Source organism: Sphingomonas sp. Mn802worker (assembly GCF_000382485.1).
Classification (GTDB): domain Bacteria; phylum Pseudomonadota; class Alphaproteobacteria; order Sphingomonadales; family Sphingomonadaceae; genus Sphingomonas.
Genome location: NZ_AORY01000012.1, coordinates 394,388 through 451,231 on the forward strand (window position 1 = coordinate 394,388; position 56,844 = coordinate 451,231).

General features: G+C 65.8%; 51 protein-coding genes (2 of these 51 only partly in view). 26 read left to right on the top strand and 25 right to left on the bottom strand.

The genetic code is table 11. The features are described 5' to 3' along the window. The 8 genes from SMN802W_RS0111940 to SMN802W_RS0111975 form a co-directional block, all read left to right on the top strand. Positions 1-595 carry the 3' end of a phage tail protein gene (locus SMN802W_RS0111940; RefSeq protein ID WP_156818859.1) on the top strand. 1,439 nt of this gene lie to the left of the window's left edge, so the window shows 595 of its 2,034 coding nt (coding positions 1,440-2,034); its start codon lies off the left edge, out of view; its stop codon occupies positions 593-595. After that, positions 592-1,056, top strand: coding sequence for a hypothetical protein (locus tag SMN802W_RS0111945; protein WP_156818860.1), 465 nt, complete (start codon positions 592-594; stop codon positions 1,054-1,056). Before SMN802W_RS0111940 ends, SMN802W_RS0111945 begins: the two co-directional genes overlap by 4 nt. Positions 1,057-1,081: 25 nt before the next feature. After that, entirely contained in the window at positions 1,082-1,876 is a 795-nt protein-coding gene (locus tag SMN802W_RS17000) for a hypothetical protein (protein ID WP_019517147.1), read from the top strand. Positions 1,877-1,901: 25 nt separating this feature from the next. Beyond that, complete coding sequence (locus SMN802W_RS17005) at positions 1,902-4,073, top strand: hypothetical protein (protein ID WP_019517148.1); 2,172 nt, start codon at positions 1,902-1,904, stop codon at positions 4,071-4,073. A gap of 77 nt (positions 4,074-4,150) precedes the next feature. Then, positions 4,151-5,605, top strand: a complete 1,455-nt coding sequence (locus tag SMN802W_RS0111960; protein ID WP_019517149.1) for a hypothetical protein — start codon at positions 4,151-4,153, stop codon at positions 5,603-5,605. 476 nt (positions 5,606-6,081) lie between these two features. After that, positions 6,082-6,618 carry a hypothetical protein gene (locus tag SMN802W_RS0111965; RefSeq protein WP_156818861.1) on the top strand — a complete coding sequence of 179 codons (537 nt, stop codon included), beginning with the start codon at positions 6,082-6,084 and terminating at the stop codon, positions 6,616-6,618. After that, a complete protein-coding gene (locus SMN802W_RS17010) occupies positions 6,615-7,016 on the top strand; it encodes a hypothetical protein (RefSeq protein ID WP_051083594.1) in 402 nt (133 codons plus the stop codon). The genes SMN802W_RS0111965 and SMN802W_RS17010 overlap by 4 nt, the downstream gene beginning before the upstream one ends. 150 nt (positions 7,017-7,166) lie before the next feature. Then, entirely contained in the window at positions 7,167-7,772 is a 606-nt protein-coding gene (locus tag SMN802W_RS0111975; RefSeq protein WP_019517152.1) for a glycoside hydrolase family 19 protein, read from the top strand. A gap of 190 nt (positions 7,773-7,962) precedes the next feature. Here SMN802W_RS0111975 and SMN802W_RS0111985 read toward each other — a convergent pair whose 3' ends face one another. The 3 genes from SMN802W_RS0111985 to SMN802W_RS0112000 form a co-directional block, all read right to left on the bottom strand. Beyond that, on the bottom strand, positions 7,963-8,610 hold the full coding sequence (locus tag SMN802W_RS0111985; protein ID WP_026326060.1) for a hypothetical protein: 648 nt from the start codon (positions 8,608-8,610) through the stop codon (positions 7,963-7,965). Between the two features lie 444 nt (positions 8,611-9,054). Continuing rightward, positions 9,055-9,444, bottom strand: coding sequence for a hypothetical protein (locus SMN802W_RS0111995; RefSeq protein ID WP_156818862.1), 390 nt, complete (start codon positions 9,442-9,444; stop codon positions 9,055-9,057). 55 nt (positions 9,445-9,499) lie between these two features. Beyond that, positions 9,500-9,763 carry a hypothetical protein gene (locus SMN802W_RS0112000; RefSeq protein WP_156818863.1) on the bottom strand — a complete coding sequence of 88 codons (264 nt, stop codon included), beginning with the start codon at positions 9,761-9,763 and terminating at the stop codon, positions 9,500-9,502. Positions 9,764-9,836: 73 nt separating this feature from the next. Here SMN802W_RS0112000 and SMN802W_RS0112005 point away from each other — a divergent pair, with 73 nt between their 5' ends. Further along, positions 9,837-10,388, top strand: a complete 552-nt coding sequence (locus SMN802W_RS0112005) for a hypothetical protein (RefSeq protein WP_019517158.1) — start codon at positions 9,837-9,839, stop codon at positions 10,386-10,388. Between the two features lie 541 nt (positions 10,389-10,929). Here the strand turns inward: SMN802W_RS0112005 and SMN802W_RS0112020 are convergent. The 8 genes from SMN802W_RS0112020 to SMN802W_RS0112055 form a co-directional block, all read right to left on the bottom strand. Then, positions 10,930-11,376 carry a hypothetical protein gene (locus SMN802W_RS0112020; RefSeq protein WP_019517160.1) on the bottom strand — a complete coding sequence of 149 codons (447 nt, stop codon included), beginning with the start codon at positions 11,374-11,376 and terminating at the stop codon, positions 10,930-10,932. A 41-nt stretch (positions 11,377-11,417) separates the two neighbouring features. Further along, positions 11,418-11,645: a hypothetical protein gene (locus SMN802W_RS0112025; RefSeq protein WP_156818864.1), complete on the bottom strand. Its 228-nt coding sequence runs from the start codon at positions 11,643-11,645 to the stop codon at positions 11,418-11,420. Between the two features lie 155 nt (positions 11,646-11,800). Further along, positions 11,801-12,316, bottom strand: coding sequence for a LuxR C-terminal-related transcriptional regulator (locus tag SMN802W_RS18350; protein ID WP_156818865.1), 516 nt, complete (start codon positions 12,314-12,316; stop codon positions 11,801-11,803). 301 nt (positions 12,317-12,617) lie between these two features. Further along, complete coding sequence (locus tag SMN802W_RS0112035; RefSeq protein WP_019517163.1) at positions 12,618-13,262, bottom strand: SOS response-associated peptidase family protein; 645 nt, start codon at positions 13,260-13,262, stop codon at positions 12,618-12,620. Beyond that, complete coding sequence (locus tag SMN802W_RS18355) at positions 13,262-13,471, bottom strand: hypothetical protein (protein WP_156818866.1); 210 nt, start codon at positions 13,469-13,471, stop codon at positions 13,262-13,264. Before SMN802W_RS18355 ends, SMN802W_RS0112035 begins: the two co-directional genes overlap by 1 nt. Before the next feature lie 198 nt (positions 13,472-13,669). Further along, positions 13,670-14,098, bottom strand: a complete 429-nt coding sequence (locus tag SMN802W_RS0112045; protein ID WP_019517165.1) for a DUF1178 family protein — start codon at positions 14,096-14,098, stop codon at positions 13,670-13,672. Positions 14,099-14,125: 27 nt separating this feature from the next. Beyond that, positions 14,126-14,383 carry a glutaredoxin 3 gene (gene grxC / locus SMN802W_RS0112050; protein ID WP_019517166.1) on the bottom strand — a complete coding sequence of 86 codons (258 nt, stop codon included), beginning with the start codon at positions 14,381-14,383 and terminating at the stop codon, positions 14,126-14,128. 47 nt (positions 14,384-14,430) lie between these two features. Continuing rightward, positions 14,431-15,147 carry a ComF family protein gene (locus SMN802W_RS0112055; RefSeq protein ID WP_019517167.1) on the bottom strand — a complete coding sequence of 239 codons (717 nt, stop codon included), beginning with the start codon at positions 15,145-15,147 and terminating at the stop codon, positions 14,431-14,433. A 93-nt stretch (positions 15,148-15,240) separates the two neighbouring features. Between SMN802W_RS0112055 and SMN802W_RS0112060 the strand changes: the two genes are divergently transcribed. Then, positions 15,241-16,086 carry a class I SAM-dependent methyltransferase gene (locus SMN802W_RS0112060; protein ID WP_037524001.1) on the top strand — a complete coding sequence of 282 codons (846 nt, stop codon included), beginning with the start codon at positions 15,241-15,243 and terminating at the stop codon, positions 16,084-16,086. On the opposite strand, the gene SMN802W_RS0112065 is transcribed toward SMN802W_RS0112060, so the two are convergent. The 6 genes from SMN802W_RS0112065 to SMN802W_RS0112090 all read right to left on the bottom strand — a co-directional run bounded on the left by SMN802W_RS0112065 (position 16,083) and on the right by SMN802W_RS0112090 (position 28,402). Beyond that, complete coding sequence (locus SMN802W_RS0112065; RefSeq protein ID WP_019517169.1) at positions 16,083-16,469, bottom strand: response regulator; 387 nt, start codon at positions 16,467-16,469, stop codon at positions 16,083-16,085. The two genes, SMN802W_RS0112060 and SMN802W_RS0112065, sit on opposite strands and share 4 nt — an antisense overlap. Positions 16,470-16,530: 61 nt before the next feature. Then, positions 16,531-18,630, bottom strand: coding sequence for an ATP-binding protein (locus tag SMN802W_RS0112070; protein ID WP_162140017.1), 2,100 nt, complete (start codon positions 18,628-18,630; stop codon positions 16,531-16,533). Positions 18,631-18,911: 281 nt separating this feature from the next. Continuing rightward, a complete protein-coding gene (locus SMN802W_RS0112075) occupies positions 18,912-20,195 on the bottom strand; it encodes an EAL domain-containing protein (protein ID WP_238560195.1) in 1,284 nt (427 codons plus the stop codon). A 268-nt stretch (positions 20,196-20,463) separates the two neighbouring features. Further along, on the bottom strand, positions 20,464-21,936 hold the full coding sequence (locus SMN802W_RS0112080) for a flavin-containing monooxygenase (RefSeq protein WP_019517172.1): 1,473 nt from the start codon (positions 21,934-21,936) through the stop codon (positions 20,464-20,466). 59 nt (positions 21,937-21,995) lie between these two features. Continuing rightward, on the bottom strand, positions 21,996-26,219 hold the full coding sequence (locus tag SMN802W_RS0112085) for a translocation/assembly module TamB domain-containing protein (RefSeq protein WP_019517173.1): 4,224 nt from the start codon (positions 26,217-26,219) through the stop codon (positions 21,996-21,998). Further along, positions 26,219-28,402: an autotransporter assembly complex protein TamA gene (locus SMN802W_RS0112090; RefSeq protein WP_019517174.1), complete on the bottom strand. Its 2,184-nt coding sequence runs from the start codon at positions 28,400-28,402 to the stop codon at positions 26,219-26,221. The genes SMN802W_RS0112085 and SMN802W_RS0112090 overlap by 1 nt, the downstream gene beginning before the upstream one ends. A gap of 189 nt (positions 28,403-28,591) precedes the next feature. On the opposite strand from SMN802W_RS0112090, the gene SMN802W_RS0112095 reads away from it, so the two are divergent. The 5 genes from SMN802W_RS0112095 to SMN802W_RS0112115 all read left to right on the top strand — a co-directional run bounded on the left by SMN802W_RS0112095 (position 28,592) and on the right by SMN802W_RS0112115 (position 36,863). Continuing rightward, positions 28,592-29,773: an acyl-CoA dehydrogenase family protein gene (locus SMN802W_RS0112095; protein ID WP_019517175.1), complete on the top strand. Its 1,182-nt coding sequence runs from the start codon at positions 28,592-28,594 to the stop codon at positions 29,771-29,773. Beyond that, positions 29,770-30,543: an enoyl-CoA hydratase/isomerase family protein gene (locus SMN802W_RS0112100; protein WP_019517176.1), complete on the top strand. Its 774-nt coding sequence runs from the start codon at positions 29,770-29,772 to the stop codon at positions 30,541-30,543. The genes SMN802W_RS0112095 and SMN802W_RS0112100 overlap by 4 nt, the downstream gene beginning before the upstream one ends. Before the next feature lie 153 nt (positions 30,544-30,696). Next, complete coding sequence (locus SMN802W_RS0112105) at positions 30,697-31,968, top strand: efflux RND transporter periplasmic adaptor subunit (protein WP_019517177.1); 1,272 nt, start codon at positions 30,697-30,699, stop codon at positions 31,966-31,968. Then, positions 31,969-35,262 (top strand): multidrug efflux RND transporter permease subunit, encoded by a 3,294-nt coding sequence (locus SMN802W_RS0112110; protein WP_019517178.1) that lies wholly within the window; start codon positions 31,969-31,971, stop codon positions 35,260-35,262. It abuts the gene before it with no gap. Beyond that, on the top strand, positions 35,259-36,863 hold the full coding sequence (locus SMN802W_RS0112115; protein WP_019517179.1) for an efflux transporter outer membrane subunit: 1,605 nt from the start codon (positions 35,259-35,261) through the stop codon (positions 36,861-36,863). Before SMN802W_RS0112110 ends, SMN802W_RS0112115 begins: the two co-directional genes overlap by 4 nt. A gap of 61 nt (positions 36,864-36,924) precedes the next feature. Here SMN802W_RS0112115 and SMN802W_RS0112120 read toward each other — a convergent pair whose 3' ends face one another. Continuing rightward, positions 36,925-37,275, bottom strand: a complete 351-nt coding sequence (locus SMN802W_RS0112120; RefSeq protein WP_019517180.1) for a phasin family protein — start codon at positions 37,273-37,275, stop codon at positions 36,925-36,927. Positions 37,276-37,355: 80 nt separating this feature from the next. Beyond that, positions 37,356-40,580, bottom strand: a complete 3,225-nt coding sequence (locus tag SMN802W_RS0112125) for a cytochrome P450 (RefSeq protein WP_019517181.1) — start codon at positions 40,578-40,580, stop codon at positions 37,356-37,358. A 114-nt stretch (positions 40,581-40,694) separates the two neighbouring features. Between SMN802W_RS0112125 and SMN802W_RS17015 the strand changes: the two genes are divergently transcribed. The 9 genes from SMN802W_RS17015 (at position 40,695) to SMN802W_RS0112170 (ending at position 50,663) form a co-directional block, all read left to right on the top strand. Continuing rightward, positions 40,695-41,243, top strand: a complete 549-nt coding sequence (locus tag SMN802W_RS17015) for a homogentisate 1,2-dioxygenase (protein WP_156818867.1) — start codon at positions 40,695-40,697, stop codon at positions 41,241-41,243. A 5-nt stretch (positions 41,244-41,248) separates the two neighbouring features. Further along, on the top strand, positions 41,249-41,863 hold the full coding sequence (locus tag SMN802W_RS0112135) for a peptidylprolyl isomerase (protein WP_019517183.1): 615 nt from the start codon (positions 41,249-41,251) through the stop codon (positions 41,861-41,863). Between the two features lie 87 nt (positions 41,864-41,950). Next, positions 41,951-43,858, top strand: coding sequence for a DNA primase (gene dnaG / locus SMN802W_RS0112140; RefSeq protein WP_019517184.1), 1,908 nt, complete (start codon positions 41,951-41,953; stop codon positions 43,856-43,858). Next, a complete protein-coding gene (gene rpoD / locus SMN802W_RS0112145) occupies positions 43,858-45,888 on the top strand; it encodes an RNA polymerase sigma factor RpoD (RefSeq protein WP_019517185.1) in 2,031 nt (676 codons plus the stop codon). The genes dnaG and rpoD overlap by 1 nt, the downstream gene beginning before the upstream one ends. A gap of 215 nt (positions 45,889-46,103) precedes the next feature. Continuing rightward, a complete protein-coding gene (locus SMN802W_RS0112150) occupies positions 46,104-46,991 on the top strand; it encodes a hypothetical protein (protein WP_019517186.1) in 888 nt (295 codons plus the stop codon). A 137-nt stretch (positions 46,992-47,128) separates the two neighbouring features. Next, positions 47,129-47,800, top strand: a complete 672-nt coding sequence (locus SMN802W_RS0112155; RefSeq protein WP_019517187.1) for a DUF6975 family protein — start codon at positions 47,129-47,131, stop codon at positions 47,798-47,800. A gap of 102 nt (positions 47,801-47,902) precedes the next feature. Then, a complete protein-coding gene (locus SMN802W_RS0112160; protein WP_019517188.1) occupies positions 47,903-48,757 on the top strand; it encodes an AAA family ATPase in 855 nt (284 codons plus the stop codon). A 97-nt stretch (positions 48,758-48,854) separates the two neighbouring features. Then, a complete protein-coding gene (locus SMN802W_RS0112165) occupies positions 48,855-49,418 on the top strand; it encodes a CHAP domain-containing protein (RefSeq protein ID WP_026326069.1) in 564 nt (187 codons plus the stop codon). 66 nt (positions 49,419-49,484) lie between these two features. Next, the gene (locus SMN802W_RS0112170) at positions 49,485-50,663 is read left to right on the top strand and encodes a vWA domain-containing protein (RefSeq protein WP_019517190.1); all 1,179 of its coding nucleotides are present in this window, start codon (positions 49,485-49,487) and stop codon (positions 50,661-50,663) included. 11 nt (positions 50,664-50,674) lie between these two features. Here the strand turns inward: SMN802W_RS0112170 and SMN802W_RS0112175 are convergent, their stop codons facing one another. From SMN802W_RS0112175 to SMN802W_RS0112190, 4 genes are read right to left on the bottom strand one after another with little or no spacing between them, the layout of a single operon-like run. Further along, the gene (locus tag SMN802W_RS0112175) at positions 50,675-51,400 is read right to left on the bottom strand and encodes a ribonuclease T2 family protein (protein ID WP_019517191.1); all 726 of its coding nucleotides are present in this window, start codon (positions 51,398-51,400) and stop codon (positions 50,675-50,677) included. Next, positions 51,397-51,837 (bottom strand): hypothetical protein, encoded by a 441-nt coding sequence (locus tag SMN802W_RS17640; RefSeq protein WP_019517192.1) that lies wholly within the window; start codon positions 51,835-51,837, stop codon positions 51,397-51,399. Before SMN802W_RS17640 ends, SMN802W_RS0112175 begins: the two co-directional genes overlap by 4 nt. Positions 51,838-51,877: 40 nt before the next feature. Continuing rightward, entirely contained in the window at positions 51,878-52,723 is an 846-nt protein-coding gene (gene nadC / locus SMN802W_RS0112185; protein ID WP_019517193.1) for a carboxylating nicotinate-nucleotide diphosphorylase, read from the bottom strand. After that, entirely contained in the window at positions 52,720-53,205 is a 486-nt protein-coding gene (locus SMN802W_RS0112190; protein WP_019517194.1) for an SH3 domain-containing protein, read from the bottom strand. The genes nadC and SMN802W_RS0112190 overlap by 4 nt, the downstream gene beginning before the upstream one ends. Before the next feature lie 121 nt (positions 53,206-53,326). Here SMN802W_RS0112190 and SMN802W_RS0112195 point away from each other — a divergent pair, with 121 nt between their 5' ends. Then, entirely contained in the window at positions 53,327-54,352 is a 1,026-nt protein-coding gene (locus SMN802W_RS0112195; RefSeq protein ID WP_019517195.1) for a 2-hydroxyacid dehydrogenase, read from the top strand. A 100-nt stretch (positions 54,353-54,452) separates the two neighbouring features. After that, positions 54,453-54,644, top strand: coding sequence for a hypothetical protein (locus tag SMN802W_RS0112200; protein WP_019517196.1), 192 nt, complete (start codon positions 54,453-54,455; stop codon positions 54,642-54,644). A gap of 47 nt (positions 54,645-54,691) precedes the next feature. Here SMN802W_RS0112200 and SMN802W_RS0112205 read toward each other — a convergent pair whose 3' ends face one another. Together SMN802W_RS0112205 and SMN802W_RS0112210 are read right to left on the bottom strand one after the other, a co-directional pair. Further along, positions 54,692-56,095, bottom strand: coding sequence for an NAD(P)H-dependent flavin oxidoreductase (locus SMN802W_RS0112205; protein ID WP_019517197.1), 1,404 nt, complete (start codon positions 56,093-56,095; stop codon positions 54,692-54,694). Positions 56,096-56,168: 73 nt separating this feature from the next. Then, positions 56,169-56,844, bottom strand: partial view of a glycosyltransferase gene (locus SMN802W_RS0112210; protein WP_026326070.1) — the 3' portion only. Its footprint extends 461 nt past the window's final position; only the last 676 of its 1,137 coding nucleotides appear in the window; the start codon falls outside the window, past its right edge; the stop codon is at positions 56,169-56,171.

Consider the following 56,844-nt stretch of genomic DNA (forward strand, 5'->3'; position numbering starts at 1 on the left):
CAACCTGGTGCTCCGCGGTGAGACGCTGACGAAGCATGCGTTCGCACTCGGGCAGGTCGGCATAGCGCCGCCCACGCCTGCGCTGCTCAGCACGGCTGAATACGATGCGGCGGCAGCGGCGGCGACTGCGATCGACCGCGCCGCGCATCAGATCGTCGCGCAAACGGTCGCCTACCCGGTCACCACGACCGCCACGTCGATCAGCATCGCGCCTTTCAGCGCAACGCTTGACGACGGTCGGATGATCGACTTGCCGGCCGGGCAGATCGACGGCCTCAACGACGCGGCGAGCTACCGTCTGTTCTACGCGTTGGAGGATGCGACGCCCGCGTTCACGGGGGCGAGCGGCGAGGCGTTCACCGGCGCCGATGGTCAGTCGTTCGCGGGCATCATCCCGGCCGGGAGCTACTACGCCGCCCCCGCCGATTCGCTGCTCGACCCAGCCAACCCGGCGTTCGTCGTCATACGCCTCACCACCACCGCCAACGCGGACGGCACGACCTATCCGCCAGCCGAGACACCGCCATCGGGCGACAGTGGCAGCGGATACGGTGGCGGCGGCCGGTACCAGCAACAGCAGGTGGCGCAGCAATGACGCGAGGTGTTCCCGAGGTTCGCCCAATCTGGGCACTCATCTGCACAGACGGCGCGGGCGTGGCGCAGCTGCACCTTTCGGCCGCTGAGCCGTCGCGCGAGCAGGTCGAGGCAGCCGAAGGCGTGCTGCTACTCACCGGCATGCTGAAAGACGATGCCGCGCACCTCGTGCTGCCGATCGTGGGCGCGTTGCCGGTGATCCCGCGGGTTGACATGTTCACGGGCGTGTCGGGCGCGGATGGCGTCGCGAAGATCACGTTCGATCCGCCTTTCGCCGCGCCACCAAAGGCGCTCGCCTCGGCGGTGCCGAGCGTGCTCGCAGGACCGCTAAAGGCGGAGATCATCGCGGGCACGCTGACCGCCAAAGGATGCCGCGTGCAGGTGACGACATCGGCGCTGGTGACCGGCGATATTACTGCACTCGCGGGCGCGACCGTGACTGTCGACACCATCGGCATCTGACCTTTCACTTCGGAGACCACCGACCATGCTGAACCGTATCGCTGCCGCGCTCGCCGCGGTGCTGCTGACGTGCGCGCCTGCAACGGCGCAGCTCGACACACGCACCATTCCGCAGGCACAGCCGCTCACCGGCAGCGAGCGCATGCCGGCGGTTCAGGGCAGCGGGTGCACCGCCAAGACGACGCCGTGCGCGAGCGTGGCGGTGACGCCGTCGCTCATCTTGGCGTTCCTCGCGCCCACGTTCCAGCCGCTCGACAGCGACCTGACCGCGATCGCGTCGCTCAGCACCGCCGACTTCGGTCGTCAGCTGCTGACCAAGGCGGATGCGCCGAGCACGCGGACGGCACTTGGTCTCGGTTCGCTCTCGACGCAGCCGGCGAGCGGTGTTGCGATCACCGGCGGAGCGATCAACGGCACGCCGATCGGCGCGGCCACCCCGACGACCGGCGCATTTACCACCGCCACGACGACCGGCAACGCCGCGGTCGGCAGCGCGATCGTGTCGACCGTCCGCCTGCGCGCCGATCAGTCGACCACCGGCAGCTATTCCGCTTGGCTGCACAACTCGTCGAACGCCTCCGGTTCGATGGGCGCTGTGGTCTCGACCGCAGATGCGACCTACGCGTCAGTGCCGCTCGAGGTCCGCTCCAACACAACCTCGGCGACCGGTGGCACGCGCCAGTTCAGCGTGCGCGGCAATGGCGTGGTCACCATGCCGTCGCTGCCGACCTATGCGACGGACAGCGCGGCCGGCACCGGCGGGCTGGTGGCTGGTGACGTCTACAAGACGTCGACCGGCGAGCTGCGCATCAAGCTCTAACCCCCACAATCGAGAGGATGCGCGCATGACGAGCACAGCCCGCCGCGACCTGTCCGCCTGGCGCAATGACGATGTGTACGAGCACCAGGTGAGTGTGCGTGGTCTCGACCTGCGCCCGCTCGCGCTCGTGATGCAGCTGCGCAACGAGCCCGACACGTCGGGTCCGCCGCTGATCGATCTCGTTAAAGTGACGAACGGCAATGCGGAGGGATTGCGCGTCGCGGGCGTGACCACGGTCGACGGCGTCATCGTCTCCGATCTGCGCATCCGCATCAACAAGTCGAGCTTGCAAGGCGCGGGATACGCGGGCGAGGTCGGCGACGCGCGCGTGCTCGCCTATGCCTTGCTGATCGCCGGCCACACGCGGCTGGTCGGCAACTTCTCGATCCTCGCCCACGCTTACGGGTCCGACGCCGCGCCGCTTTCGCGCCCGCAAAGCTGGGGTGGGCGGTCTGTGCTCGGTGCGGCACCATCAGGCGGCACCATCCTGACGATCGCCGGTGACGACGTGACATTGCTCGCGGTCGAGGGCCTCGACCTCGTCGCGCCGCAGGTCGCCCGCGCGGAGAGTGCCGCCAGCGACGCCGAGGCGGCCGAAGGTCAGGCCGGCGCATCCGCCACGCAGGCGGCAGCCGCGCGGGACGCGGCGCTTGCTGCGGGACGCACCTTCGCCACGGTCGCGGCTGGTCTGGCTGCGTCGACCAACGGGCAGTACTTCGTCGTGCCCGGCACCGGCAGCACCGCGCTGACGCTCTACCTGCGCCAGAACGGCGCGGCCGTGCAGCAGGCGGCGTTCCCGAGCCTCCAGGCTCTCGCCGCCCACGGCACGGTCGCCCAGGTCGCGGCCGGGGTCCAGCAGGACCAATCGGCCGCACTGAATGCGCTGTTCCAGCAGGCGGATGTCTCGACCGTGATCCTGCCGCCCGGCGTCGTATGGACCGGCCGCTGCGTGCAGGTGCCGAAGGGCAAGAAGCTCAAGCTTCTCTCCACCACCAAGCTGCGCGCGCTCCCGACCTTCAGCTTCGCCGGCGATGCGCTCAATCACGTCGTCCTGCTTGCGGGCGATGGTGCGTCGATCGAAGGCGAGCCCGGGGCTGAGGTCGACGCGAACAAGGTCGGCCTGGGCGCCGGCACCACCGCCCGCGTCAACGGCGTCACGGTCCTGAATGGCGCTCGCGACTGCCAGCGGACCGACATCATCGTGCGTAACTGCACCGGCTACGCCGTATACGATAGCGGCACCAACGATCGCACGACGCCGCCCAGCAGTTCCAACTACCGCGTCACGGTCTACAACAGTCAAATCCACTTCGAGCAGCAGGGCGCAGACGGCAGCGTCTACGACGAGTGTAAGAGCGGGGATGGCGACGGCGATATCGACTGCCTCAGCTGGATACACCCGCTCGTCGGGTCGGTGAACATCCGCTTCACCGGCTTTCGCGGCGAGGGCGAGACGCCGGCCGCGCTCGATCTCACCGCGAATATCGCCGACCTGCAAGACATCTCGATCGACGACAGTTTCTTCCGCCTGACCAACGATGGCGGCGTGGCGCTGTCCGTGCCTGCGGGATGGCTCAACGTGTTGCGGCTGAGCGTGTCACGCTCGAGCTTCATCGCACCGGGCGGGATCGGTGCCTCGCTCCAGAGCACCACCGGCGTCTTCACCGCCTGCCGCTTCGAGGGTGGCAACGGAGTAGAGACGACCGGCAGCGTCGTGGAGTTTGTGGGCTGCACCTCCGTTGCACGCCGCGCCGCTGGCGCAACGCAGGCGAGCTTCGGCCTCATCGCCTATGGTGGCGAGGCACGCTGGAACGCCGGTGAGCTCAACGTGCAGAACCCGGCCGGTGCTGTGCCGGCACAAGGCCCGGTCGCGGTGTCCGCCGACACCAAACTGACGCCGGCACCACCAGCCGACAGCGCGCCGACGATCGTGCAGCAGATCCACGCTCAGGTCGAGCCCGTCGCCGATGGCAGCAGCACCTCCGTGAACGTCTACCCGCCTCAGAACGTGGCTGACGTTGCAAAGGTGCAGATGACGATCAGCGTGCGTCGGCTCACGGACACCTATGCCGACACGGTCATCCCGGTGCCGACCTGGGCGATGGTAGAGCCGAACTTCTTCAGAATCCGGTTCGCGGGCGTGGTGCTTGCTCCGGCCGATTACCGCGTCTGCTACCACTTCGTCGAATATGACTAATTCCTTACAAGTAAGGAACCGCTGTTGTCCCATTCGGCGTGAGCGCCTCCAGTCCTTCCTCAACAAAGGACGTCGAAATGAGTCAGCTTAACAACGGTAACCCGCAAGATGGCTCAGACCAGCCAGTCACCGAACCGCCGGTCACCGAACCGCCTGTGACGGAGCCGCCGGTCACAGAGCCCCCTACGATCGATCCCAACGTCGAAGAAGATCAGTCGCCAGCGATCAATGCGCTGCTTGCAGATGCTGAGACGCTGACCCTCGATCTCCCGTCCGGCATCATCTGGATTTCGCATACTGTCCGAGTGCCTGCCGGCAAAACGCTCAACCTGCAGACAGATACGATTCTCCGCGCCCTGCCGGACTTCGAGATCGTAGATGGCCTTAACCACCTCGTTTTGCTCGAGGGTAGTCGAGCCGCGATCCTGGGCGGCGAGGTCGACGCTAATAAGGTCGGCTTGGGTGCTGGTGGAGGTGCGCGCATCAACGGCGTCACTGTCTTCAACGGCGCCCGGAACTGCCGGCGCGAGCGGGTCATCGTGCGCAACTGCACCGGCTATGCGGTTTACGACAGCGGGACCAACGATCTGACAACGCCGCCCAGCAGCTTCAACGTCGATCTTCGCACCTACAACAGCCAAGTGCACTACGAGCAGCAGGGTGCTGACGGGACGACGTACCTCAACTGCGAAGCGGGAGATGGTGACGGTGATGTGCCATGCCTAAGCTGGATCCACCCGCTGGTAGGGTCAAAGCGCATCTCCTTTATCGGCTTCAAGGGCTACGGCGTCACGCCAGTAGGCGCTGATCTCGCCGCGAACGTTGCAAATCTCGAAGACATTTACCTCGACAACGTGCGTATCGAGCTTGTCAACCCTGCCGGCGTGGGCATCAACGTCAATCCAGGAAATCTCGATACGATCGGCCTCAAGGTCATCGCATCAACGTTTATCGCTCGTGGAGGCATCGCCGCCACGCTCACCCAAGCCTATGGCTCTTTCTCTCAGTGCGACTTCATTGGCCAGACGGGCGTCGAGCACAACAACAGCGCGGTTCAGTTTATCGGCTGCAACGCCAATGTCGCTTCTGAGACGACCGCGACACCGACAGGCATCATCGCCACCGGCACTGGTCAGGCCCAATGGCAGGGCGGATCAATCGTCGGAGCAGGCGCGCCGCTCATCTTTCGTGGACCGGTCTATTTTGGTGGTGGCACCCGAACCTCTCCGCTTGCGCCCGCCGTGCCGATTGTGCGGCAGGAAGCTTACGGCGTCGTCAACATCGTCTCGGTCGACTCTACGCACTCCATCGCTAACATCTACCTGCCCTTCGCTCAGCAGGATCTGTCGAAGTGCTTTGTGACGTTTTCAATTCGTAAGACGGACGCGTCCTCAGTCCCGAACTTAGGTCCAAGCACAATCACTTGGACCTCTATCGGCGTGGGACAGCTACGCGCCTTCATTGACGGCATTAACCTAAGCCAGCCTAACGGCACTTACCAACTCAGCTATCACATCGTCGAACGTGCCTAGCCTTTGATCATGCGCTGAGGCTCGAAAACCTCAGCGCATCATAATCAAGCAAATATGAAAAGGCCAATCACAACATAGAGCGCAGCCATCAGCACAAGCGCGAGTGGGAACCCGGCAGCGGGCGGCATAGCAGAAGCGCGTGACGGCGAGGTGCGGAAAAGCTTGGCGGGAGGCGGAGTCTCTACGTCCATCGTGCGGCACCCTCACTGTTCGAGGATAATACGTCCGACAAACGGCTTAGCCGCACAATGGTAAATATTACGCTGCGGGGGGCCTTACCAGCTACGGCGCCGCTTATTGCGTCGCCAGCGCCTCCAAACGAACACTGCGACGCCTGCCATCAAAACGATGAGCACGTACGCGACCAAAACACGGATCTGCACAGGCGGCGCCTCCAGAGAGAAGCTGCGTCAGGTAGTGTGCCCTTTGCGATGTGACCGCAACGTTTCCTTACAATCGGCTCGGGGGTCCCGATGATGAACAACGCGTCTCTTGCGACAAAAGCGGTCGCGGGTAGCCCGAGCACGTCTGCACCAGCCGCGTTCAACGGGGTCGAGTGGCTGGTCGTGCTCAATCTATGGGCGATGACGGCGGCATGTCTGCTCGCCTGCATGGCGGTCTACACGCTCGTGACGGACGGCCGAAAGCACCGCCACCTCGATGTACCAGGCGTTTCGCCTGCGCGGCTGTGGCGGTGGATCGGCATTCTGTTTGCGACCGGCATTGCGATCCGTAGCGGGGCCGAGGCGCTGACGCTTTGGGGCTGGGATACGACGCAGCCTGCGAAAACCGGCACCTTTCTGTTCATTAAACGGCTCGTTGATCCGGTCGCGATCGCGTGCGGGGTCACCGGCATGATCCTGTTCATCATGTCGCTGCCCGGCATGCTGTCGCAGCTACGCCGCGAGCCGATTCCAATCGACATTTGGCAGTCGTGGCCGATCGTCCGCCGCATGCTCTGCGTCTCGGGCGTCTTCTTCGTCGCAGCCGTCGGCGTGACGGTGACGCGATGAGCCTGCGAGTGGGGGCACTCGCCGGCATCACCGCACCGGTCGCAGCTGCGGCCGCTACCATCACCAAGGGGGCAGCTGTGAATGGTCCTGTCGTTTGGCACCTGCTCGGCTATCCATTCGAGGCCGGCAGCATGATCGCGGCGCTGTGCGCCTGCATCGCGGTGCGCTTCTATGTTGTGCAGCACGGTGCAGGCGCGAACCGCTGGCTGCTCGACGTGCCGGTTTCCGCTCTGGCGCTGATGTTCACTGCGGGCATCATCGTGACCGCGCGCCCCGCCCCGCTGACCGCGCTGCTGTTCGGGACCGGCGTGGGCGCGCTCGGCGCGGGCATCATCAAAATCGCAAAGGGCTACGTTGACCGCTGGTTCGGCGAGACGACGGGTCAGCCGCGCACCTAACAGTAGAGCGTCTCACTCCTGCTGAAGAGAGTGAGACGCCCCCGTACACCGAAGGAGATCGGCGACAGCATCGTGTCGCAGCGATCGCCGCAAAGCAAGGACAGCATTGATGTTGGAAGGAACTCTCATTCCTGCCGCGGTGAAGCGCGCATGATCGACGCCATTCCGATGCAGCGCCGTCTCGGCGTTGCCCCCGACAACATCGTCGGCCCCGGCACCCTCACGGCGCTGTTCGCCCGCTTCGGCGCCAAGGTAGAGGTCGCACAGGAGCTTGGTCTCGCCGCTGCCGTCCACTTCCGCACCTACGGCATCCTAGACGCTCCGCGGCGGCTAATTCACTTCATGGGTCAGTGCGGCCATGAGAGCGGCAGCTTCCGCTACATGGAGGAGAACGCCAGCGGCGCCGACTATGAAGGGCGAATGAGCCTCGGCAACACGCAGCCGGGTGACGGCAAGCGCTACAAAGGCCGCGGACCGATCCAGCTGACCGGGCGGAGCAACTACCGCGCGGACGGCGCGACACTCGGCATCGACCTGGAGCGTCACCCGGAGATCGTCGCCATGCCGTCGCTCGGGCTGCTGACCAGCTGCCTCTACTGGTCGCGCACTGGGCTGAACGCGCTCGCCGACGGTGACGACGGCGTTGCGATCGGCCGCTCGATCAACCGCGGCAACCCGCGCGCGACGAAACCGGCCAACGGCGAGGCTAAACGCATCGCATTCACCGCCCGCGTCCGCGCGCTGGTGCTGCCCTGATCACCCACGAAGGAGAAGACCCATGAAGATCAATCTTGCCGCCATCTTCCGCATCGCCAAGGCGCTCGCACCCGTCGCGATCGCGGTGGCACCTGCCGTGAAGCAGGCGATCAAGGAGGCGAAGAGGCCGAGCGCGTGATAAAAGCCGGCCGCGCGGGCTGTCCATGATGCCCGCGCGGCCGGAGCGTTCCTACTTCGCTTTGACCTGGGACACCGGGGTCAGGACCGGCGTCGCGGCAGGCGAAGATTGAACAGCCGGCTGAGCCGTAGGCGCTCCGACAGACAGCGGCACGGGGCCGACAGCGGCGATGGTCAGCGGAACGTCCTCATCCACGAAGCCCTTTACGGCGGTGCCCATCGGAATCTTCGCGCTTGTACCGGTCATGAAGAAACCGGCTACCGGCACGAGCGCGATTGCTCCGACGACACCCGCAGTGCCGGTTACGCCCTTGTCGTCAAATCCTCCGCTTATCCTGATCTGACGGCCGTTGACGGTGACGTACATGATTCGTGCGGTCAGGTGACCAGATTTTCCCCACATGCCTTTATTGCGAACTTCCGAGATTTCGCCGATCGCGGGCGAACCTGCGGGAATGACAACCTGGTTCTGCATGACCACATTCTCGGCGACCTCCATGTGGAAGCGCTGCCCCACCTTCAGCTTTTTGCCCTTGGTTGTCAGTTCCTCGCTCAACTTTAGCGGCACTTCGGTGCCCGTCCGCAATACCGCGGTGCTGTAGTTGGCCGCTGCGACTGGCGCGAGCGGCGTTCCTGTCTGAGCTGCTGCGGTCGAGCACACGAGCATAGCGGCGCTCACAAGCGCCAGAGACTTGATCATAAGATTACCCCTCCCAGTTCGAGTCACCCCCGCAACTCGCTGCACGGAAACATGCCGCATTGGCCATGCTGTGCAAACGGTCATTGCTTCCAATCTAAGAAGCCGATCGCATGAATATGCCGGCCACGACGCTCGGGGGAGACGTGGCCGGCATGAACAGACGTCCATGAGTTGCGCTGAAAGCGCGGGGAGCGCCCTGCTGCGCGGCATGCTTTGGGGAGCGGCGCGCGAAATGATCATGGCGCTTGACCAGCGACGCGCAATCGCCGTTCCTTACATATGTAAGTAATCGCGCTTGAGGCCTATTAGGGCACTGCTACGCACGCCCATCATGAGCTTGGGTCCGACCGAAGAAGGCGTGCGCGCGTTTCGCGCCGCTATGATTGCAGCCGCAATCAGCATGATTATGCTGCTGTCGGCGATCTGGTGGATGTGGAGCCTGGGCTAGAACGGCATGCCTTCCAGCGACGCGAACCCCGCGCCCGCAAGTTGTCCGTATTTAGCCCGCCACTGATCCGCCCGCTCCCACGGCAGACCACCCTCTTCCTGACGACTGTCCCACAACGTTCGCGCCACCACCTGCGTGAGCGCGTCGCGATCGTTGCTGGTGCACAGCATGCAGCGACCGTGTCGCTCGACGTCGATGCTCTCAGGGACCACACACGCAAAGCCGCGGTAGATCGTGCGATAGCCCGAGCACTCATCCCAGCGGTAATCGTGCGTGCCGTCGCAGCGGCTCTCGAACATGTCGCGGGCGAGACCTTCCACCAGCGCCGCGCGATCGTCCGTCCGGCACAGCCCGCAGCGCGTCATGCCGCGGTGGTCGTGCTTCACCTGACCGGCCGCCACGTCATGCGCGCGCCCAGCTGCACCTCGTCGACGTCGACCATCAGTATGCCTGCCAGTCGATCTCAGCCTCATCCACGGCCTCGAACAGGTCGCCTTCCGCCTGCATCGCGGCGAGATGGCGGCGCACGTCCTCGGGGCTGCCGTCGCGCGGGAAGCGGCGGTCGACTTTGGCGCCGGCGACCAGCTGGCCGACCAGCCCTTCGCGATCGACCTGGACGCGCAGCCAAGCGCCGAACGTCTCGCCGTGGTGATTGATGGCGCGCCCGTTCGCAGCGCCGTGGGCGGTGGATTGCGACTCGATCATGCGCCCATGATGCTCCGCGCAATCCGACATTTCCAGACTTTTGTTCCACCTTTGTTCCGTGCCACATGGTGGCATGGTCGGCCCGCCAAAGACCCTCTACGATCTGCGCCGTGTCGAGGGCGCCGTGCGCCTGAAGTGTCGGCAGTGCGGTCATTCACGCCTGGTCGCGCTCGAGGAGATGATCGGGCAGCGCAGCTTCTCGCGTCGACCGATGGAGTGGGTCGCGGTCCAGCACGACCAGATTTGCTCGCATGGTAGCTGCACCAGCCAATCAGTGCGCGTCGACGTGGTGCCCTTCGGCGGTCAGATGGAGGAGCTAAAGCGCCGGCGCGCGCAAACGATCCTGATCGATCTGGCGCTGAAGATCGTGCGGCAGGGCGCATATCCAAGCGGACACCAGCCGTTACCCGATGAGGCGATCCGCCTCGCCCTACGCGTCTTGCACCCACACGTGCGTCGCCGCGAAACGCTGGAGGCATACTGGACCGCGTACAAGAAGACCGACAGGCTGGCGCACGAGGGGCCGAGCACGCCTTACGTGCAGATCGTCGCTGCGCTGCTGAAGAATGGGTACCCGGTCTATGCCGAGTACCGGACGATGGTCCCCGACGGGTGGTGGAAGTGATCAGGTGGATGGTGCAGAAGCTGGTCGACCGAGGGTACTCGGTGTGGGCGGAGTTGCGGTGATCATCTCTGGCCAAGATACATCAGCTTCATCGCCGCAAGCCTCAGACGGCTCATCCTCGAAGTCGCAGTCGGGCGTGAGGCGGTCGAGCACGGCTATCAGGCTCTCGATTGTAAGCGCGATCTCGCGTCGTGCCCTCCACCGGTGAGCCGGGCGATCTTCGTCGAGCCGCTCCCATCTGGTAATGATGCCGCGGATCACCTCCGCCGACCTGCCGAGGGCGGTTTGCTCGGCTTGCACCTGATGAGTCCGCACAAGCCTCATGGTTGCGGTCTGCTGAAGTGTGCGACCCAGCCCTCGTAGATACTCTTGTCGTAGGTGGGCAAAGCGAAGTCGATGTCGTCTTGAGCAGGGTAAGCCCACAGGCCGAAGGCGTGACCTACGCATTCAGCAATTTCTATCGACGGCGTGACGCCGTTCCATCGCAGATCATCGATCAATCCCTCGGCGGCTCTGAGGTGCGCGCCGGTGTAGCGTCTGGCTAGTCGAATGCACGGTGGCGCGCTTGCGATCGGCGGCGCAGGGTAAGCAGCGTCAAATCGGTGATCAGCGCGATGAGAAGGCAGTAGGCCGTAGCGCCGGTCAGGATCGCATAGGTCAGCCGGTCCATGCGTGGATCGATGATCCTGGCCAAGTGTCCCATGACCGCTACAAGCTGGAAGGCGGCCACGAAGATCAAAGGAAGGCGCGGCTTCCACATCGCGCACGCGACCAGAAGGCAGAGCATGATCATGTCGATCATCGCGAGCCTGCGTTCCAGGCCGCGATAGTCGATCGCTGAAAGGCTGAGCTGCCCAAGGGTCAATCCCACTACGAGCACGAGCGCCACACACTTTTGCGAGCGAGTGCCCCAGAGCAAGCAGGCGGCGCCCACCGCGAACAGGCAGGGCCAAAAGGCGACGGAATAGAGGATCGTCCATACCGGCATGTCTGACCGGACCACGACGGGCGCAGTCCGGTCAACCTTTCCTATGCTCCGGTGAATGTGCGGGCGAAGTCGGGCTCAGGGCAGTTCGGCGGACCCGCAAAGACGATCCCGTGCTTGTCAGCCAGTCGGCGCATCGCGGCATGTGCCTGGCCGATGCGCGCTCGGCTCTGCGCCGCGTGGTGCGATGCTTCGGACAACATCGAGACGATCGCCATGCCATCCTCTTCCGGGATCGCGGCCTGGACGTGCGCCTCAAGAATGAGGCTCATGAACATGCTCGCTTGTAGCGCCGTCTGTTGGGCGCTTTGCTCAAGCGGGATGAGACTGTGTGCCACTTGGTCACCGACGACTTTGCGCGTGGCAACGGCGGAGCGAAGATTCGTGTGCAAGGCTGTCCTCCACCCGGATCGGTGGAGATCCGGATTTATGTTTGAGAGCGGATAAGCTGGGTGAGTTGGCCAGCGCTGCTGACGAGCGCGGGTATGGCCAGGATCACGATCATCATGGCGGCTGCTAAAATCACTATCAGCACAATCGTGACCAGTGGGCTGGTGTTCAATCCGGCGGGATCATCGACATTCTCCATCGAGTATGCCGGGGTGGGCGCATCGTATCTGGCTCGATCCTCTCGCAAGCGGCTTGCAGGTTCGGACACGACACGATCACTCGCGGCGCCATCGATCTCCAGCGTCTGAGCTTCGGGCGGTATCGACGGCGCAGGTCTAGACGCACTTTGGCTATGCTCTGCCTGACGGAAGCGCTCGGCCGCGCGATACCGGTCGAGGTTTCCCATACGGCGGCGAGCGCTTTTGATCTGATGGTCGACTGTTGAGGTGGAGCGACCTACGAGAGCCGCGATCTCACCAGTCGACCTGGTCCGGTCAACCAGCCGCAGCACTTCCGCTTCTCTCTCGGTCACTCCGTAAGGCAGCTGCGGCACAACTCACCTCTGTCGCTGATCCATGTTGTGCCAAACTGGATCACAAGCACGTAAGAGTCAGCATTCAGTCACTTAACGCAGGCTATTTTGTAAGATTAAGCGCTTCCGCTGCGGTGCATGGATGTGAGACAAAGGTGCAGAAGACGGCTGTCATCAACGAGGCCATTGCTCATATGATGCAGGCTCTCGATCTACTCGACAGTATCGGCGAGCTAAACGCTGCGCCTCACCTTGATCGAGCTATCTGCTCCCTTCGTGATCGGGATACCCCCGCGCTAGTGCTTGAAGCGTCTATGGCGCATTAAACAGGAAAGGTATGCTTGGATCGTGTCGGAAATGCCGGTCCACGTACAGTCATCTGCTCAGCCCCATACGGCAGCTGCAACGCCACCACATCGTCATAGCTGCCGCGCAACCAGCGCTCGTGATCGTCCTCAGACAGGATCGTGATCATCGCTTTGGGGTGAATTGGCGCGACGAGCTCGTTAGGATCGCACGTCACCATCGTGAAGCCGGCACCCTCAGCGGTGTGCTGCCAGAACCCCGCGACCGCGAAAAGCGGCTGTTCGGTGACCTGAAACCACATCTCGCCCTTGATCGCGGGCTTGCCGTCGCCGAGGTCGTGCTTGTCGGGCGTCCACTCGCAGAACTCGGACAGCGGCACCAAGCAGCGGTTCTCCGGCTTCTCAGCCAAGCGGCGCAACTGCGGCAGGCCGAGGTCGCGCACGTTGGTCATCGGCCAGGCCGCTTTCCCGCCAAGCACGTCCCAGCCCATGACGTCGAGCCCGCGCTTACCGTCCTGCTCGCGCACCACGTACGCCCGGCTCTTCGGCCTGAGCTCCTTCGGGTCAAAGCGATTGTCGCGGGGCTTCTCAGCCAGCCAGTCTGCGCCGAAGTGCGTCAGGATCGTCTCAGGTTCGTAGGAGAGCCTAGCGCGATTGCACATCAGCGCAGGCCGGCGGCGATCACGATCAGTGCAAGCGCCAACAGCGTGACCCCTGCCCCGATCCAAAATCGGCGATCGGTGATCCGAGCGCGCCGCGGTGGCACTTGCCAGTCCACGTAGAGCTTCTCGCCGGCGCGGGTCACGAAGCAAGTGCCATAGGATCGAGAGGCGTGATGGTCATAGTGCAAACGTAACTGCGACAGGCTCAATCGCAAGACGCAATCCGGCCCAACATCGCTCCGGTGCAACTCCGGTGCAAATTGCTGCTGTTCTTGCCTTGTTCGCCCTACGTTCCGCCTCTTCAGTCGCTGCAAATCGCAGAAAACGGCGGAAATCCGCTTTGCCCTTTTCCCTCCGAAGGCAGAGGCCACAGGTTCGAATCCTGTCGGGTGCGCCAGTTCTCACGCCTAGTTGAGCGACTCCGGCGGGGTGACCGGAACCAGCAACGGCGCGACGGGCACGCCATCGTCGATCAGTGCTCGCGCTTCGGCGGCCGTGGCTTGCCCATGGATCAGACGATCCGGCTTCTCGCCATCGTGGATCGCGCGCGCTTCAGTGGCGAAATCCTTGCCGACCCAGTTCGAGTTCCTGAGCGCCGCGGCCTGCTCGGTCGCTATTGCGTTCAGCACCGTCTTCAGGTCCGGCCTGGCTGCCGCCGCGACGCTGTTGCCCTTCGCACCGACGCGGGGCGCCATGACCGCTTTCTCGATCTGCCCGCTGCCACAGGTCGGGCACGACACCAGCCCACGCGCACGCTGCTCCTCGAACGCCGCGCTGGACGCGAACCATACCTCGAACACGTGATCGCCCGGACAACGAAGGTCGAATACGATCATTCGCTCATCATCTCGCCGCCGCTCCGCTCACGCGGCGAGCAACGGATCCAGCTTGCCCGCGCGATCGAGCGCGATCAGGTCGTCGCAGCCGCCGACGTGCCGGCCGTCGATGAAGATCTGCGGCACCGTGGTGCGCCCATCGGCGCGCCCGATCATCTCCTCACGCCTGGTCCGGTCGAGCGTGATGTCGATTTCGCTGATCTCCACGCGCTTGTCGCCGAGCAGGCGCAACGCACGCGAGCAATAAGGGCAGAACGCCTTGGTGTAGATTTCTACCTTTGCCATGACGCTGACCTGTGGTTGCGGACACGTCTTGTCAATCCGACGGACGGCTAAGCGGGCTGATCGTCATCCAGCACGCGCGTCCAGGCGAGGATCGTGACGCTCCGTGCCTTGGCGCGCAGCAAGGCCGCGGTGCAGGCGTCGGTGGTCGCGCCGCTGGTATAGACGTCGTCCACGAGCACGACGTGACGATCGCGCACGCCGTCGCCGCACGTCCGAAATGCCGCGCGCACCGCCTGTGCCCGCGCGCGTCGTGAGTGGCCGCGGAGCGGCGCGGTCGCGCGGTGACGCTCCAGCGTCGTACGATCCACAGCAACGCTGCTCAGCCTCGATAGCTCATCCGCAATCAGGCTCGCCTGATTATAGCCACGACGCCACAAGCGCCAGCGATGGAGCGGCACCGGGATCAGCACGTCGACATGTGCGGGTAGATGCCGCACCATCAGTCGCGCGGCGGTTTCGGCATAGGCGGTTCGCCGCGCGTATTTGAGCCGCAGCGCGACGGTGCGCGCGACAGGGCCATAGGCGATCGCAGCGCGAACACCCGCATGCGCCGGCGGATCAGCGAGGCAGCTGGCGCATCGCGCGCCCTCGCCGCGATCATGTTCGAACGGCCGATTACAGGCGGCGCACCACGGCGGTCCGATGAAGCGCAGGCTTGACCAGCATGGCGCGCAGAAACGATGCGCCGCCGCGACGATCTCGCCGCAGCCCGGACAACGCGGTGGCAGCGCCAGGTCGCGCAGCATGGCCGCTAGCTTCACCATCGTACGCGCTATCGCTGTTGATCCCACTCAGCCCGCCCCCTGGCCCTGCCCCCGCTCTTGTCGTTCGACGCGCCCCCCGCCACAAGCGCCGGCGTGACTTCACCTCCCGACATTTTCGACCGAACAGCGCGGCGACGCCAGCGCGACCGTGCCGCAACCCGCTTCGGCGATCACGATTTCCTGCGCACGGTCATGCTGGATGGCATCGACGAGCGGCTCGGCACGGTACTCCGCGGCTTCGATGACGTCCTCGACCTTGGATGCTTCGATGCGGGCTTCACGCCACCGGCAAGCGCGCGGGTGGCACGGTTCGATCCCGGCTTTGCATTCGCACGCCGCGCTGGCGGTGTTCAGGGCGACGAGGATCGCCTGCCCTTTGCCGACGCGACTTTCGATCTGGTCGTCGCCGCCGGTACGCTCGACACGGTCGCAGACCTGCCCGGCGCATTCGCACTGATCCGGCGCGTGCTGCGCCCCGGCGGCCTGTTCCTTGGCGCGTTCCTAGGCGCGGGCTCGCTTCCGACGCTACGACAGGTCTTGCGCGAGGCGGAGGCCGAGAGACCCGCGATCCGCATCCATCCGCAGGTGGAAGTTCGATCGGCGGGTGACCTGCTGCTGCGCGCGGGTTTCCGCCTGCCGGTCGCCGATGCGGAGACGCTCACCGTCCGCTACGCCTCGCTTGTTCGACTGATCGGCGACGTGCGCGGCATGGCCGCAGCAAACGTGCTCAACGACCGCACTGCCCTGACCCGTCCAGCGCTGGCGCGTGCCGCGACCGCGTTTAATGTGCGAGCGGAGGCGGACGGTCGCGTGTCGGAGCGGTTCGAGATCGTGTTCCTGACCGGATGGGCGCCCTCTCCCGAGCAGGACGCGGGCCGCCGCGGGCCGCCGCGCCCGGCCGGGTCCATGCTTCCGCGCCCGGGCGGGCCATTCGGTTAGATCAGTTCGTCGTCACCGCCTGTCGCCAGCAGTCGTCCCATCGCCTCGAACAGCGAATCCATCGCGACGGGTTTGAAGATCACGTCGTCGGCACCCGCCGCCAGACAGCGCTCGCGCAGGTCGACCGCACGGTCGGCGGTGACGACGATGATCGGCAGCTTGCCCTTCGCATCGTTCCGCGCACGGATGTGACCGATGGCAGTCAGACCGTCCATGCCCGGCATTCTGAGGTCGACCAGGATCATGTCGAACTGCTCGGCATCGATCCGATCGAGCCCGATCTCCGCGCTCTCGGCTTCTTCCATCTGTGCGCCGGCGACATCGAGCATGTCGCGCACGACTCGGCGGTTCATGCGATCGTCCTCGATGAAGAGGACCCTCATGCGCCCTGGCCCCGTTGCGACCGGATCGTACCCGTGTTGCGTGTCACTAGTACACCCTAGCCTAAGCCGCGCCGCGCACAAGCACGCGTTCCAGGTTCATGACGCGTTCAACGAGCACCTTCTTGCCGACCGGCTTTTCGATCACGGCATCAACCCCGCTGGCGAGCAAGCGTGCGCGCAGGTCGGGGCTGAGTACGGGAGTCAATGCAGCGACGGGTGCCGCGACCGTAAGCTCGACGAGCGCGGCTACGACGGCTGGCTGAGCGAGGATCGTGTCGTCGCCCTCGATCAGAATGCGCTGTGGCGGGCGGCTGGCGGCCAGGCTGCACGCTTCCGTCAGATCGGGCGCGACCATCACGTCGCCATGCTCCTCGAATAATGCCTTCAGCATCGCGCGCGTGATCGGGCTGCGTACCACCAACAGGATCGCGGGCGCCGGTTCCGAACCGGCCGGTGTCTCCGCGGCGATAAGTGGCAGGTCGAGCGTGAACCGCGCCCCCTGACCGAGTGCGCTTTCGACGGTCACGTCACCGCCCATCGCACGCGACAGGCTGCGGCAGATCGACAAGCCGAGGCCGGTCCCGCCGAACTGTCGCGTCGTGCCCGCATCGGCCTGGCGAAACGAATCAAAGATCACGTCATGCGCCTCGGGCGCGATCCCGATGCCGGTGTCGGTGACCGTTACCTGAAACCGCTCCCCCGTGCAGGTGACCGCGACCGTGACCGATCCCACAGCCGTGAACTTCACCGCATTCGACAGCAGGTTGAACACGATCTGCCGCAATCGCACCGCGTCGCCGACGATCCAGCCGGGACAGGCATCGATACCGACGTCAAACGACAAGCCCTTGCCCTCGGCCTGCTCACGCCATAGCCGGCATGCCTCATCGATCGTGCGGCGCAGGTCGAGCGGCGCCTGCTCGATCGTCATCTTACCGGTCTCGATCTTTGCGACATCGAGGATGTCGTCGACCAGCGCGCGCATCGTCACGCCCGCGCCGTGTACCACCGACAAACGGTCGCGCGTGGCAGGATCCAGCTGCCGGTCGGCGATCATCACTTCGGTCATGCCGAGGATGCCGTTCAGCGGCGTGCGTATCTCATGGCTCGTGGCAGCGAGGAACTCGGTCTTCACCGCCAGCGCCCGCGCCACCTTGTCGCGCGCAACGCGGAGGCGATCGCGGCTGCGCCGCAATGTCCACATGCCGAACGCCAGCAATCCGATCACCAACGAGACGCCGATCGCTGCCACGACGAAGACGGTGCGCTGCATCTGCGCCTGCTCGCGTTCGTGCGCCACGGTCGCCTGCAATTCGTCCGCCTTCAGCTTGGCGATGCGCAATTCCTGGTTGGCGTAATCGAAGCGCGCCGCCGCCAGCGCGGCACTGTTCGACCGCGCGACCTCGGTCGCCTGATCGTCCAGCCGCTTGAGCGCGGTCAGATGCTGCAAGGCAAGGTGATCCTCGCCAAGCGCGGCGTAGATCGAATAGGCCGTTTGGTGATCGTCGCGTTCGGTCAGGATCGTCTTGGTCAGATCAACCCCGGCAAACCGCTCGTCGATCAGCTGACGTGCGCGCACCAGATTGCCGCGCTGGAACGCGGACTGAGCGGCCAGGCGCAGGAAGGTCGGGCGAGCGAATGCCGCGTCCGGCGTCTTGCTAAGAGTTGCTCCTTCGACGATCGTCTGCGCGGCGTCAGCCAGATGCCCTTGCAACAGTCGAACGTTCGCCAAATTGCCAAGGGCTATAGCCGCCATGCCCGTACTATGCATCTTGGTTGCAAGACGGTAGGCTTGGATGAAGTCCTGCTCGGCCTTTCCGTGCTGCCCCAACGCCATCAACGTCATGCCGCGACCATTTGAGATCGCGATTAACAATCCGGGATCGGCCTGATGCGCCTCAAGCGCCTGTCCGAAATAGCGCAGCGCGGCGGTGCGGTCGCGCGCGCCGTCATACATCAAGGCAAGGAGGATGAGCGACTTGGCCTCTCCGCGGGAGTCGCGTTGCGCGGTGAATAGGGTATGCGCCTGCTGAAGCGCCGGCAGCGCTCTTGCAATCTCACCCAGCTCGATGAGCGCACCGCTTTTTGCGAGCAATATCTCGGCCTGGAGACCGGACGTCGGATCGAGTGAGATCGCACGTCGCTCGGCTTGATTCAGCAAATTGACTGCACGTCGCGTTTCGTTCAACCGCGCCGCAGCTTCGCCCTGCAACCATAAAGCAGTCGCTTCGGAACGCTTTAGTTGAGGACCGCATTGGCTCTGACGAGCAAGCCGGCTAGCCTCCTTCGCCAGCAAGTCCGCCTCACGCGGTGAGCTGAGCATGATCGCCTTGGCTCGCGCGATCGTTGCGGCGAAATCAGGTGCCTGGACCGCAGATGCCGCCGTGGCAGCGAGCGCGACGGCAATCCCGACCATTGCTCCCCAAAGTCGAGCGGATTGCGTCAGCCGCGTTTCCACGTCGCCGCCAATCGGTGGAAGCTGTCTCGTGAAGCCTCGGGTGCGCGGCGGTGCCGATCTTCACGCATGAAGGTGATGAAGGCATCGAGCGCGATCGGCCGACTGATCAGGAAACCCTGGATCATGTCGCAACCCATCACCGTCAGCAGCGCCAGCGCCGCATGCGTCTCGACACCCTCGGCCACGACCTCCATGTCGAGCGCGTGCGCGAGATCGATCGTCGAGCGGACGATCAGCGGATCACGGTTGGAGCTCGTCAGCTGCGTGACGAACAATTTATCGATCTTCAGTTCGCGCGCCGGCAATTGCTTCAGATAGGCGAGACTCGATAAGCCGGCACCATAATCGTCAATCGCGACGCGGATCCCGATGTCAGCGAACCGCTGCAGGTTGGCGATCGCGCTCTCCGGGTCGCGGATGACCGAGGTCTCGGTCACCTCGAAGCCCAGCGCCACGTCGCTGCCAGCCACCATCCGGCAGGCGTTGGTCACAAACAGGTCGTCGGACAGCAACTGCCCGGAAATATTGACGAACAGCCGCAGCTCATATCCTGCCTGTCGGAGCCTTCCCGCGTCGACGATCGCCTGTTCGATCGTCCAGAGCGTCAGTCGGCGGATCAATTGCGCCTGTTCGGCGACGGGAATGAAGTCGCCCGGCAGGATCAGCCCACGTACCGGGTGCTGCCAGCGGATCAGCGCCTCGGCACTGGTGATCTCCTGTCGTCGCGCATGAACCTTTGGCTGATAGAACAGCACGAGTTCACCCCGTCCGATCGCAAGATCGAGTTCTTCCGCCAGCTTTTTCGCATCATGCGGCAGCGCTTCGATCGCCTGGGTGACCGGCTTGTCATATTCACGCGCCTTGAGGAGGGCGCGCTCGGCTTCCTCCGCCAGCGTCACTTCGTCGGTGTGCCAGCCGCCAACGGCTCCGGCGATGACGATTTTCACGCGGTGGCGCTCACCATCGAGGTCGAGCGGTTCGTCGAACGCGCGACAGGCGGTCGTCATCAGCGCATCGATCTGCTCGGGCGTCTCGCCTTCGACGTCGAGCTCGACCAGATTGCGCCCGATGGCACGCACGCGCGCGTCGGCGAGCGTCGCGCGGAGCCGCTCTACCATATCCTTCACCAATACGTCCGCGCGTGCACAGCCGAGATAGCGGCGCAGGTAGGTGAAGTTCGCTGCCTCCACCAACACGTGGAACCGGTACGGCGAGCGCACCTCGGCTGACGAGTGGAAGACCTGAGCACTGGATGGGGACGCGTCCATGCGTGCAGCGTAGGATGCAGGACTGAAGAATGGCTTAAAGCCGGGAAAGGTGGTTAACGATCCGTTAACTGCGTTGTGGATTTCGTGAATATGGCTTAACCAAGAACAGCCTTCCGACGGGAAGGCGTAACTGGGAGAAAACCATGCTCGCGTTTATTCTAGCGCTGATCACCGGGCCGATCATCAAGCCCTGGTAATCACAATCGGTTCGGACGTTTGCTTGAAGTCCCTCGGGACTGGTGGACGTCCGAACCACCTAATCAACCGGTTACGCTGCCCTGCTCTCACGACGTGGCGCCGGGTTACTGAAGACCATTTCATCCTCGATCGAACCGAAGCGTAGGGCCAGCACGTCAAGGGCGTAGTTCTGGTTAAGTCGCCACGGTCTGCGATCCCCTTGCCGCGGCAGATGCGCGAGCGCGCGCTGAATATAGCCCGACGAGAAATCCGCAAACGGCTGCGGCGTCAGCGCTGCCGCTCCGATCCTGGGTGTCACCTGGCGCAGATCCTTGCGTCGCATCGCGTTGAGCAACCGGCAGACATACCGCGCCACCAAATCGGCCTTCAGCGTCCAGGACGCGTTGGTGTAGCCGAAGGTAAAGGCGAGATTGGGCACGTCGGAGAACATCATTCCCTTATATTGCAGCGCGTCGGACATCCGCACCGGCTCGCCGTCGACGCTGAGCGTCGCACCACCCATCAACGCGAGCTCCAACCCTGTTGCGGTGACGACGATGTCGGCGGCAATCTCCTTCCCCGACGCGAGCCGGATGCCGTTCGGCGTGAACGTCTCGATCGTGTCCGTCACGACTGAGGCGCTGCCGCGCTTGATCGCGTCGAACAGGTCGGCGTCGGGCACGAGGCACAGACGCTGATCCCATGGATTGTAGCGCGGCGTAAAGTGCGTCTCGATATCGTAGTCCGGCCCGAGATGGTCGCGAACCATGCCGAGCAAGCGCTCCCTGGTGCGCGCCGGTCTCCTGCGCGCAAGCTTGTAGAACAGCATTCCGAACAGGACGTTCTTCCAGCGTGTAATACCGTAGGCGGCCCGCGCTGGCAGCAGGGAACGCAAGCGATTGGCCAATCCATCCTCTACCGGGCGCGACACGACATAGGTGGGTGAGCGTTGCAGCATGGTGACGTGCGCGGCCTGCTTCGCCATCTCGGGCACCAGCGTCACCGCAGTCGCACCACTCCCGATCACCACAACCTTCTTACCCGCGTAATAGAGATCGGTCGGCCAGAATTGCGGATGGACGATCCGCCCGTCGAACTGCTCCGATCCGGCAAAGGTCGGCGCGTGCCCCTTGCCGTAATCGTAATAGCCCGAGCACATGTAGAGGAAGTTGCAGCGCAGCTGGCGAGCCACACCGTCGTGCTCGACCTCGACGGTCCATGCCGCCTCCTCGGTCGACCAGGCGGCGCTTTTTACACGATGTCCGAAGCGGATGCGTTGCTCGATCCCGTACTCGCGCGCGGTATCGTGAATATACTCGCGAATCGACGGACCATCGGCAATCGCCTTCGCCTGCGTCCACGGACGAAAGTCGTAGCCGAGCGTGTGCATGTCCGAATCGGAGCGGATGCCTGGATAGCGGAACAGGTCCCATGTTCCGCCGATCGCCTCTCTCGCCTCAAGGATCGCAACGCTGCGATCGGGGCATCTCTTCTGCAGATGAAAAGCCGCACCCACCCCCGATAGGCCGGCACCCACGATGATCACGTCGAACTGCTCGGTCATTGCCGGCTCCTCTACCCGGAAGCCGGCTTACACTCATGTCAGTTGCTCGGGAAGACCGATCAGAAATCCTTTGAGTAACGAAGCTGCACATTCGATCCACCGAACGATCCGGCCTGTGACAACACGCTGATCGCCTTTGTCAGTGCGATCGTCAGCTGCGTCGCGGTGAAGCCGCGCGCATCGGTCACGATTTCGATGTAGATGTCGTCGGTCAGATACTTGCCGGCGGCGAGCGAGGTGCCGCGCCCGGTCGCCTGATCCGCACCAAGCACGCGCAGGCGATCGAACCCGGTCGCCGACCGCAGCTTACCAAGCGGATTGAGCCCGCCGCCGCCCGATCCACGCAGCGAGTTGAGCGCGGAGGCGAGCTGGATCGCCTCGGTCGCCGACAGGTTTGCGGGGTTCGTGCCGAACAGCAGTCGGCTCAGGACCTCATCCTGCGGCAGCGCCGGAGTCGAAGTGAAGCTCACCTGTGGCCGCTGTCCAGTGCCGGTGATCGCGATGTTGAACGTCGCGCCGTTCTTGGTCGTCGTGGCAAGGATGTCGATGTCGGGATCGGTCAGCACGCCGCCACGAAAGCGGATCCGACCGCGGGTCACGTCGAAGCGGTTGCCCGAGAACGAATAGGTGCCGCGCACGATGTCGAGCCCGCCGGTGATCGTCGGAGCGGCCGAGGTGCCGCCGATCCGCATGTCGGCCTCCCACTCGCTTTCCAGCCCCATGCCCGAGACGAACAGCTGGTTGTCGGCCCGGACGCGCAGGTCGAGCTTGAACAATCCGACCGATGGAGCGGCCGCGCGATCGGTCGGCCGCGCGACGCGGATCTCGCTCTTCTTGCGCACGCCGGTCAGCTCCGGCACCTCGGCCGCGCCCTGTCGGATGATCTCATAGCGCGCCTCGGGGATGTTGATATCGCCGCTGATCAGCCCGCCGTTCGCGCCGTTCTGCACCCGGATGGTCCCGGTCGCGGTCGCGCCGAGCGCGTCGGACTTGGCAAGCCGCGCGTTGTTGAGCCGAGCGGTGATGTCGATCGGAAATCCCTGTGCTGCCGCGAGCCCGACGCTACCTTGTGCCTGCACCGTTCCGTCGCCCGCGCGGGCCGAAACGTCGGTCAGCTCGAGGCGATCGTTGTTGAACCGCGCGGCGATCCGCATCTGCGACAACCGCGTACCATAGGTCTCATTGTCGTAGGTCAAATTATCGGCGCGGATCAGACCGTTGACGCGCGGCGCGGAAACGGTGCCGCCGAAATCGGCCGCAACCGCGATCGGTCCGGACAATTGCTGCTGCGCCAGCCCGGCGAAGCTGAACAGGACGCTCGACGGGCCATTGTAGCGGATCCCACCCGATAGCGGACCCTGCATCAGCCGCGTCGACCAGCTGCCGCTGCCCGCAGGCGTTAACCGGGTGACCAGCCGTCCTACCGTGGTCCCGTCACGCTTGATCAGCGCGCGCCCCTCACCTGCGGCTGCGTCCAGCCGGCCCTGAAAGACCACGTCGACCGGATCCGACACCGCTGCCAGGCTGGAGCGGGTGAAGTTGCTGATATTGAGCCGCACGTCGGCCTCGGGCACCGCGCTTGCGGACCGCTGCACGTAGTCGAGACTGCCAGTCGCCTGTCCACCAAGCCCGATGTCGGGCACGAACGCGTTGGCGATGCCAAGGTCGAGCCGGTCGAGCCGCGCCTGCGCGCTGGTCCTACCACCACCATAGCGACCGGCAAGACGCACACTACCCTGGCTGAAATCGATCCGGGTCGGCTGGAGTTCGTAACCACCACCGGCGACGACGACGCGCGCCGGGTTGGCGGTGCGGAACGCGATGCCGTTCGCCTGTCCCTGCAACGCGGCGAGATACTCGCTCGGCGACAGCTTCGCATTGATCGCGACGCGGAACGGGACGCTGTTCGATCCGGTCAGCAGTGCCTGCGCCGTGCCGCGCCCGCCGGTGTAGTTGACCTTGACACGGCCAGCCTGGATCACGGTCGGTCCGTAACGCAGGTCGGCGACCTGTGCGTCGGCGACGACCGAAGGCGCATTGTCGTACAAAATGACGGTGCCGTTGATGATCGCGCGCCCGATCGTGAAATCGGTCGCGCCCGGGATCGTCGCCGCATAGGCGCGCGCGTTGACGCTGGCCCGCTGGTACTTGCCCTGCGCGCCAAGGTCTGCGGTACCAGTCAGGCCCGACCCGGCGAAGCGCACCTGTCCGGCGAACGGCCCCGCCGCGGTCTGCACGACGCGTCCGGCAAAATCGATGCCCGCGAACAGCACGCTGCGGATATCGACCGCGAGCTGGTTTCCGGGCGTGACCAGCACGTCGGCGGTGAACGGACCGTAGTTGGTCCCGCCGCTCGCGTTTACCTGATACGCCCCGCCGCGTCCCACGACGCGCGCGTCGAGGTTGGCGAGTCCGATGCCGACGCCGGGTCGCGGCGCGCGCAAGCGGACGACTGGCGCCACCGTCGTTCCGGTGACGCGCGCGAAGATCGGGCCGTATTGCGTCGAATAGGCGTCGGCATCGACCAGCAACCCGCCACGCGGATCGTAACGCCCCTGCCCTCGCGTCACGCGGAACTGCGGCGCGTTCAGCCGCAGCTCGGTGAAGGTGACGATTCCCTCGGGCGAGTAACCGAAGCGCGTGCTGGCAGTCGCATTGCCACCCATGAACGAGCGGACGCCTTCGTTGAACAACTGCTTCGTGCGTACCGCGACGCGTCCCGTTATTCCGAAGCCGCCGTTCGGACCGGGCACCAGCTTCGCGTCGGTGGTCAGGTCGATGATCCCGACGCTTTCGACACGGAAGTTGTTGACGCGGCCTTTCAATGCACCGGTGTAGCGCCCCGTCGCGACGTTCGCTGCAACAACGGCGGTCGCATCGATGCTGTCGGAGCGGATGCGCAGATTGTCCGACAGGATGTTGGGCATCGCGATCGCCAGATCGCCATCGATCCGCGCGTTGGTCGTCAAACCGCCGAGCGCCGGATTGAGCCCGGTGATCCGGCGCGCACGGGCGTGGACGGGCACCAGGATGCGGTCGGCATTCACCCGCGCGAGTCCCTCGGCATAGACGTTCTCGACACTCGTCTCGGCAAAGCCGATCGAGGTGGCACGTACCTTGTAGTCGACTGTCGGCGTCTTGAACGCACCGTTCAGCACCACGCGCGCCAGCACGTTGCGGCCGCGCAGATTGGGCGCGATCGCGCCGGGCGTCAGCAATGCCGCATCGACCGCGAAATTGCCGAGCCGCGCGTTGGCGAGATCGATCAGGCCCCCGGCGTCGACCGACAGCGCATTCGACTTCAGCTTGATCCGTGTGTCGGCCTGGCGATTGTTCAGCCGTGTATCGATCGCGACCTGCAACCCCGGCGCGGTCAGCCGCTCGACCGGCCCTTCGAGGTAGAGGCCGGGGCGGGTCAGGCCGTTGATCTGGAACCGTCCGTCGTTCACCTGCAACGCGAGGTCGGCGAGCGTCCCGCCGCCCAGCGTAGCGACGAGCTTGCCGCGCCAGTCCTTCCAGCTGCCGCGACCATCGATCGTGGCATTGAGCGGCGCCTTCAACCCGGCGATCTGCGCGATGGCGCCGCCCGCCGGGGCCGCGATCCGCGCACGAATGTCGAGCTTGTTGTCGTCGGGCACCGCATCGATCAGCACATGCGCGGTGTCACCGCCGGCAATCCCCGGCCCACGCAGCGCGGCCGCGTCAACGTTCAGCTGCGCGCGACGATCTGCGATGTGCGCGCGCCCATCGAAGCGTGCGATATGGCGCTGACCTGCGACCGGCGGCTCCATCACGAAGCGCGCGACCTGCAACCGTCCGATATCGATGTCGATGTCGGGCAGGATTGGGGCGTTGGCGTCCTCGGGCTTGGGCGGGACGGTCTTCAGCTCGGGATTGCGGCGCAGCGTGATCAGCTGGCTGGAAGCGCGGCGCACGTCGATATGGTTGTTGAGATAGTCGAACGGACGCCAGTCGATATCGATGCGCGGCGAGGCCAGGAACGTACCTTTGGGATCGTTCACGCGCACGTCGACCAGCGCCATCTGGCCATAGAGCGACCCTTCGATCCGCCCGACGCGAATGTTGAGCCCCGACTCGGTCGTATAGTCGCCGATCCGATCGGCGACGAACCGGCGACCCGGATCGGTGTTGATGCCAAGCACGATCGCAACCAGCAGCAACAGGAGCGCGATGACCGCGACCGCGGTCCACTTGAGCACGCGTTGCCACAATGGGCGCTTCACAACGACCGTGTCATCGATGGGGAGCGTGTCCTCAGTCATCAGAACGCCTGCCCGATCGAGATGTAGAGCGCGATCTTGCCGTCGCCCTTGCGCGGGTTGAGCGGCGTGGCGACATCGACGCGCATCGGCCCGAAGTTGGTATAGAAGCGCCCGCCGATGCCCGCACCGTAGCGCAGGTCCTTGGCGGTCGGGAACGTCCCCTCATAGGCGTTGCCGGCGTCGAAGAACGGCACGATGCCGAAGTCGCCGAAACGATAACGCGCCTCGATCGCGAATTCGTTGAGGCTGCGTCCGCCGACCGGATTGCCCTCGGGATCGAGCGGGCCGAGCCGCTGGTAGCCGTAGCCGCGCACCGACCCACCGCCGCCGCCGTAATAGCGCCTGGACGGCGCAAGATCGTCGCGCTCGATGCCGAAGATCGATCCCGCGCGCGCACGTCCCGCAATGACCAGGCTGTCGTTGACCGGATAATAGCCGGTCGCCTCGACCATCGTGCGCGCATACGGCCTGACCCCGCCGGACACGGCGGTTTCCGGGCTGACGTTAAGCTTCAGGCGATAACCCTTGGTCGGGTTGAGCAGATCGTTCGAGCGGTCGAACAACACCTGGCCCGGCAGCGCGGCGATACCGTAATTGCGGCGGCGACGCCCACCGGCCTGGAAGTCGTAACTCTGCTCGTTGGTGCCGACCAGTTCGAATCCGAAGGCATAGGTGAGCGGCTTCTGCCAGATCGGCGTCGAATCGTAGCTGATCCGCCCCGCGATCGTTGCGGTCACCGCGTTGAAAGCGTCGTAATCCTGCCTGAGTACGCTGCCGAGCAGGCTGACCGTGCGGTCGCGCTTGCCCGCGTTCTGGCGGCGGAAGGTGACGGAAGCACCCTGCTGCTGCGTGCCGCCGACGCCCGTCACGATCAGCGCACCCTCGGGCGGGAACAGGTTGCGGTGCGTGAACGCGGCCTCGACCTTGACCCCCTCACCCGTACCGTAACCGGCACTGCCCGACAGCGACCGGAACGGCCCCTTCGTCTGGCGCACGAGCAGATCGACTTGCTCGGTCCCATCGGGTCCCGCCTGCCCGGTACGGACCGGCTCGACCGAAACGCTCGAGAACAGCCCCGTCGCGACGAGCGCCTGACGCAGGTCGTCGGTCAGGCGGATGTCATAAAGCTGCCCCTGGTCGAAGCGCGGGAAGACGTTCAAGTGATCGACCGAGAAAACCGAGTCGCCCTCTGCCCGCAATTGCCCGAACGAAGCGCGCGGCCCTGTATCGACCGGCAGCGTGTAAGCGCCCTTCCATGTCGCATCGTCGAGCAGGATGTCGCGCTCGCCCACCTTGACGAAGGGGTAGCCTTGCTGCGGCAGTTTCAGGCTGACGTTCGCCTCCGCGCCCTGAATGCGCGCGGCCTCGACCGGATCGTGGACCTTGAGCGGCAGTTCGCGCTGCACGAGCCCCGGCGGCACGGTCGGTCCGGCCTGCACCTCAATCGAGCCGAGCGTGTAGATCTTGCCGGGCGTCGCGCTGACGATCGCGCGCAGCTTGTTGCCCGTGCCGGCAGAAGGCTGTTCGAGGGTGGAGACCGCAGTGCCGTCGTAATATCCGAGCGACTTCATCAACCGCACTGCCAGCGCCTCGTCCTCGCGCGCGCGCGCCGAGACCTGGGTGGCGTTCGCGGCCTTGCCCTTGCCTTCCTTCAACGCCGACAGCGCATTGAACTCGTCGGTCAGCTTGAGCGGATCGAGGCCGCGCACGACGGTGTCATATGCGATCTGGGGCGCGTCGCGGCCCTTCGCATCGGCGACCGATTGCAACGGCTCAGTGTTGAAGGTCGACAGCGGTTCGAGCGGCTGGGCGAGCTGGACGTCGACCGGCGACGGGGCGGGCAGCGTGCCGGGTACGATCGGTGCTTGCGCGGCAGATTGCGCAATCGGCGCGGGATCGTTGACTTGGGGGCGCTTGGACGGCGACGCCGCCGCGGCATTGAGCGGCATCGGCTCTAGCGGGGCGTTGATGTCGTTGCTGAGCGGCGGCAGCGCGCTGTTGAATTCGGCATCGGGGACAATCGGCGCGTCACCTTGCGGGTCGGCGGATGAGACCGGGGAAGACGAGGTCGCGGCTTTCGGCGCATCTGGCCCGCGTGCCGGTGCCATGCCGGGTTGACCCATCTGCGCCGCGGCAGGGACCGAACCCAGTGCCAGCGCAGACGTTGCCGCCAGCAAGATCATTCTCGTCGATAAACCCACGCACTCGCCCCTTTGCGCAGGATGTCGGCTTTACCGTTACACCCCCGTAATTCTTGCAACGCTTTGCGACCCAAAGAGTTGCGACGGCGCCCGGCAAACATTCGGCCGCCGCCATGTTGGCACCCTTTCGCACGGCGCGTAAGGACGGCGCAACGACACGCGGGAGAGTTCATGAACTTCGAGCTGGACGAAGACCATCGCATGATCGCCGATCTGGTACGGCGCTTCGTCGAGGACGAGCTGGTGCCGCTGGAGCAGGGCGTGCTCGACCGGGCGATCGCGGGCGAGGAAGTGCAATTGACCGCGGAAGAGACCGAGCGCGTCAACGCGGTGTCGCGCGAGCTTGGGCTCTGGGGGCTCGACGCACCCGAGGATGTCGGCGGCCACGATCTGCCTGCAGTTGCAATGGTCGGCGTCAACGAGGCGATGGGCCGCACAATCGTGCCCTACACGCTGCCGCCCGACTCGCCCAACCTGCGGATGCTCGCTGCGACCGTCAACGACCGCCAGCGCGAGGCGTACCTTGCCCCATATGTCGCCGGCAAGACAATCAGCGCGATCGGCATTTCCGAGCCCGGCGCGGGCGCGGACCCTGCCGGGATGAAGACGCATGCGGTGCGAGTGCCCGGTGAGAATGGGGGCGATGACTGGGTCATCAATGGCCGCAAGATCTGGATCACCAAGGCGAACCGCGCCGACTTCACGATCCTGATGGCGGTGACCGACCGTGAGAAGGGCGCACGCGGGGGCATGAGCGCGTTCCTGGTCGACAAGGACGCGCCGGGCTTTCAGGTCGTGCGTCCGATCCCGGTGATCGGCGGCGAGACCTTGTACGAGGTCGTGCTGGAGGATTGCCGCGTTCCGGAATGGAAGCTGCTCGGCACCGAGGGCCAGGGCTTCGCGCCGATGCAGCTGCGGCTCGCCACGCGGCGCGCCGAGATGGCGGCGAACGCGATCGGCATGGCGCAGCGCGCGCTCGACATGATGATCGACTATGCGCCGCAGCGCACGACCTTCGGCAAGCCCCTGTCCGAGCGGCAGACGGTCCAGAACTGGGTATCCGACGCCGCGATCAAGCTGCACGCCGCGCGGTTGATGACGTACGATTGCGCGTGGAAGCTCGATCAGGGCCGCGATACCCGTACCGAAGTGTCGATGATCAAGAGCTTCGCGCTGGAAACCGCGTGGGAGGTACTGGACCATGCGATGCAATGTTTCGGCGCGATGGGCATGACGCGCGAAATGCCGTTGCAGCAGATGGCGGCGCGCATCCGGCTGATGCGGATCTACGACGGGCCGACCGAGATCCATAACTGGGTCGTGGCGCGCAACCTGTTGGGAACTAGAGCATGAGAGAGCATATCGCGGTCACCACCGCCGATCACGTCGCCACCGTCGTCATCGACCGTCCGCCGCATAATCATGTCAACGCCGTCCTGGTCAACGCGCTTGCCGACGTGTTCGAGGAGTTGGGACGCGATGACGACGTCCGCGCGATCGTGCTTGCGACCGCGGGCAAGGTGTTTTGCGGCGGTGCCGACCTGACCGGCGACAAGCCGCTGGCGGACGACAGCGGCGAGAGCGAGACTCCCGCGCTCTACCGCGGCGCCTATCGCCTGTTCGCGGCGAAAAAGCCGGTTGTAGTCGCGGTTCAGGGTGCGGCGGTCGGTGCGGGGCTGGGCCTCGCGCTCGTCGGCGACTTCCGCGTCGCCGCACCCGAGGCGCGCTTCTCGGCCAATTTCGTCACGCTCGGCTTCCATGCCGGCTTCGGCATTACCGCGACGCTGCCGCGCGTCGTCGGCGAGCAGCACGCGTCCTTGATGCTGCAAACCGGCCGTCGCGTGAAGGCGGAGGATGCGCTGCGCTATGGGTTGGTCGATGAGATCGCGCCGCTCGACGACCTGCGCGCCGCGGCCGAGCGGCTGGCGGGCGAGATCGCCGCAAACGCGCCCCTCGCCGTTGAGGCCACGCGCGCGACGCTGCGCGGCGACCTGGCCGAAGCGGTGCGGACGCGGACCGAGCACGAGCGCGCCGAGCAGGACCGACTGATGCAGACCGCCGATTTCCGCGAGGGGATCAAGGCGGTCGGGGAGCGGCGCAAGGGCGATTTTGTACGCGGGTGACCACGCGCGCTTCGGTGCTGTCCGCTCGTTGCGGGAAAATAACCCAGCCGCTGAGAAACATTTGCGACAAACCCCGGATAAGCGCATCTGGGACAGACAGGCTGACACGAGCGCGACGCGCGTGGGCGGCACCACAGGCATGCGGGTGAAAGATTGATCAAGCGTGACCAAGGGCGGCATCGCCGCCTGCTGCTCGGCATTGCCGTCGCTCCCGCCGTCCTCGCGCTTGCCGCATGCGGCGGCGGCGGTGAGCAGGCGAAGGGAAAGGGCGGTGCCGCCGGACGCGGCGGCGGCGGTGGTCCGGCGCAGGTCGGCTATGTCGTTGTCCAGCCGACCTCAGTGCCGATGACGACCGAGCTCGCCGGGCGGGTGGTCGCATTCCAAAGCTCGGAGGTGCGCCCGCAGGTGTCGGGCGTGATCCAGCGGCGCTTCTTCACGGAAGGCTCGGTCGTCAAAAAGGGTCAGCCGCTCTATCAGATCGACCCGTCGCTCTACCGCGCGTCGGCGAACGAGGCGCGCGCTAGCGTCGCCAACGCCCAAGCCAACGCCGAGGCCGCGCGCATCCGCGCCGATCGCTACAAGCCGCTTGCCGAGATACAGGCGATCAGCAAGCAGGATTACACCGACGCGGTCGCCACACAGCGGCAGGCGCAGGCGCAAATCCAGCTCAACCGCGCGCAGCTCGATACCGCGCGAATCAACCTGCGCTTCACGACGGTGCCGGCGCCGATCACCGGACGCATCGGCCGCTCGCTGTTCACGGTCGGCGCGCTGGTCAGCGCGACGCAGACCGATCCGCTGACGACGATCCAGCAGCTCGACCCGATCTTCGTCGACATCCAGCAATCGAGCGCGGAGCTGCTCACGCTGCGCCGCGCGCTCGCCAGCGGCGGCTCGGTGCCCGCGCGCGCCGATGTGCGGCTGAAGCTGGAGGACGGCAGCGACTATGGCCTGACCGGCAGCGTCGAGTTCGCGGAGGTGGTCGTCGACCAGTCGACCGGCACCGTCACGCTTCGCGCGCGCTTCCCCAACCCGCGTGGCCTGTTGCTGCCCGGCATGTTCGTCCGCGCGCAGTTCAGCCAGTCGATCGACCAGAATGCGTTCCTGGTGCCGCAGCAGGCGGTGTCGCGCGATCCGAAGGGCAATGCGACGGTCTGGCTGGTCGGCCCCGGCAACAAGGCGATACAGCGCGACATTACCGCGACGCGGACACAGGGCGCTTACTGGGTGGTGACCGGCGGGCTGAAGAACGGCGATCGCATCATCACGCAAGGCACCGGCACGCTGAAGCCCAACGCAGCCATCAAGCCGGTGCCCGCCAACACGCCGCAAAAGGTCGCGCCACCGCCGTCGAAGGACGGTAACGGCGGTCAGGCAGGCGACACCGGCGGACGCGGCCAGGGCGGCCAGAGCAAGGCCGGCTGAGTGCTGTCACGCATCTTCATCGATCGCCCGATCTTTGCCTGGGTGCTCGCGATCATCGTGATGATGGCGGGCGTTGGTGGCATCCTCGGTCTGCCGATTGCGCAATATCCCGACGTCGCCCCGCCGCAGGTATCGGTCCGTGCGACCTACCCGGGCGCCAACGCGCAGACGATCCAGAATTCGGTCACGCAGGTGATCGAGCAACAGCTGACCGGCATCGACGGCCTGTTGTACTTCAGCTCGTCATCCTCGTCGCGCGGATCGGTGACGATCACCGTCACGTTTGAAAAGGGGACCAACCCCGACATCGCGCAGGTTCAGGTGCAGAACCAGGTCCAGCAGGCGGTGTCGCGCCTGCCGACGCAGGTGCAGCAACAGGGCCTCGTCGTCCGCAAATCGAACCCGGACAACCTGCTGATCGCGGGCGTTTACGACATCAGCGACAAGCTGACGAACCAGGACGTGTCCGATTACCTGGTGTCGAACCTGCAGGACCCGCTCGGCCGTGTTCAGGGTGTGGGTGACACCAACGTTTTTGGCGCGCAATATGCGATGCGCATCTGGCTCGATCCCGCGCGTCTGGCAAGTTATCAGCTGATGCCGGGCGACGTCGTCACCGCCATCACCAACCAGAACACCGAGGTCGCGGCCGGCGAGATCGGCGGGCAGCCGATGCCGCAGACACAGATGCTGAACGCGACCGTCACCGCGCAGTCGCGGTTGCAGACGCCAGAGCAGTTCCGCAACATCATCCTGAAGACGACCAGCAGCGGCGCGACCGTTCGGCTCGCCGACATCGGCCGGATCGAACTGGGCGCGGAGAGCTATGCCGCGCTCAGCCGCGTCAATCGCCATCCTGGCGCAGGCATCGCCGTGCTGCTGGCGCCGGGCGCCGACGCATTGCAGACCGCCGAGCTGGTCAAGGCCGAGATCGCGCGTGTCGCAAAGACGTTCCCGCCCAATCTGCGCGTTGCCTATGCCAACGACACCACCGACTTCATCAAGCTGTCGATCGAGGAGGTCATCAAGACGCTGGTCGAGGCGATCATCCTCGTCGTCATCGTCATGTTCGTGTTTCTGCAAAGCTGGCGCGCGACACTGGTGCCGACAATTGCGGTGCCGGTGGTGCTGCTCGGCACGTTCGCGGTTTTCTATCTCGCCGGCTTCTCGATCAACACGCTGACGCTGTTCGGGCTCGTGCTCGCGATCGGCCTGCTCGTCGACGATGCGATCGTGGTGGTCGAGAATGTCGAACGCCTGATGGAAGAGAACCCGGGCATGAGCCCGCGCGACGCGACGGTGGAATCGATGGACGAGATCACCGTCGCGCTGATCGCGATCGCGCTCGTGCTGTCGGCGGTGTTCCTGCCGATGGCGTTCTTCGGCGGATCGACCGGCGTCATCTATCGCCAATTCTCGCTCACCATCATCTCGGCGATGGTCCTGTCGGTACTGGTCGCCCTGATCCTGAGCCCCGCCCTCACCTCACACCTGCTGAAGGCCAAGCACGACGAGAACGGTGACCTTCACCAGACTTGGCTCGGTCGAAAGGCGCCGTGGGTCGCGGACAAGCTGGAGGGTGCGAAGGACTGGTTCAACGACCGGTTCGACCGGATGGTCAAGCGTTACACGGGCGCGGTCGAGCGCGTGATTGACCATCGCTGGATCGTCGTGCTGATCTATGTCGGCATCGTTGCGCTGCTGGCCGTCATGTTCCTGCGGCTGCCGACCGGCTTCCTGCCGACCGAGGACCAAGGCGGCGCAATCGTGCAGTTCCGCCTGCCCGCGGGCGCGACGCAGGGACGCACCACCGAGGTGCAGCGCCGCGTTGAGCAATATTTTGCGACCAACGAAGCCAAGAACATGCGTACGCTGTTCACGGTCGCGGGCGGTGGCGGTGGCGGCGTGAGCGGCCAGAACACCGGACAGGGTTTCATGGCCTTCACCGACTGGGCCAACCGCACCGACAAGGCAGACAGCGCCGATGCAATCGTCGCGCGCGCGTCCGCCGCATTCCGCGGGCTGCGCGACGCGCAGGTGTTCGCGCTCGTCCCGCCTGCGATCCGTGGCCTCGGCCAGTCGGACGGCTTCACGATGGAGCTGCAGAACGCGAGCGGCATGAGCCAGGAGAAGTTCAACGCCGCGCGCGACGAATTGCTCGCAAAGGCGAACGCCGATCCGAAACTGGCGGGCGTGCGCCTGACCGAGTTGCCCGACATCGGCACGCTGCGCGTCGATGCCGACCCGCAGAAGCTCGCCGCGCTCGGCCTGTCGCAGGGTGACGTCAACACCACGTTGTCGACCGCTTGGGGTGGCCGCTACGTCAACGATTTCATCGACCGCGGTCGCGTAAAGCGCGTCTACGTTCAGGGGGATGCCCCCTATCGGGCCGAGCCGGAGGACCTGTACCAGTGGTTCGTCCGCAACACGTCGGGCACGATGGTGCCGTTCAGCTCGTTCGCGAGCCTCGGCTGGTCGCAGGCGCCGACGACGCTGTCGCGCTTCAACGGCATCTCGTCGTATGAATTCCAGGGTTCGGGCGCGAACGGCGTCAGCTCGGGCGACGCGATGGCGCGGATGCAGCAACTGGCGGGCGAGATCCCGGGCACCAGCATCGCCTGGGCCGGCCTATCGTATCAGGAACGGCTGTCCTCGGGCCAGGCGCCGCTGCTCTACGGCCTGTCGATCATCGTCGTGTTCCTGTGCCTGGCGGCCTTGTACGAAAGCTGGACGATCCCGATCGCAGTGTTGCTGATCATCCCGCTCGGGCTGATCGGCGCGATTGTTGCGGTGTCGCTGCGTGGTCTGACCAATGACGTTTATCTCCAAATCGGACTTCTGACGACGATGGGGCTGGCGGCGAAGAACGCGATTCTGATGATCGAGTTCGCCGAACAGGCGGAGAAGAAGGGTGCGCGCATCATCGACGCGGCGCTGGAGGCGGCGCGGTTGCGTCTGCGCCCTATCCTGATGACCAGCCTCGCGTTCATCTTCGGCGTGCTGCCGCTCGCGATCTCGACCGGTGCGGGCGCGAACAGCCGCATCGCGATCGGCACCGCGGTGATCGGCGGCATGATCACCGCGACCGTGCTGGCGATCTTCTACATTCCGTTGTTCTTCGTGCTGGTCCGCCGCGGCACGCGGGACGGGATCAAGGGCCTGCGTCGCGGCGCCGACCCTAGCCACCCGGAAGAGGGCGGTGATGGAGGCGATGGTCCGAAGGACCGGCCGCCGACGCCGCAGCTTCCCGCGCCGGCGAGCCACCCTGCCCTTCCCGCACCGGATCACGCATGATGCGCCCGACGTTCCGACCGCTCGTCACGCTGCTGACCGCCAGCGCGCTCACCGCCTGCTCGCTGGCACCCAAATACGTCCGCCCCGACTTGCCGGTGCCGCCGTCATGGCCGATCGGTGATGCGTACTTACGCCAGAGCGAGGCGCCGCTGCCAAGCGTCAGCTACCGCGACATCTTTCGCGACGCACGGTTGCAGCGGATCATCGACGAGGCGCTGGTCAACAATCGCGACCTCCGCGTCGCGGTCGCGAATATCGAGGCGACACGCGCGCAATACCGCATCCAGCGCGCCGACCTGTTCCCGCAAGTCGATGCGACCGGGTCGTACAGTTATCGTCGCACCGGCAGCTCGGGCGTCTCTACAGGAGTGCCGATCGGCACCGGCGGCAATGCCGGCGGCGGCGGGACGGGCACCGGTGGCGTCGGCACCGGTGGCGTGAACGGAGGTACCGGTGTCGGCAACGGCGGCACCGGCGGTGTCGGCACCGGAGGCACTACCAGCGTCTCCAGCAATCGCAGCACGTTCAGCGCGCAGCTGGGCGTGACGGCGTTCGAGATCGACCTGTTCGGCCGTGTCCGCTCGCTGACCAGCGCGGCGCTCGACCGCTACTTCGGACAGGAGGCGGCAGCGCGCGCGACACGGCTAACGCTGGTGTCGGACATCGCCAACGCCTGGATCACCTACGGCTCCGACGCGAGCCTGCTCAAGATCGCCGAGGATACCGCGACCAGCGCGCGACGCAGCGTGCAGCTGACCCGCGCGCGGCTGGCAGGCGGCGTCTCGCCACGCAGCGACGTGCGTCAGGCCGAGCAGGTGCTCGAGACCGCGCTGGCCGATCTGGCACAGCAAAAGACGCTGATCGCGCAGGACGCCAACGCGCTGCAACTTCTGGTCGGCGCGCCGGTCAATGCGACGCTGCTCCCCGGATCGATCGACGACGCGGCGCGCAACCTGGGCGAGCTGCCCGCCGGGCTCGACTCTGGCATCCTGTTGCGCCGCCCCGATGTGGTGCAGGCGGAATATTCGTTGCGGGCCGCAAACGCAGAGATCGGCGCGGCGCGTGCGCAGCTGTTCCCGCGCGTCGCGCTGACCGCGTTGGTCGGCTTCGCCAGCACCGCGCTCCGCACGCTCTTCACCGGCGGCGCGTTCAACTATTCGGTCGCGCCGAACGTCAGCTACCCGATCTTCCAGGCGGGCGCGGCGCGTGCGGGCGTCGCGTATTCGCAGGCACAGCGCGATGCGGCACTCGGCACCTACGAGAAGACGATCCAGACCGCGTTCCAAGAGGTCTCGGACGCGCTGGCGCGGCGCGGCACGATCACCGACCAGCTTGCCGCCAACCAGCGGTTCCTCAACGCTGCGGCCGACACGTTGCAGCTCGCCAACGCACGCTATCAGGGCGGGATCGACACGTATCTGACCAGCCTAGACGCGCAGCGATCGCTCTACACCGCGCAACGCACGGTGGTGCAGACGCAGCTGACGCGCGCGTCCAACCTCGTCACGCTCTACCAGACGCTCGGTGGCGATTCGCAACTGGAGGCGACCGCTCAAGGGCCGGTCACGCCGGTCAGCACCGGCACACCGCCACGGCCGTAACGCGGCATAACCGCCCCGCCCGCTGTTCACAGGCGGGCGGAAGCGGGTTGCACGGGCATCATCAGCCCGCTTTGCCGCCGCCCTGCATCGGCGCAACCGCGTCGCGGCCGAACTTCATGATCAGCTCGCCGATCTCGCGTGCCTGATCCATCGAGCGCTGGCTCTGCTCGCGCAGGTAATCGCCCTGAATGCGCATCACATCGCCCAGATCCTTGGCCTGCGCTGCCGCGCGCATCGCGGCAAATGCCTGCTCGGCGTTGGTTTGCGCCTGATCGATCATCGCGACACCCAGGCTGGAGGATTGGTCCGCGATCTTCTGTCCGGACGCGTGTATCGCGTCGCCGGCGCGCTGCGCTCCCTCGAAGGCTGCGCCGGTAGCGTTTTTCGTCGCGTTTGCGTTGTCGTCCGCCATTATCCTGCTCCTCCATGCGGCCAGCGTTCAAGCCGCTTGCATCGCCTCAACCCGGCCGGCCCCAAGCGGTTGCACCCGCGTTATTTGCCGAAGCCGAACACGTCCTGGTGGAAGCGGCCCTCGGCGATCATCCGCTCGAGCCAGGCGGAGCCCTGCGTGTGCTCGCCGCCGACCTGCTGCATCCAGATGCGCACCAGCGTGTCGCGCACCGCGGGCGCCATGTAGCGGCCGTCGCCGCACAGGAACACGCTCGCGCCATCCTCCAGCGCGCGCCAGACCCGCTCCTGTTCGGCCCAGAGCGCGTCCTGCACGAAGCGCCATGGATGTGACGGCACCGCGGAGAAAGCGAGCTGCAGGTCGATCAACCCGTCTCCCGCCCACGCTTCCATCTCGTCGCGGCAGAACCAGTCGTGGTCAGGGTGACGGCAGCCGAAGAACAGCAGATTGGTTGCGACCTGCGCGCCTGCCGCCGCTTGCGCCGCGCGTTCTTGCAGGAAGCCACGCAGGGGTGCGAAGCCGGTGCCGGGACCGATCAGGATCATCGGCTGCGCGGGGTCGGCAGGCGGCGCGAACGGCGGGTTGGGTCGGCGGACGTAGCCGAAGACGTGCTCGCCCGGCTGAAGCGCCTTCATGTAATCGGACGCGAAGCCGCGATGCTCGCCCAGCCCCGACCAGGCGGGCGCGGCGATCGTGCCGACGATCAGGTCGACGACATCGGGCGAGACGAGTGGCGATGAGGCGATCGAATAGAAGCGCGGCTGGATAGCGGGCGACCAGTCGATCAGTTGGTCGAGCGTCACCGACGCGGCTGGATGCCGCTCGATCAGGTCGAGCAGCGACACGCGCTTGTCGCCCACCTGCGCGTCGTAATCCGCCTCGATCGCCGCCAAGGCCGCGACCGTGTGCGGGCACCGCGTCGTGCCGCGCAGGCCCGCGAGCGCGCGCCGCGACGCCGCCTCGGACAGTTCGACGAAGTCGGTCAGCAGCTGCTCGACTGTGACGGTGGCGCCGAGCGGCAGGTGCTTGAAGCGACCGCCCTGCCCGTCGACCCTGACCTGCATCGCGCCGCGGGTGTCTAGGAGGTCGAGCGCACGCGCGACCAGATCGGGCCGGTTGCGCGCGTAGATCGCGAGGTGGTCGCCGGTGGCATAATGCTTACCCTCGGGAAGCCGTACCCGGATCAGCCGGGTCGACGGTCGCGGCGGCTCCTGCGCGAAGTCCCACAAGCCATCGGCCGGGCGGACCAGTTCGTCATTGGCGACGATCTCCAGCCGCTGCGCGTGTTCGGGCAAGGCGCGCACGCGCATCTCGGCGGCGTCGACCGGCACCAGCGACAGCGTCGCGCTATTCGCCGCCGGCGCCGCCTCTGCGCCCAGCGCCTGCCACAGGTCGCGCACGAAGGTGGCAATCGCGCCGTCGAAGTCGCCCTGCCCATCGGCTTCGCCACGCGGCACCAGCCGCTCACCGCCAGCCGCCGCGATTGCGGTATCAACGCGGCTGGGGAATGCCTGAAAGTTCGGCCATTGACTATTGCCGATGCCGAGCACGGCGTAGCGCGCGCCGCTCCAATCCGCGTCGTTGAACACCCCAGCATCGAGCGCGCGTTCGACCGCGACCGCGCTGTCGGGCGCCCGACCGTTATAGGTCGCGGTGACGATCACGATCACCTTGTCGGCGGGTGCCGCGCCGCCCTTAAGTCCCTCGTCCATCGACCGCACGACAACGTCGAACCCGTCGGTGCGTGCGCGCTCGGCGATCTCCTCCGCGACGTCGCGCGCGGTGCCGAGCGAGGTGCCGTAAAGCAGTACGAAGCGCTGCCCCGATCCGGCCACCGCGCCGATCGCTATCGCCTCGTCTGTCGTGGCGGCCTCACCCATCTGCAAACGCTCATGGGCTCCGCGCAAGCGCACGCGCATGGCGAATTCGTCAGGCTTGATCGACAGCGTCTCCTTGACGCGCAGCGTGTAGCTGTGCGGATCGCTGATCGCGAAGGCGCGCAGCAGCATGGCCAGCGCGATCTTCGCTTCCACCATCGCGAACTGCCGCCCGATGCACGCGCGCTCGCCGTTGCCGAACGGCTTGTAGGCGTGCGGATGCCGCGCCGCCTCGGCCTCAGGCAGCCAGCGATCGATGTCGAACTCGTCTGGCTGCTCCCACACACCCGGCGCGCGATGGAGGCCGGGCGTGAAGATGTTGACCGGGCGATCCTTGCGCATCCGCCAGCCGGGCTTGCCGTCGCCCGCGCCGATCACCTGATCCCCGAACGGTGCGACGCTGAACGCGGGCGCGGTCGGCCACAGCCGCAACGCTTCCTTCAACACGCGCTCGATCACCTCAAGGCGGGCGACCTGCGCGTAATCGGGTCGCGTATCACCGGGCAGCACACGGTCGACCTCGGCATAGGCCTGTGCCAGCACCGCGGGGTTGCGCAGCAGGTAGGTGAAGGCGAACGTCAGCATCCCCGACGTGGTCTCGTGGCCCGCGATCAGGAAGGTCAGCACCTGATAACGGATGTTGAGGTCATCCAGCCCCTCGCCCGTTTCCGGATCAACGGCGCTCAGCATCAGGTTGAGCAGGTCTTTGCCCTCATTCGGGTTGACCTTGCGGTCGGCGATGATCCCGTCGACCAGCGCGTTCATCTCGGCAATGTCGGCCTCGTACTGCGCCGCCGCACGCTTGGCGAAGCGTTGCTGCACCGGCAGCCGCGTGATGACGTTGAGCGCCTCCGACAATGCGCGGCCGAGCGCGACCAGAAAGCTGTCGAGTTCGTCGCGCTCGAACGAGTTGAAGCGGTGGCCGAAGCCTGCGATCGCGATCGAGTCGAGCGTCAGGCGGGTCATGTCGTCGGCGACGTGGACGTCGGTGCCCGCCGCGCGCGTCCATTTGGCGACGAGTTGATCGCATACCTCGACGATCATGTCGAAATAGCCGCGCATCGCGCGCTGCGAAAAGGCGGGCAGCAGGATGCGGTGCGCCTTGCCCCAGTTCGGCTCCTCGCTGAACGCGGTGAACAGCCCGTCGCCCGCGAACTTGCGCACGACCCGCAGCGCCGGGCCCGGCATCTTGCGAAAGCGGGTCTCGTCCGACAGTTCGGCGACGAGATCGGGATCGGTGACGAAGATCGACACGCGGCTGCCGAAGCGCAGCTTGAAGATACCTTGCGACATGTCGCGGCTGACGCTGAGCAGATGGCCGATCAGCCCGGCGCGCGCGATCTGGTGCAGGTGGCCGATGACGGGCAGCGCACGCGGCATCGGCACCGCTGCGGACGGCGCGGCGGGTATGTCGTTGGGTTTGCTCGCCATGATCGCCGTTGCTCCGTTACGCTCGCCACAGCCCCAACCACAGGCTTGGTTCCGCGCGCAAGTTGCCGCAACGGCAGGCTGGCGGTGCGCACGGCGGCCCGGTAAGAGGCCCGAATGGTTCGTTTCCTGCCCTCCATGCTCAAACCCCTGGTCGCCGGCATCGCCGCCGCCGTCGGCCTTTCGCACCCGGCCGCTGCCGCGATGCAGGATCCTGCCACCGATCCGGTTTGCGCCAATGTGCGTGTCGCCTTCCCGGCCGAGCTGTCGCATTGGAGCATGCGCACGCCGCTGACCGCGGGCCATGCGCCGCGCAACGCGCCCGTGCTAGCGATTGGCCGCGCTGCCGACCTGAGGCTCGCGCCTCTCGCCAACGTGCAGCCCCGGATCGCACCGGCCAAGGTGCCGGCACCCGGCAGCTACGCGGGCCTTGTCATGTTTCAGGTGATCCGCCCCGGCACCTATCGCGTCGCGTTGGGGCAGAAGGCATGGATCGATGTCATCCGCGGACGTGCTGGTGTCGCGTCGAGCGCACACACGATGGGGCCGCGTTGCACCGGTGTCGCAAAGCTGGTCGACTTTCCACTGCGTCCCGGCCGGTACGTGCTGCAGCTGACGGGCGCGCCGACGCAGACCGTTGCCGCCACGATCGTCCGGGTAAAGTGACGGTAATGCTGCCGCTCATCGCGCTGTTCGCGCAAGCCACGGCTCCGGCAGCTGTACCGACGCTAGCTCCGCCTGCTGTCGCAGCGCCTGCGGCCAACCCGGCAGTGGCACCGGTCAAGGTCCGGCTAGAAACCGCCGCCGGACCGATCGTGATCGCAGTCGACCGCGAGCATGCGCCGCTCACCGCCGCCAATTTCCTGCGCTACGTCGATGCCAAGAAGCTCGACGGCATCGCCTTCTACCGCGCGGTGAAGGTCGGCGACGGCTACGGTCTTGCGCAGTTTGGGACGCGCAATGATCCCAAGCGCACGCTGCCACCCGTCGCCTTCGAGCCGACCAGCAAGACGGGTCTGAGCCACGTCGACGGCGCGATCTCGATGGCCATGGCGAAGCCGGGCACCGCAGCGGGCGATTTCTTCGTCGTGGTCGGCGATCTGAAATCGATGGACGCGCACGACAATGATCCCGGGTTCGCGGTGTTCGGCCGCGTGGTCGAGGGGATGGACGTGATCCGCCGCATCCTCGGCTCACCTACTTCGCCGACCGACGGTATCGGCGTGATGAAGGGGCAGATGCTTTCGCCGACGATCCGCATCAACACCGCGCGTCGCGAGCCGTAGCGCACCACTCGGTCAGCAAGCCGTAAAGCGTTACCTTTTCGCCACATTGTCGCGCGGCCGCCGACGCGGCATAGGTAGAATCGCGCGATGTCGCTCTCGCCCGCCTTTCTCGACGAACTGCGCGGGCGCACGCATCTGTCAGCGCTGGTCGGCAAAACCATCAAGCTGACGCGCGCAGGTCGCGAGATGCGCGGCTGCTGCCCGTTCCATAATGAAAAGACGCCCAGCTTCTACGTCAACGACGACAAGGGTTTCTACCACTGCTTCGGCTGTTCGGCGCACGGCGATGCGATCCGCTGGATGACCGATCATCAGGGTCTGCCCTTCATCGACGCGGTGAAGGAACTCGCCGCCACCGCCGGGCTGGAGGTACCGCAGGCCGACCCGCGCGCGGCGCAGAAGGCGGAGCGCGCCAAGTCGCTTCACGACGTGATGCAGGCCGCCGCCGACTGGTTTGCCGCGCAATTGGGCGGGATCGACGGTGCGGCGGCCCGCGCGCTGCTCGACCGCCGCGGGGTGAGCACGTCGACGCAGCGCAGCTTCGGCTTCGGCTACGCGCCCGACAGCCGTGGCCGCTTGCGCGCCGCGCTCAAGGACTTCGGCGACGCGATGCTGGTCGAGGCCGGGCTGCTGATCCAGGTTGACAACAAGGAACCCTACGACCGTTTCCGCGGCCGGTTGATAATCCCGATCCGCGACCAGCGCGGGCGCGTGATCGCATTCGGCGGCCGCATCATCGGAGAGGGCGAGCCCAAATATTTGAACTCGCCCGACACGCCGCTGTTCGACAAGGGGCGCACGCTCTACAATCTCGACCGCGCCTCTGCGGCGGCGCGCAAGGCCGACCGCGTGTTCGTGGTCGAAGGCTATATGGACGCGGTGGCACTCGCGCAGGGTGGCGTGGGTGAGGTCGTCGCCCCGCTCGGCACCGCGCTGACCGAGGCGCAGCTTGAGCGGTTGTGGCGGATGGTCGACGTGCCGACCGTGTGTCTCGACGGCGACAGTGCCGGGCAGAAGGCGGCGATCCGCGCCGCGCACCGCGCGCTGCCGATGCTGGCGCCCGGCCGCAGCCTCCGCTTCGTGACGCTGCCCGATGGACAGGACCCCGACGACCTGATGCGCGCGGGCGGCGCGCGCGCGTTCGAGGCGCTGGTGCGCGAGGCCGAGCCGCTGGTGGAACGGTTGTGGAAGCACGAGCTCGCCGCAGAGCCGCTCGACACGCCCGAGCAGCGCGCCGGATTGAAGCGCCGCCTGTCTGACCTCGCGAACACGATCGCCGATCCAAGCGTCAAGTCGGAGTATGTCGCCGAGTTCCGCCACCGCTTCGATCAGCAGTTCGCACGCGGGCGGCAGGGGATCGGCTTTCAGACGCGTACGCCGTTCTTCCCCTACCAGCAGCGCCGCGCCGGGCAGAAATGGTCGCCGCCCCCCGCCCCCGTCACCGACGACGCCAAGGCAGTGCGCGCCGCGGGCGGGATCGACCGCGTGCTCGCCAAGGCGGTGCTCGCCGGCCTGATCCGCCACCCGGCCGAGATCGCAACGCACATGGAAGTGCTTGGCAGCCTCAAGCTCGCCGATGGCGCACTCGGCCGATTGTTCGAGGCGGTGGTGGACGTAGCGCTTGAGGACAGATCGCGGCGGGAGGGGGCGCTTGATAGCCAGCGTCTGGTCACCATATTGACGCGATCCGGCTTCGAACAGGTCGCGTCCGACCTGCTCAGGGCCGATACGATGCCCTATTCGTTCACCCGCAAGACGGCGGACGAGAACAAGGCGCGCGAGGACCTCGACGAGGCGATCGCCATTCTTGTCTCCCGCCCCGAAGTGGATGCGGCGCTGGCGGACGCGACCTCCGCAATGCAGCGCCACTTCACCGACGAAGCGTTTGAACGGCAGGTGGCATTGGTCAACGAACAACGGGCGCTGGACGTGCGGCTTGCAAATCTCGTGCAGGCGAACGAAGACGCCCGCGCGCTAGGTACCGAGGACAATTGATGGCGAAGGCGAATATGGCGGAAGCACCCGAGGCTCAGGACAACGGGGATGCGCCGCTGATCGACTTGAACGACGCGAACATCAAGAAGGTGATCGCCCGCGCCAAGAAGCGCGGCTACATCACCTATGACCAGCTGAACGACGCGCTGCCGCAGGGTGAGATGTCGTCCGATCAGATCGAGGACATCACCTCGGCGCTGAACGAGATGGGCATCAACATCGTCGAGAACGACGAGCAGGGCGAGGAAGGCGAGACCGAGGAGCGCGCCGAAGAGGACGAGGTCGAGGCGACCGATGCCGAGGCCGACAGCAGCGCGCCCGTCGTCGAGAAGAAGAAGGAAACCGTTGATCGCACCGACGATCCGGTCCGCATGTATCTGCGCGAGATGGGGGCGGTCGAGCTCCTCTCGCGCGAGGGTGAGATCGCGATCGCGAAGCGGATCGAGGCCGGGCGCGACACGATGATCCTGGGGCTATGCGAGAGCCCGATCACCTTCAACGCGATCATCGACTGGTCGACTGCGCTGAACGAAGGGCAGATGCAGCTGCGCGAGATCCTCGATCTCGACGCGATGCTGTCGAAGGGACCGTCGGCCGAGCAGGTCGAGGGCGCCGAGGACGACGACGGCGAGATCAGCGAGAAGAACGCCGGCACCAGCTTCAAGGAAGAAGAGGACGTTGCCGAGGAGCCGTCCGCCGATGAGGACGACGAGTCCGGCGAGCCGCGCGTGCCGCGCCCGAGCGACGACGAGGACGAGGACAACACGCTCAGCCTCGCGCAGATGGAGGAAACGCTCAAGCCGCAGGCGCTGGAGAAGTTTGCCAATATCACCGCGCTCTACAAGAAGTTCTCCAAGATGCAGGAGACGCGGCTTGGTGCGATGGGCGGCGGCAACGAGCTGTCCGCCGCCGACGAGCGCAAGTACCAGAAGCTGCGCGAGGAGCTGACTGCCGAGGTCGAGAGCGTGCAGTTCCATCAGGCGAAGATCGAGTTCCTAGTCGACCAGCTTTATTCGTACAACCGTCGCCTGACCGCTTTGGGCGGGCAGATGCTGCGCCTGGCCGAGCGGCACAAGGTCAGCCGCGCCGACTTCCTCAAGCGCTACATGGGACACGAACTCGACGACACGTTCCTGTCGACCGTGTCGGGTCTCGACAAGAAGTGGACCGCGTTTGCGACCAACGAGGCCGGAGCCGTCGAGCGCATCCGCAGCGAGATCGCCGAAATCTCGCAGCAGACCGGCATGGGGCTGGCCGAGTTCCGCCGCATCGTCAACATGGTGCAAAAGGCGGAGCGTGAGGCGCGCATTGCCAAGAAGGAGATGGTCGAGGCGAACCTGCGCCTCGTGATCTCGATCGCGAAAAAGTACACCAACCGCGGGCTACAGTTCCTTGACCTGATCCAGGAAGGCAACATCGGCCTGATGAAGGCGGTCGACAAGTTCGAGTACCGTCGCGGCTACAAATTCTCGACCTATGCGACATGGTGGATCCGTCAGGCGATCACCCGTTCGATCGCGGACCAGGCGCGCACGATCCGCATCCCGGTCCATATGATCGAGACGATCAACAAGCTGGTCCGCACCAGCCGCCAGTTCCTCCATGAGCAGGGCCGCGAGCCGACGCCCGAAGAGATGGCCGAGCGCCTGAGCATGCCGCTCGAGAAGGTGCGCAAGGTGATGAAGATCGCCAAGGAGCCGATCTCGCTCGAAACGCCGATCGGCGACGAGGAGGACAGCCATCTGGGCGACTTCATCGAGGACAAGAACGCCGTCATCCCGGTTGACGCCGCGATCCAGGCGAATTTGAAGGAAACGGTCACTCGTGTCCTTGCCAGCCTGACGCCGCGTGAAGAGCGCGTGCTGCGCATGCGCTTCGGCATTGGCATGAACACCGACCACACGCTGGAAGAGGTTGGCCAGCAATTCTCGGTCACGCGCGAGCGTATTCGGCAGATCGAGGCCAAGGCGCTCAGGAAGCTCAAGCATCCAAGCCGTAGCCGCAAGATGCGCAGCTTCCTCGACCAATGATCCGAACACGCCGGCGAAGGAGACTTCGCCGGCGTTTTTCTCGATAAGCGTCGGCATAGCGGATCGTCGGCTTGCCTCGGTGGCCGCTTTGACGATAGCTGCCTCGGCTAAACATCCGTTATGGGCCGACTTTCTGCGAGTTGCGGTCGGCCGAAATCATCCATTCTGCTTCAACTTGCTAGGCATGCCGTCGGTCGCGGGCCAGTCATCGGCCTATGGACAACACACTTCCGCAAATCAGCCCCGAACAGCAGGTGACCGCGTCGGAGCTCGTCCGCCATTTCGGCTTGTGGCAGGATCGCGCCGCACGCGCGCCGGTCTATATTCACCATCGGGGGCGTCTGCGGCTCGTGTTGCTGTCGCTCGAACTGATGGACTCGATCTGCTCGACGCATCTCGACGGCGTCCCTGACGTCAATGGGCAGGTGCCCGCGCTGATCGACCACCTTGATGAGGCATTGATCGTGTTCGCGGCAAACGGGCATATCCGCCATGCCAACGCCGCCGCGCAGACCCGCTTCGGCAAAGGGGCGCAGGTCGATCGCGCCGCCCGCCAGGTAACGCAGGTGAGCGGCCTGTTCCTTGAAGACGCGGTCGCGCGCGTACTCGCCAGCGGCACGGGCGAGACGCTCGACCTCGTGCCCGACCCCTTCCCCGCGCGCCGACTGCACGCTCGGATCGATCCCTTGGGTGACGGTTGCCTGCTGGTCGCGCGTGATGCGACCGCGGCGGAGGAGGCGCGCGCATGCGCGGCCGAGCTGCGCGCGCTCGAACGCGCGATCGAAGTGTCGAACGTCGCGGCACGCGCGCGTATCAATCCGCGCGGCTATCTGCTCGAACCCGACGCCGCGCTTGCACGCGTCACCGGAACGACGGTCGAACAGCTCGCCACCGCACGCTTCCTGACGCTGGTCGCAGTCGCCGACCGCGCGCGCGTGGCCGACATGATCGACTATGCCTTCGCCAATACCGCCGCGGTGGGAACGCGCGCGCACTTGCTCGTCCATGGTGCGACCGCGCTCCCAGTCGCCCTGGGCATCGCCCCGGTCGAGCGCAGCGGTCGGGTCGACGAGCTGAGCATTCTGCTCACGCCAGCAGCCTGACCGCCTGCACGGTCCAGTTACCGCATCACGCGAACGATTTAGCCGGTCGAGGTCCGCGTTAAACGCGCGCGATCCAGCGTAAACGCGACCTTCACACTCGCACGCTAAGCCGATGAGGCCGGGGGGCTGGCATGTGAATGGAGGTAAAGGCGCGCGTGATTGTTGCATCGAGCGAGGCATGGTCGGTCGGCACGCGCACGCTCGCGTCGCTGGTCGCGACCGACGGCACCGCCGCGCAGACGCACGCGCTGATGCTCGCACGCCCTGTTGCCTCGATGCGCGACCTGGCCGATGCGGTGCATGCGCTCTGCGCCGTGCACGGCTCGCCTGACCGGCGGCTCCCGACACTCGACGCCGCTGACGCCGCGTTACAGAACTGGATCGTACGCGTTGCCGGTGTTCGCGCGGACGAACGCGCCTTTCTCGCCCGTCTAGCAGCCGATGTCGGGCCAATCCCGTCGACGCCGGGTCACGCTGCGACCGAGGCGGCATTGTTGGCGCAGCGCCAGGTGCTCGACCGTCTCTCCGCATCCGACCGCGCCGGCTGCGCGCTTGGTGCCGCGGTCGGGTTGACGCTCGACTGGGTCGCGATCCGCGCCGTGCTCGACAATGCCGCGCGACGCCTGTTCGGGACGGGCCCCGAGACGACGCACGAGTTCGCGCGACAGATCGCCGCGCTGCTCGCGCAAGCGCCGCTGCCGTCGGGCGTGGAGCGGGCGATGCTGTTCGGCGCGGAGCAATTGCTCGCGCAGCACCGCGGGCTGTGGCACCTGCTCGAGGCACGCGCCTCCGCGCGCGACCGCGCCTGAGCTGATCCCCGCCGTCCGCACCCGAGCATGTCGCCGGCTTGCATCGCGGCGTGGCTCTCCGCTACGCCGGTGCGAGAACAATCGAACAGGACGGGATTGCCCATGCAGCGCTTCGAAGGAACGCAGAGCTACGTCGCGACCGACGATCTGAAGGTCGCGGTCAATGCCGCGGTCACGCTGCGCCGCCCGCTGCTGGTCAAGGGCGAACCCGGCACCGGCAAGACCGTGCTCGCGCACGAGATCGCAAAGGCCGCCAACGCCGAGCTGATCGAGTGGAACGTCAAGTCGACCACCAAGGCGCAGCAGGGTCTCTACGAATATGACGCGGTCGCGCGCCTGCGTGACGGGCAATTGGGCGACGAGCGCGTCCACGACATCGCCAACTACATCCGCCGCGGCAAATTGTGGGAGGCGTTTACCCGCCCTTCGCCGCCGGTCCTCTTGATTGATGAGATCGACAAGGCCGATATCGAGTTTCCCAACGACCTCCTCCAGGAACTCGATCGGATGGAGTTCCACGTCTACGAGACGAAGGAGACGGTGCGCGCGGTCGAGCGGCCGATCGTCGTCATCACGTCAAACAACGAAAAGGAGCTGCCTGACGCCTTCCTGCGCCGCTGCTTCTTCCACTACATCAAGTTTCCTGATCGCGACACGATGCAGGCGATCGTCGACGTCCATTTCCCCGGCATTCAGAAGTTGCTGGTCAGCCGCGCGATGGACATCTTCTACGACGTGCGCGAGGTGCCGGGATTGAAGAAGAAGCCGTCGACCAGCGAGCTGCTCGACTGGCTGCGGCTGCTGCTGCACGAGGACATGCCGCTTGAGGTGTTGCAGAACCGCGATCCGACCAAGGCGATCCCGCCGCTGCACGGTGCATTGCTCAAGAACGAGCAGGACGTGATGCTTTTCGAGCGCCTCGCCTTCATGGCCCGGCGGCAGGCGAACAAGGGCTGACACGCCGCCGGGGAACACCGCCAAAAGCAGACGGGTAACGGCTCGCTAACCACGCCCGTCAAACGCATCCTTACAATGAACCCGATACCAAAGGGTCATGGTTCGCGTTCCCCCCACGTGCATCGCCTTGGTCACCGCTGTCGCCGCCCTGCTCGGTGCCGCCCCGGCCTCCGCCAATCTGCTCGACTACGTCGGGCAATGCGTGCCCTTTGCGCGTCAAGCGTCGGGCATCCAGATCTACGGCGATGCGTGGACGTGGTGGGACCAGGCCGATGGCCGCTACAAACGCGGGCACAAGCCGAAGATCGGCGCGGTGATCGTGTTCGCGAAGACGGGGCAGCTCCGCCTCGGTCATGTCGCGGTGGTCAGCCGCGTGGTCGAGGACCGCGTGCTGATGCTGACCCACGCCAATTGGTCGCGTCAAAACGGTGAGCGGGGTCACGCCGAGCAGGACGTGACGCTCTACGACGTGTCCGACGACAACGACTGGAGCCGGGTAAAGGTGTGGTACCGCGACTCGAACGGACTCGGCGGCAGCATCTATCCGGTAAAGGGCTTCATCTACGGCACGGGAGACACCGCGCGCGAACTGACCGGGCGTGATCCCGATTACGTCGGTGCGCTGATCGATGCATACGTCCCGGGAGCAGGGGCGCACTGACCCTGTCGGAGCGGCTCGACACGGACCTGCTCGACACGGGCCAACGCGCGCGGCACACTCCGCCGCATGTTCCTCCACTTCCTAGACGAGCTCCGCGCCGCCGGCATCCCCGCCAGCATGAAGGAGCATCTGATCCTGCTCGAAGCGCTCGAGGCCGAGGTGATCGAGCGCAAGCCGGAAGACTTCTACTACCTCTCGCGCGCGGTCTACGTGAAGGACGAAGGGGTGCTCGACAAATTTGACCAGGTCTTCGCCAAGGTGTTCAAGGGATTGGAGACCAGCTTCGCGGCCAACGAGGCCGCGGTTCCTGCCGACTGGCTGAAGGCGGTGGCCGAGAAGTATCTCAGTCCTGAGGAGATGGAGGCGATCAAGTCGCTCGGCTCCTGGGACGAGATCATGGAAACGCTCAAGAAGCGCCTGGAGGAACAGGAGAAACGCCACCAGGGCGGCAACAAGTGGATCGGCACCGGCGGCACCAGCCCGTACGGCAATTCAGGCTACAATCCCGAGGGTGTCCGCATCGGCGGCGAGAGCCGGCACAAGCGCGCGCTGAAGGTGTGGGACCAGCGCGAGTTCAAGAACCTCGACAACACGCGCGAGCTCGGCACGCGCAACATCAAGGTGGCGCTACGCCGGCTGCGCAAGTTCGCGCGCGAGGGCGCGGCGGACGAGCTCGACATCGATGCGACGATCGCGGGCACTGCTCGGCAAGGCTGGCTCGACGTGCACATGCGTCCCGAACGCCGCAATGCGGTCAAGCTGCTGCTGTTCCTCGACGTTGGCGGATCGATGGACCCGTTCATCAAGCTGTGCGAGGAGCTGTTCTCGGCCGCGACGACCGAGTTCAAGAACCTTGAATTCTTCTACTTCCACAATTGTCCGTACGAGGGCGTGTGGAAGGACAACAAGCGCCGCTTCGCCGAGCGAACGCCGATGTGGGACGTGCTTCACAAGTTTCCGCACGACTACAAGCTGATCTTCGTCGGCGACGCCGCGATGAGCCCGTATGAGATCACGCACCCCGGCGGCTCGGTCGAGCATTTCAACGAGGAAGCGGGGGCGGTGTGGATGCAGCGCCTCACTACCACCTATCCCGCAGCGGTGTGGCTCAACCCGACGCCCAAGGCGCAATGGGGCTATTCACAGTCGACCAAGATCATGCGCGAGCTGCTGAACGACCGCATGTACCCGCTGACGCTCGACGGGCTGGACGAGGCAATGCGCGAGCTGACACGCAAGCGGTAAACCACGTGCGCTCAGCGACGCCCGCGCCAGATCAGCAGCCGCTGCCCCGCCGGTGCGCCGCCGCCCTGCTCCGCATCGCAGGCGACGTAGCGGAAGCGCTTGTCGGTGCAAAGCCACAGTTCGTCGAGCCAGCCGGCCTTCTTGGTCGTCACGCGCACCGCACCGGCCGGCAAGCCGTTCACCGCGGCGAAGCGGCGCTTGAACTCGGCAACGGTTAGCGGTCGACGCGATAGTGCATCCATGTCGGGGAAGCGCAACCGTCCGAACATCGCGCTCGAGCGTGCGAAATAGGCCTCGGGCGACGTCCCCGGCATGCAGGTTCCGTGCTTCGACCATTCGTGCTGCATCAACTGCGCCGAGGGTGACGAGCATAGATGCTGTCGGATTAGCCTGGTCGGCAGGATCGGGGTCGCCTGACAATATTGCGGCCAATCCTTGCTCACGCCGTCTGGCCACAGGCCATGAAGCACGAAGCCGAAATCGTTGCCGCCGCCGCATTGCACGTTGCTGCGCGCACCACGGTCACGCGAGCCGGTGCGGCAATATTCGGGGCTCCAGCTGATCGCGAGCGTATAGCTGCCGATCGGCAAGCGTCGCACCGGCTGGCTTGCCGACGGCAAATCGGGATGCGGCCGCTCGATCGTCGTCGGAATGCGACACACATTCGCCTGCGCCGAAGCCATCGCCGGTACGACCAGCGGAGCACTGCCTGCCAGAACCATCGCAAGCCGCTTCATTCGCCGTCCTCCACCAGATCGCCGGTCAGGTCTTCACCGAACCAGGCGCGTGCATCGATGCGAAACAGCATCGCCGCTGCGGCGATGCTCAATCCCGTCGTCAGCACCGACAGGATCAGCGAGGTCGCGCTGATCGCCCCGCCGAGCAACGCGGGCAGGTTGAACAGGAAACGCAGCGCCGAGAGTCCGGCAAGCACCACCACGATCCACTTGGCGACAACGCTCGCGCGTCTGGTGGTGAAGAACCACAGCAGCAGCGTGACCACGACATTCAGCCCGAGCATGACGAACAGCATCCAGCCGAACGGCTTGGTCTGCGGATTGGAGGCGAGCCGCGCCTGCATATTGGGCCAGTCGACCGCCCAGGCGATCAGCGAGACCGCGAGGCTGGCGAGGTAGAGCCGCTCGAAAGTGACGATCGAAGCCGGTCGCTGCATATGATCCTGTGAGGCGAGAGTGGAGGAACGATTGGTGCCGTTACACGGCAGCGAAGTCGAGCCCGATATCGGCGGCGGGAGCCGATTGCGTGATCCGCCCGACGCTGACGAAGTCGACGCCGCTTTCCGCGATCGCGCGGATCGTCTCCAGCGTGACACCACCCGACGCCTCGGTCGGCACGCGTCCGCCGACCAGCATCACGGCGTCGCGCAGGGTCGCAGGCGTCATGTTGTCGAGCAGCAGGTGCGTCGCGCCACCCGCCAGCGCCGGCTCAATCTGCTCGACGCGGTCGACCTCAACGATGATGCGCGCAATGCCGGCCTCCTTGGCGCGCGCAGCGGCCTCCGCGACGCCGCCTGCGACCGCGACGTGGTTGTCCTTGATCATCGCCGCGTCCCACAACCCCATACGGTGGTTGGTCGCGCCGCCCATGCGGGTCGCGTATTTCTCCAGCCGCCTCAGGCCCGGGATCGTCTTGCGCGTGTCGAGCAGCGTCGCGCCGGTGCCCTCGATCCGATCGACATAGGCGCGTGTCAGCGTCGCGATGCCCGATAGATGCTGCACGGTGTTGAGCGCCGAGCGTTCGGCTGTCAGCAGTGCGCGCGCCCATCCCTCGACGCGCATCAACTCGGTTCCGCCCGCGACCCGGTCGCCGTCGGCGACCAGCAGCGCGATCGTCGCTTCGGGATCGAGCCGGCGAAAGAATGCCGCGGCGATCTCCAGCCCGGCAACCGTGATCGCGTCGCGGCTGTCCATCACCGCGGTGAAGCGCGCGTCGGCAGGGATCACCGCGGCAGAGGTGACATCCCCACCCTCGCCCATGTCCTCGGCGAGCGTCGCTTCGACGAACGCGTCGAGGGCGAAGCCATCAAGCGTGAAGGTCACGGCAACGCCTCGTCCGGTTCAACACCCCACAATCGCGTATTCTCGACCCAGCCGGCTTGCCCGTGCACGTCGAAGCGGCACCAGCCCGATCCGCACTGGCTCAATCGCCCGACGACGCCAGGCGCCGCGCGCCATAGAAGCTTCCCGCCGCCGCGCCGCTCATGCATTTCGATCGGCTGCCCGCCCTCGACAATCGCGGTGCGCGTGCTGCTGACCATGTTGCCGAGGAACCACCCCTGTGTGCCGCTCGGGTCCTCGACCTTGCGCCATTCCTTGAACGTGTCGATGACGCGGACCGGCAGGTCGCGGCGGACGTACAGCCATGTCGCGGGGTAGGTGCGCCCCGGCCCACTCCGCATCCGCGCACGCGCCGGCGCGATCGAGGCGTAGTAAGGCGGCTTCTGCTTCGGCTCGGCCGCCTGTGCGCCATCGACGAGGCATAAGGCGGCGAGCGCCCCGACAACACTGATACGCCTGTTCACTCGCCCTGTCCCCCCACGTCGCCTGCCACGCGCATCTTGCCTCGCGACGCGGGCCGCTTCAACCATCCAGCCGCATGCTTCAAGCGTTGACGCGTCCACGCGACTGCGTCACTCATCGCCGATGCCCGACACGCCGCGTGTTGCCCAGCCTTTCACAGCCAAGCGCGTCGCGCACCCCAAGGTGATCGTCACGCGCGAACTCCCCGACACGGTGATGTCGCGGATGGAGGCGTTGTTTGACACGACCAACAATCGCGGTGACGCTGCGATGACCCGCGCTCAGCTGACCGCTGCGATGGCCGATTGCGACGTGCTCGTCCCCGCCGTCACCGACACGATCGACGCCGACCTGATCGCGGATGCGGGCGAGCGGCTGCGACTGATCGCCAATTTCGGCGCGGGCGTGAACCACATCGACCTGAAGGCGGCGCGCGCGCGGCGGATCATCGTCACCAACACGCCGGGCGTGCTGACCGAGGATACCGCCGACATGACAATGGCGCTGATCGTCTCGGTTCCACGACGGCTGGCGGAGGGCGAGAAACTGGTGCGGTCAGGCGCGTGGACCGGTTGGAGTCCCGGTGGAATGCTTGGCTACCGCATCGGTGGCAAGGCGCTCGGCATCGTCGGCATGGGGCGCATCGGTCAGGCGGTCGCGCGGCGCGCGCGTGCGTTCGGGCTGTCGATCCACTACCATAACCGCCACCGGCTGCCGAAGGTGCTCGAAGGCGAGTTGGGCGCCGAGTGGCATCCGAACCTCGACGAGATGCTGGGCGCGATCGACATCCTAACGCTCCACACCCCGCTCAACGACGACAGCCGCGACCTGATCGACGCGGGGCGGATCGCGCTGCTGCGCCCGCACGTCTTCGTCATCAACGCAAGCCGCGGCGGCATCCTCGACGAGGACGCGCTCGTCGATGCATTACAGAACGAGCGACTGGCGGGTGCCGGTCTCGACGTGTGGCAGCACGAACCACGCATCGATCCACGGCTGCTTGCACTCCCCAACGTCGTCATGACGCCGCACATGGGCTCGGCGACCTACGAAGGAAGGGTTGCGAGCGGCGACAAGGTGATCGCCAACATTCGCATGTGGGCCGACGGTCACCGCCCGCCCGATCAGGTGCTCGACGGCTGGGCCTGAACGTGTGCCTGCTCGCGCCTTTGTAACAAAGCTTTACGCAGCGGAACCCACATCGGCGCTCATCATTGATCCGGCTCCCCACATCAACGGAGCCTATACGATGCGCAACGCAGCCCTGATCGCCGTACTCGGTCTCGCCGCTCTCTCCACCTCGGCCTGTTCCACCCTCAAGGGTGCGGCGATCGGCGGTGCCGGGGGCGCGGGTGTTGCCGCAGCCACCGGCGGCAGTGTCGAAAAGGGTGCAGCCGTTGGCGGCGTCGGCGGCGCGGTGGTCGGCACCATCGTTGACTGAATGAATGGTGCGGGCCGCGCGATCATCGTCGCGTGGCCTGCACCCGGTCAATCGCCCGTCAGGATACGGTCGACCAGTTCCTTGACGCTCGGCACGTAGCCGTTCGAGTAAAACGGATCGCGCTTGAAGTTATACGCGGCGTGTCCCGCAAACATCAGATTCCGCTCGACATCGCCGCCGTGCGCGATCTCCTGAAGCGTCTTCTGGATGCAGAAACTGCGCGGATCGGCGAGGCGACCGGTGGAGTTGGTCTCGGTATCCGCCCAGCTCGAGAACAGGCATTGCGACAGGCACCCCATGCAATCGGCCTGATCCTTCCGGATCTCGCCCTTCTCCTGCGGCGAAACGAACACCAGCGTGTTGTCCGGCGTCTTGAGCGCATCGGTGAAGCCCTCGCCAAACCACTGCCGCGCGCGCAGGAGATCGTTGCGCGTGACCCAGAAGTTCTTGCCCTTCACGCCCACGTCAAGCTGAAAGACGTGGTCGCCCGCCTCCTGCGTCGAGAACGCGATCTGCCGCTCGGATCGCGCCTCAAGACTACGCAGGAACGGGTTGCGCACCGCCGAGGAATAGAAACCGGTGGGTGAGAAGCGGTGGAGCAGCACGTCGCCCTCTTCCACGGTCAACAGCCGCTGCTTCCAGTCGGCAGGGATCGGGCTCTCGCGCGTCAGCAGCGGGCGCGTGCCGTACTGAAATGCGATCTGGCCGAGCTCGGGATTGTCGATCCACTCGTTCCAGTCGCGCAGGTACCAGACGCCACCCGCCATCACGATCGGCGTCGTATCGGGAATGCCGCCCTCGCGCATCGTCTCGCGCAGCGCCTTGACGCGCGGATACGGGTCCTCGGGACGCAGCGGGTCCTCTGCGTTCGACAGGCCGTTGTGGCCGCCCGCCAGCCACGGATCCTCGTACACTACGGCGCCGAGCAGTTCCGACACCTTGGAATAAGCGCGCTTCCACAACGCGCGAAAGGCCCGGCCCGAGCTGACGATCGGCAGGTAGTTGACGTTGTATGACGCCGCGATCTCGGACAGCTTGTACGGCATGCCCGCGCCGCAGGTGACGCCGGCGACCATGCCCTTGGTTCGCTCCAGCACGCCTTGCAGCACGCGTTGCGCACCGCCCATTTCCCATAGCACGTTGATGTTGATCGCGCCGCGACCGCCCGCGATTTCCCACGCGCGCTGGACCTGCTGCACGGCACCCTCAATCGCATAGGCGATCAGTTCCTCGTGCCGCTCACGCCGGGTCAGCGCGCGGTAAACCTGCGGGATGATCTTGCCCTCAGGATCGTAGCTGTCGGCATTGACCGCCGACACCGTGCCGATGCCGCCTGCCGCGGCCCAGGCACCCGCCGAAGCGTGGTTCGTCGCAGCAACGCCTTTTCCACCCTCCACCAATGGCCAGACTTCGCGGCCGGCATAGACGATGGGGTTCAGGCCCTTGAACACGCTGCTGTCACTTCCCGACGTTGGTAATTCGGTCCGCTATAAACCAAAGTCGGGACAAGGCGATAGGATTGCATCAGCCGAGCGCGCCGGGCCGCGCCATCGCCTCATTATACAGTGCGGCATAGCGCTCGATCATCGTGTCCTCGTCGTACAGGGCGCGTGCCTTCACCTGATTGGCGCGCCCGACGCGGGCACGCAGGCCGTGATCGGCGGCGAGCGCCTGGATCGCGTCGCGCAAGCGGACCTCGCCGTGATGCTCGGTGATGAACGGCACGTTCTCCTCCGCCACCATCGCGCGCACGTCGCCGACTGGCGGCGCGACGATCGGCAGCCCCGCCGCCATCGCCTCCACCACGCTGATCGGGAATTGCTCTGACTTGGACGACAGCGCGAGCAAATCGAAATAACGCATGAAGCGGTACGGCCGGTCGAGGAAGCCAGGCATCACCAGCCGGTCGTCGATCCCCATCGCCAGTGCCGCCTGCTCGATCGCTGCCTTTTCTGGCCCCTCACCCACGATCACCAGCCGAAACCGAGCCGACACGCCGCCGACGGCGCGGACCAGCTGCGGCAGATCCTTTACCGCGCGTAGGCCCGCAACCGTGCCGATCACCACCTCGTTCGCGCGTTTGAGGAAGCCGGGAATTGCCTTCGCGTCGGGGTCCTTCGCGTACAGGCCCGTCGCGATGCCGTTCAGGATGCGATGGACACGCGCGCGCGGCTGTTTCCACGTCTCCAGCGCAATCCGC

What these genes read in the sequence shown, in the direction of transcription:
- SMN802W_RS0112085 (WP_019517173.1), bottom strand. Translation starts at nt 26,219, where the DNA reads ATGACTGAGGACACGCTCCCCATCGATGACACGGTCGTTGTGAAGCGC.
- SMN802W_RS0112150 (WP_019517186.1), top strand. Translation starts at nt 46,104, where the DNA reads ATGGACAACACACTTCCGCAAATCAGCCCCGAACAGCAGGTGACCGCG.
- SMN802W_RS0112005 (WP_019517158.1), top strand. Translation starts at nt 9,837, where the DNA reads ATGGTCGGCCCGCCAAAGACCCTCTACGATCTGCGCCGTGTCGAGGGC.
- SMN802W_RS0112135 (WP_019517183.1), top strand. Translation starts at nt 41,249, where the DNA reads ATGCTGCCGCTCATCGCGCTGTTCGCGCAAGCCACGGCTCCGGCAGCT.
- SMN802W_RS0111985 (WP_026326060.1), bottom strand. Translation starts at nt 8,610, where the DNA reads ATGATCAAGTCTCTGGCGCTTGTGAGCGCCGCTATGCTCGTGTGCTCG.
- SMN802W_RS0112020 (WP_019517160.1), bottom strand. Translation starts at nt 11,376, where the DNA reads ATGCCGGTATGGACGATCCTCTATTCCGTCGCCTTTTGGCCCTGCCTG.
- SMN802W_RS0112160 (WP_019517188.1), top strand. Translation starts at nt 47,903, where the DNA reads ATGCAGCGCTTCGAAGGAACGCAGAGCTACGTCGCGACCGACGATCTG.
- SMN802W_RS0112125 (WP_019517181.1), bottom strand. Translation starts at nt 40,580, where the DNA reads ATGGCGAGCAAACCCAACGACATACCCGCCGCGCCGTCCGCAGCGGTG.
- SMN802W_RS0111975 (WP_019517152.1), top strand. Translation starts at nt 7,167, where the DNA reads ATGATCGACGCCATTCCGATGCAGCGCCGTCTCGGCGTTGCCCCCGAC.
- SMN802W_RS0111960 (WP_019517149.1), top strand. Translation starts at nt 4,151, where the DNA reads ATGAGTCAGCTTAACAACGGTAACCCGCAAGATGGCTCAGACCAGCCA.
- SMN802W_RS0112175 (WP_019517191.1), bottom strand. Translation starts at nt 51,400, where the DNA reads ATGAAGCGGCTTGCGATGGTTCTGGCAGGCAGTGCTCCGCTGGTCGTA.
- grxC (WP_019517166.1), bottom strand. Translation starts at nt 14,383, where the DNA reads ATGGCAAAGGTAGAAATCTACACCAAGGCGTTCTGCCCTTATTGCTCG.
- SMN802W_RS17010 (WP_051083594.1), top strand. Translation starts at nt 6,615, where the DNA reads ATGAGCCTGCGAGTGGGGGCACTCGCCGGCATCACCGCACCGGTCGCA.
- SMN802W_RS0112000 (WP_156818863.1), bottom strand. Translation starts at nt 9,763, where the DNA reads ATGATCGAGTCGCAATCCACCGCCCACGGCGCTGCGAACGGGCGCGCC.
- SMN802W_RS0112170 (WP_019517190.1), top strand. Translation starts at nt 49,485, where the DNA reads ATGTTCCTCCACTTCCTAGACGAGCTCCGCGCCGCCGGCATCCCCGCC.
- SMN802W_RS17000 (WP_019517147.1), top strand. Translation starts at nt 1,082, where the DNA reads ATGCTGAACCGTATCGCTGCCGCGCTCGCCGCGGTGCTGCTGACGTGC.
- dnaG (WP_019517184.1), top strand. Translation starts at nt 41,951, where the DNA reads ATGTCGCTCTCGCCCGCCTTTCTCGACGAACTGCGCGGGCGCACGCAT.
- SMN802W_RS0112165 (WP_026326069.1), top strand. Translation starts at nt 48,855, where the DNA reads ATGGTTCGCGTTCCCCCCACGTGCATCGCCTTGGTCACCGCTGTCGCC.
- SMN802W_RS0112195 (WP_019517195.1), top strand. Translation starts at nt 53,327, where the DNA reads ATGCCCGACACGCCGCGTGTTGCCCAGCCTTTCACAGCCAAGCGCGTC.
- SMN802W_RS17005 (WP_019517148.1), top strand. Translation starts at nt 1,902, where the DNA reads ATGACGAGCACAGCCCGCCGCGACCTGTCCGCCTGGCGCAATGACGAT.
- SMN802W_RS0112075 (WP_238560195.1), bottom strand. Translation starts at nt 20,195, where the DNA reads ATGGACGCGTCCCCATCCAGTGCTCAGGTCTTCCACTCGTCAGCCGAG.
- SMN802W_RS0112095 (WP_019517175.1), top strand. Translation starts at nt 28,592, where the DNA reads ATGAACTTCGAGCTGGACGAAGACCATCGCATGATCGCCGATCTGGTA.
- rpoD (WP_019517185.1), top strand. Translation starts at nt 43,858, where the DNA reads ATGGCGAAGGCGAATATGGCGGAAGCACCCGAGGCTCAGGACAACGGG.
- SMN802W_RS0111965 (WP_156818861.1), top strand. Translation starts at nt 6,082, where the DNA reads ATGAACAACGCGTCTCTTGCGACAAAAGCGGTCGCGGGTAGCCCGAGC.
- SMN802W_RS0112115 (WP_019517179.1), top strand. Translation starts at nt 35,259, where the DNA reads ATGATGCGCCCGACGTTCCGACCGCTCGTCACGCTGCTGACCGCCAGC.
- SMN802W_RS17640 (WP_019517192.1), bottom strand. Translation starts at nt 51,837, where the DNA reads ATGCAGCGACCGGCTTCGATCGTCACTTTCGAGCGGCTCTACCTCGCC.
- SMN802W_RS0112155 (WP_019517187.1), top strand. Translation starts at nt 47,129, where the DNA reads ATGGAGGTAAAGGCGCGCGTGATTGTTGCATCGAGCGAGGCATGGTCG.
- SMN802W_RS0112080 (WP_019517172.1), bottom strand. Translation starts at nt 21,936, where the DNA reads ATGACCGAGCAGTTCGACGTGATCATCGTGGGTGCCGGCCTATCGGGG.
- SMN802W_RS0112025 (WP_156818864.1), bottom strand. Translation starts at nt 11,645, where the DNA reads ATGAGCCTCATTCTTGAGGCGCACGTCCAGGCCGCGATCCCGGAAGAG.
- SMN802W_RS0112100 (WP_019517176.1), top strand. Translation starts at nt 29,770, where the DNA reads ATGAGAGAGCATATCGCGGTCACCACCGCCGATCACGTCGCCACCGTC.
- SMN802W_RS0112065 (WP_019517169.1), bottom strand. Translation starts at nt 16,469, where the DNA reads ATGAGGGTCCTCTTCATCGAGGACGATCGCATGAACCGCCGAGTCGTG.
- SMN802W_RS17015 (WP_156818867.1), top strand. Translation starts at nt 40,695, where the DNA reads ATGGTTCGTTTCCTGCCCTCCATGCTCAAACCCCTGGTCGCCGGCATC.
- SMN802W_RS0112035 (WP_019517163.1), bottom strand. Translation starts at nt 13,262, where the DNA reads ATGTGCAATCGCGCTAGGCTCTCCTACGAACCTGAGACGATCCTGACG.
- SMN802W_RS0112045 (WP_019517165.1), bottom strand. Translation starts at nt 14,098, where the DNA reads ATGATCGTATTCGACCTTCGTTGTCCGGGCGATCACGTGTTCGAGGTA.
- SMN802W_RS0111945 (WP_156818860.1), top strand. Translation starts at nt 592, where the DNA reads ATGACGCGAGGTGTTCCCGAGGTTCGCCCAATCTGGGCACTCATCTGC.
- SMN802W_RS0112055 (WP_019517167.1), bottom strand. Translation starts at nt 15,147, where the DNA reads ATGGTGAAGCTAGCGGCCATGCTGCGCGACCTGGCGCTGCCACCGCGT.
- SMN802W_RS0112120 (WP_019517180.1), bottom strand. Translation starts at nt 37,275, where the DNA reads ATGGCGGACGACAACGCAAACGCGACGAAAAACGCTACCGGCGCAGCC.
- SMN802W_RS0112090 (WP_019517174.1), bottom strand. Translation starts at nt 28,402, where the DNA reads ATGATCTTGCTGGCGGCAACGTCTGCGCTGGCACTGGGTTCGGTCCCT.
- SMN802W_RS0112200 (WP_019517196.1), top strand. Translation starts at nt 54,453, where the DNA reads ATGCGCAACGCAGCCCTGATCGCCGTACTCGGTCTCGCCGCTCTCTCC.